The sequence below is a fragment of the Pseudoalteromonas sp. McH1-42 genome, assembly GCF_022347845.1.
In the GTDB taxonomy this organism is placed as follows: Bacteria; Pseudomonadota; Gammaproteobacteria; order Enterobacterales; family Alteromonadaceae; genus Pseudoalteromonas; species Pseudoalteromonas rubra_D.
The window spans coordinates 288,358-334,006 of sequence record NZ_JAKRFU010000002.1 but is presented as its reverse complement, the minus strand read 5'-3'; the positions used below and the strand labels follow the sequence as shown (position 1 = coordinate 334,006).

Annotated in this window: 39 protein-coding genes; 20 read left to right on the top strand and 19 right to left on the bottom strand. The window is 49.5% G+C overall.

Going from position 1 to position 45,649, the window contains the following annotated elements:
• The 7 genes from MHN31_RS03455 to purF form a co-directional block, all read left to right on the top strand.
• A partial coding sequence (locus MHN31_RS03455; RefSeq protein WP_275446727.1) for a FimV/HubP family polar landmark protein occupies positions 1-3,256 on the top strand: 3,256 nt, incomplete at its 5' end.
• A 94-nt stretch (positions 3,257-3,350) separates the two neighbouring features.
• Positions 3,351-4,148, top strand: coding sequence for a tRNA pseudouridine(38-40) synthase TruA (truA, locus tag MHN31_RS03450; protein WP_125563465.1), 798 nt, complete (start codon positions 3,351-3,353; stop codon positions 4,146-4,148).
• A 165-nt stretch (positions 4,149-4,313) separates the two neighbouring features.
• The gene (gene accD / locus MHN31_RS03445; RefSeq protein WP_125563464.1) at positions 4,314-5,189 is read left to right on the top strand and encodes an acetyl-CoA carboxylase, carboxyltransferase subunit beta; all 876 of its coding nucleotides are present in this window, start codon (positions 4,314-4,316) and stop codon (positions 5,187-5,189) included.
• A gap of 21 nt (positions 5,190-5,210) precedes the next feature.
• Positions 5,211-6,473 carry a bifunctional tetrahydrofolate synthase/dihydrofolate synthase gene (folC, locus tag MHN31_RS03440; protein ID WP_138539460.1) on the top strand — a complete coding sequence of 421 codons (1,263 nt, stop codon included), beginning with the start codon at positions 5,211-5,213 and terminating at the stop codon, positions 6,471-6,473.
• A 12-nt stretch (positions 6,474-6,485) separates the two neighbouring features.
• On the top strand, positions 6,486-7,184 hold the full coding sequence (locus MHN31_RS03435; protein WP_138539461.1) for an SPOR domain-containing protein: 699 nt from the start codon (positions 6,486-6,488) through the stop codon (positions 7,182-7,184).
• 61 nt (positions 7,185-7,245) lie between these two features.
• The gene (locus MHN31_RS03430) at positions 7,246-7,740 is read left to right on the top strand and encodes a CvpA family protein (protein ID WP_010382727.1); all 495 of its coding nucleotides are present in this window, start codon (positions 7,246-7,248) and stop codon (positions 7,738-7,740) included.
• Positions 7,741-7,758: 18 nt separating this feature from the next.
• The gene (gene purF / locus MHN31_RS03425) at positions 7,759-9,285 is read left to right on the top strand and encodes an amidophosphoribosyltransferase (protein ID WP_125563458.1); all 1,527 of its coding nucleotides are present in this window, start codon (positions 7,759-7,761) and stop codon (positions 9,283-9,285) included.
• 120 nt (positions 9,286-9,405) lie between these two features.
• Here purF and MHN31_RS03420 read toward each other — a convergent pair whose 3' ends face one another.
• The gene (locus tag MHN31_RS03420; protein WP_239443452.1) at positions 9,406-10,005 is read right to left on the bottom strand and encodes a Yip1 family protein; all 600 of its coding nucleotides are present in this window, start codon (positions 10,003-10,005) and stop codon (positions 9,406-9,408) included.
• 340 nt (positions 10,006-10,345) lie between these two features.
• Here MHN31_RS03420 and miaE point away from each other — a divergent pair, with 340 nt between their 5' ends.
• On the top strand, positions 10,346-11,137 hold the full coding sequence (gene miaE, locus MHN31_RS03415; protein ID WP_125563456.1) for a tRNA isopentenyl-2-thiomethyl-A-37 hydroxylase MiaE: 792 nt from the start codon (positions 10,346-10,348) through the stop codon (positions 11,135-11,137).
• Position 11,138: 1 nt separating this feature from the next.
• On the opposite strand, the gene MHN31_RS03410 is transcribed toward miaE, so the two are convergent.
• Positions 11,139-11,861, bottom strand: coding sequence for a UDP-2,3-diacylglucosamine diphosphatase (locus tag MHN31_RS03410; RefSeq protein WP_125563454.1), 723 nt, complete (start codon positions 11,859-11,861; stop codon positions 11,139-11,141).
• 82 nt (positions 11,862-11,943) lie between these two features.
• Positions 11,944-12,438, bottom strand: a complete 495-nt coding sequence (locus tag MHN31_RS03405; RefSeq protein ID WP_125563452.1) for a peptidylprolyl isomerase — start codon at positions 12,436-12,438, stop codon at positions 11,944-11,946.
• Positions 12,439-12,644: 206 nt separating this feature from the next.
• On the opposite strand from MHN31_RS03405, the gene cysS reads away from it, so the two are divergent.
• A complete protein-coding gene (gene cysS / locus MHN31_RS03400; protein WP_239443451.1) occupies positions 12,645-14,024 on the top strand; it encodes a cysteine--tRNA ligase in 1,380 nt (459 codons plus the stop codon).
• Positions 14,025-14,529: 505 nt separating this feature from the next.
• Here cysS and MHN31_RS03395 read toward each other — a convergent pair.
• The 3 genes from MHN31_RS03395 to speA form a co-directional block, all read right to left on the bottom strand.
• Positions 14,530-16,416, bottom strand: coding sequence for a hypothetical protein (locus MHN31_RS03395; protein ID WP_239443450.1), 1,887 nt, complete (start codon positions 16,414-16,416; stop codon positions 14,530-14,532).
• Positions 16,417-16,691: 275 nt separating this feature from the next.
• The gene (gene speB / locus MHN31_RS03390; RefSeq protein WP_239443449.1) at positions 16,692-17,612 is read right to left on the bottom strand and encodes an agmatinase; all 921 of its coding nucleotides are present in this window, start codon (positions 17,610-17,612) and stop codon (positions 16,692-16,694) included.
• Positions 17,613-19,526, bottom strand: coding sequence for a biosynthetic arginine decarboxylase (gene speA / locus MHN31_RS03385; RefSeq protein WP_239443448.1), 1,914 nt, complete (start codon positions 19,524-19,526; stop codon positions 17,613-17,615).
• Positions 19,527-19,812: 286 nt separating this feature from the next.
• Here speA and MHN31_RS03380 point away from each other — a divergent pair, with 286 nt between their 5' ends.
• Complete coding sequence (locus MHN31_RS03380; protein WP_239443447.1) at positions 19,813-20,679, top strand: hypothetical protein; 867 nt, start codon at positions 19,813-19,815, stop codon at positions 20,677-20,679.
• Positions 20,680-20,708: 29 nt separating this feature from the next.
• Here the strand turns inward: MHN31_RS03380 and phaC are convergent, their stop codons facing one another.
• The 3 genes from phaC to MHN31_RS03365 form a co-directional block, all read right to left on the bottom strand.
• Complete coding sequence (phaC, locus tag MHN31_RS03375; RefSeq protein WP_125559811.1) at positions 20,709-22,478, bottom strand: class I poly(R)-hydroxyalkanoic acid synthase; 1,770 nt, start codon at positions 22,476-22,478, stop codon at positions 20,709-20,711.
• Between the two features lie 125 nt (positions 22,479-22,603).
• Positions 22,604-22,951, bottom strand: coding sequence for a phasin family protein (locus tag MHN31_RS03370; protein ID WP_010382711.1), 348 nt, complete (start codon positions 22,949-22,951; stop codon positions 22,604-22,606).
• A gap of 90 nt (positions 22,952-23,041) precedes the next feature.
• Positions 23,042-23,791 (bottom strand): SDR family oxidoreductase, encoded by a 750-nt coding sequence (locus MHN31_RS03365; protein WP_125559813.1) that lies wholly within the window; start codon positions 23,789-23,791, stop codon positions 23,042-23,044.
• Positions 23,792-24,399: 608 nt separating this feature from the next.
• Between MHN31_RS03365 and MHN31_RS03360 the strand changes: the two genes are divergently transcribed.
• Complete coding sequence (locus MHN31_RS03360) at positions 24,400-24,789, top strand: rhodanese-like domain-containing protein (protein WP_239443446.1); 390 nt, start codon at positions 24,400-24,402, stop codon at positions 24,787-24,789.
• Positions 24,790-24,854: 65 nt separating this feature from the next.
• On the opposite strand, the gene MHN31_RS03355 is transcribed toward MHN31_RS03360, so the two are convergent.
• Positions 24,855-25,898 carry an alkene reductase gene (locus MHN31_RS03355; RefSeq protein WP_239443445.1) on the bottom strand — a complete coding sequence of 348 codons (1,044 nt, stop codon included), beginning with the start codon at positions 25,896-25,898 and terminating at the stop codon, positions 24,855-24,857.
• Positions 25,899-26,024: 126 nt separating this feature from the next.
• On the opposite strand from MHN31_RS03355, the gene MHN31_RS03350 reads away from it, so the two are divergent.
• The 3 genes from MHN31_RS03350 (at position 26,025) to MHN31_RS03340 (ending at position 28,475) form a co-directional block, all read left to right on the top strand.
• Positions 26,025-26,606 carry a TetR/AcrR family transcriptional regulator gene (locus MHN31_RS03350; protein ID WP_239443444.1) on the top strand — a complete coding sequence of 194 codons (582 nt, stop codon included), beginning with the start codon at positions 26,025-26,027 and terminating at the stop codon, positions 26,604-26,606.
• 141 nt (positions 26,607-26,747) lie between these two features.
• Positions 26,748-27,434 (top strand): DUF4336 domain-containing protein, encoded by a 687-nt coding sequence (locus MHN31_RS03345; protein ID WP_239443443.1) that lies wholly within the window; start codon positions 26,748-26,750, stop codon positions 27,432-27,434.
• Positions 27,435-27,596: 162 nt separating this feature from the next.
• Positions 27,597-28,475 (top strand): winged helix-turn-helix domain-containing protein, encoded by an 879-nt coding sequence (locus MHN31_RS03340; protein ID WP_125559822.1) that lies wholly within the window; start codon positions 27,597-27,599, stop codon positions 28,473-28,475.
• A 212-nt stretch (positions 28,476-28,687) separates the two neighbouring features.
• Here MHN31_RS03340 and MHN31_RS03335 read toward each other — a convergent pair whose 3' ends face one another.
• On the bottom strand, positions 28,688-29,509 hold the full coding sequence (locus MHN31_RS03335; RefSeq protein ID WP_239443442.1) for a methyltransferase domain-containing protein: 822 nt from the start codon (positions 29,507-29,509) through the stop codon (positions 28,688-28,690).
• 3 nt (positions 29,510-29,512) lie between these two features.
• A complete protein-coding gene (locus tag MHN31_RS03330) occupies positions 29,513-30,268 on the bottom strand; it encodes a Nif3-like dinuclear metal center hexameric protein (protein WP_125560227.1) in 756 nt (251 codons plus the stop codon).
• A 236-nt stretch (positions 30,269-30,504) separates the two neighbouring features.
• Here MHN31_RS03330 and MHN31_RS03325 point away from each other — a divergent pair, with 236 nt between their 5' ends.
• The 3 genes from MHN31_RS03325 to MHN31_RS03315 all read left to right on the top strand — a co-directional run bounded on the left by MHN31_RS03325 (position 30,505) and on the right by MHN31_RS03315 (position 32,575).
• Positions 30,505-30,972 carry a VOC family protein gene (locus MHN31_RS03325; RefSeq protein WP_125559826.1) on the top strand — a complete coding sequence of 156 codons (468 nt, stop codon included), beginning with the start codon at positions 30,505-30,507 and terminating at the stop codon, positions 30,970-30,972.
• 98 nt (positions 30,973-31,070) lie between these two features.
• Positions 31,071-31,232 carry a hypothetical protein gene (locus MHN31_RS03320; protein ID WP_164487840.1) on the top strand — a complete coding sequence of 54 codons (162 nt, stop codon included), beginning with the start codon at positions 31,071-31,073 and terminating at the stop codon, positions 31,230-31,232.
• 683 nt (positions 31,233-31,915) lie between these two features.
• Positions 31,916-32,575, top strand: coding sequence for a calcium-binding protein (locus tag MHN31_RS03315; protein ID WP_164517519.1), 660 nt, complete (start codon positions 31,916-31,918; stop codon positions 32,573-32,575).
• Positions 32,576-32,640: 65 nt separating this feature from the next.
• Here MHN31_RS03315 and MHN31_RS03310 read toward each other — a convergent pair whose 3' ends face one another.
• Positions 32,641-33,345 carry a S24 family peptidase gene (locus tag MHN31_RS03310; protein ID WP_125559830.1) on the bottom strand — a complete coding sequence of 235 codons (705 nt, stop codon included), beginning with the start codon at positions 33,343-33,345 and terminating at the stop codon, positions 32,641-32,643.
• 277 nt (positions 33,346-33,622) lie between these two features.
• Between MHN31_RS03310 and MHN31_RS03305 the strand changes: the two genes are divergently transcribed.
• Positions 33,623-33,973: a helix-turn-helix transcriptional regulator gene (locus MHN31_RS03305; protein WP_228553133.1), complete on the top strand. Its 351-nt coding sequence runs from the start codon at positions 33,623-33,625 to the stop codon at positions 33,971-33,973.
• Positions 33,974-34,062: 89 nt separating this feature from the next.
• Here the strand turns inward: MHN31_RS03305 and MHN31_RS03300 are convergent, their stop codons facing one another.
• Positions 34,063-35,202, bottom strand: coding sequence for a S8 family serine peptidase (locus MHN31_RS03300; protein WP_125559832.1), 1,140 nt, complete (start codon positions 35,200-35,202; stop codon positions 34,063-34,065).
• Positions 35,203-35,799: 597 nt separating this feature from the next.
• On the bottom strand, positions 35,800-36,975 hold the full coding sequence (locus MHN31_RS03295; RefSeq protein ID WP_194866924.1) for a type III PLP-dependent enzyme: 1,176 nt from the start codon (positions 36,973-36,975) through the stop codon (positions 35,800-35,802).
• A 67-nt stretch (positions 36,976-37,042) separates the two neighbouring features.
• On the opposite strand from MHN31_RS03295, the gene MHN31_RS03290 reads away from it, so the two are divergent.
• The gene (locus MHN31_RS03290) at positions 37,043-37,276 is read left to right on the top strand and encodes a hypothetical protein (protein WP_138537682.1); all 234 of its coding nucleotides are present in this window, start codon (positions 37,043-37,045) and stop codon (positions 37,274-37,276) included.
• A 406-nt stretch (positions 37,277-37,682) separates the two neighbouring features.
• Positions 37,683-38,465, top strand: coding sequence for a hypothetical protein (locus MHN31_RS03285; RefSeq protein ID WP_125559838.1), 783 nt, complete (start codon positions 37,683-37,685; stop codon positions 38,463-38,465).
• An 84-nt stretch (positions 38,466-38,549) separates the two neighbouring features.
• Here MHN31_RS03285 and MHN31_RS03280 read toward each other — a convergent pair whose 3' ends face one another.
• The 4 genes from MHN31_RS03280 to MHN31_RS03265 form a co-directional block, all read right to left on the bottom strand.
• The gene (locus MHN31_RS03280; protein ID WP_239443441.1) at positions 38,550-39,701 is read right to left on the bottom strand and encodes a tryptophan 7-halogenase; all 1,152 of its coding nucleotides are present in this window, start codon (positions 39,699-39,701) and stop codon (positions 38,550-38,552) included.
• Positions 39,702-39,712: 11 nt separating this feature from the next.
• Positions 39,713-42,832, bottom strand: a complete 3,120-nt coding sequence (locus tag MHN31_RS03275; protein WP_239443440.1) for a LodA/GoxA family CTQ-dependent oxidase — start codon at positions 42,830-42,832, stop codon at positions 39,713-39,715.
• A gap of 272 nt (positions 42,833-43,104) precedes the next feature.
• A complete protein-coding gene (locus MHN31_RS03270; protein ID WP_239443439.1) occupies positions 43,105-44,235 on the bottom strand; it encodes a cytochrome P450 in 1,131 nt (376 codons plus the stop codon).
• The gene (locus MHN31_RS03265; protein WP_239443438.1) at positions 44,232-45,434 is read right to left on the bottom strand and encodes a cytochrome P450; all 1,203 of its coding nucleotides are present in this window, start codon (positions 45,432-45,434) and stop codon (positions 44,232-44,234) included. Before MHN31_RS03265 ends, MHN31_RS03270 begins: the two co-directional genes overlap by 4 nt.
• Positions 45,435-45,649: the final 215 nt, after the last annotated feature.

Sequence of the window (45,649 nt, the reverse complement as noted above, 5' to 3'; positions counted from 1 at the left end):
GGAAGAGCCGGATGACCTCGATGGTTTGCTAGAAGAAGAGCCTGACGCAGCGCCGGAAGAAGCATTGCTGACGGAAGAGCCGGATGACCTCGATGGTTTATTGGAAGAAGAGCCTGACGCAGCGTCGGAAGAAGCATTGCTGACGGAAGAGCCGGATGACCTCGATGGTTTGTTAGAAGATGAGCTGCTGACGGAAGAGCCGGATGACCTCGATGGTTTGCTCGAAGAAGAGCCTGACGCAGCGCCGGAAGATGAGCTGCTAACAGAAGAGCCGGATGACCTCGATGGTTTATTGGAAGAACAGTCTGACGCAGCGCCGGAAGACGAGCTGCTAACAGAAGAGCCGGATGACCTCGATGGTTTGTTAGAAGAAGAGCCTGACACAGCGCCGGAAGAAGAATTGCTGACGGAAGAACCGGATGACCTCGATGGTTTGCTAGAAGAAGAGCCAGTTGATCTGAACAGCTTACTAGAGGAAGAACCTGAGGCTATTTCGTCGACTGGTGCGGGTCACCTGGATGGTATGCTTGAAGAGGAAGCCGATCTTCAGTCATTGCACGATAAGGCCGAAGGCCCTGTTGAATTAGATCTAGAGGTCGCTGATCCAGTTGCAGAACCGGATGAACCCGCGTTAGCTGAAACGGAAGATGAGTTACTTGATGAGTTTGCCGAGGAGTTGGTGCACCCATCAGAAGAAGCTGAAACTCAGGCGCCGCCTCAGTTGCAAAATGTTGATGACTTACTGGAAGCGCTCGAAGCTGAAACGGATAACTTTGACACCGCGCTGGACAACGACGTAGAGATTGACCTTGGTGATGATCCACTCGCCGACGAAGATATAGACTTGTCCGAAGATGAAGAGCTCACCGAACTTGATCCCGTCACACCCAGCGAAGAACTGAGCAGTTATCCTGAATTGCAGATGGACGAATCAGAAGAGGAAGTGATTTCTCTGGATGATGACCTTGAGTCGGCAGTCAGTGAGACTGAAAGAGCACTCGCGCAAAGTCTGGAGCAAGATGAAACAGCTGGTTTACTCGATGATGAACTGGATGAAGATGGTGATGATTTACTGGATTTCGGTGGTGACTTTGATGATCTGGATGGGCCCGATTTTGAGATAGAGCTGGAAGGGGATACTGAGCAGAGCGTTGAGCCAGTCGCAGAGCAGCTAGAGGAAGGCACCTCTCTGGATGACGATTTAATGGATGAGGCGCTGGCAGATGAAGACTTCCCGGCATTTGACGAAGGCGAAGCGCTCGAAGCAATGGAGGCTGAACCAGCAGCGGCGGAGCCGGAGGCAGAAGAGGCCCCTTCAGAAGCAGTCGAAGCAGAACAAGCGGAGCTAGCGGATGATGCGCTGGCGGATGAAGACCTCCCGGCATTCGAAGAGAGCGACGCCCTTGAAGCGATGGAAGCAGAGCCATCTGCGGCAGAAGACACACTAGCAGAAGTGATCGAAGCACAAGAAGAGCTGTTAGCGGATGAGGCGCTGGCAGATGAAGAATTCCCGGCATTCGAAGAAGACGACGCCCTTGAAGCGATGGAGTCCGAGCTGGCAGCGGCGCAGCCGGAGGCAGAAGCGGTGCCTTTAGTAGAAGCCGAAATACCAGAAGAGTTGCTAGCGGATGATGCGCTGAAAGACGAAGACTTCCCTGCGTTTGAAGAGGACGACGCCCTTGAAGCGATGGAGGCCGAGCCAGCAGCGGCGGAGCCCGAGGCAGAAGCGGTACCTTTAGAAAAAGTCGAAGCAGAAGAAGAATTGCTAGCGGATGACACGCTGGCAGACGAAGACTTCCCGGCATTCGAAGAAGACGATGCGCTAGAAGCGATGGAGGCTGAGCCAGCAACGGCAGAAGAAGCGCTTTCAGAAGCAGTCGAAGCAGAAGAAGAATTGCTAGCGGATGACACGTTGGCAGACGAAGATTTCCCGGCATTCGAAGAAGACGATGCGCTAGAAGCAATGGAGGCTGAGCCAGCAACGGCAGAAGAAGCGCTTTCAGAAGCAGTCGACGCAGAAGAAGAATTGCTAGCGGATGATACGCTGGCAGACGGAGATTTCCCGTCGTTTGAAGAAAACGATGCGCTAGAAGCAACGGAGGCTGAGCCAGCAACGGCAGAAGAAGCGCTTTCAGAAGCAGTCGAAGCAGAAGAAGCGGAGCTAGCGGATGACACGTTGGCAGACGAAGACCTCTCGGCATTCGAAGAAGACGATGCCCTTGAAGCGATGGAGGCCGAGCCAGCAGCGGCAGAAGAGGCTCCTTCAGAAGAAGTTGAAACACCAGAAGAGTTGCTAGCGGATGACATGCTGGCAGACGAAGACTTCCCGGCACTCGAAGAAGACGATGCGCTTGAAGCGATGGAGGCTGAGCCCGCAGCGGCAGAAGAGACCCTCTCAGAAGAAGTCGAAGCAGAAGAAGCGGAGCTTGCGAATGATGTGCTGGCAGAAGAAGACTTCCCTGAATTCAATGAAGAAGATGCGCTCAGTGCCATGGCGTCGGAGCCGGAAGGAGAACTGGAACTTGAAGATTTGGAGGATGATTTATCCGACCTGATGCTCACGGATGACGATTTAGCCGAACTGGCCCAAAGCAACCCAGAAGAAGCCGAAGCGTCTGAAGAACCGGCACTCGCACAAGAGCCAGAGGCATTTTTGGATGAGCTTGGAGAGCTGGCCGACGAAGATGATACAGAAGAAACGCCAGAGCCCGAAATTAATATTGACGAAGCGGCCATCGAAGATGAGTTTCTTGCAGAGCTCAATGACACTGATTTCAGTGCCTTACTCGATGAATCGGCAGAACCGGATACCTCCGAAGTGGCCTTGTCAGAAGAACCAGAGCTGGATTTTGACGCGTTACTGAGTGAAGAGTTGGCACAGGATCTGGAAATTGAGAATATCGATGAACCAGCCGACAGTGATTTCGTCGACACCGAAACGGCTGCGGCAGAAGGGGACTTCCTGGAGATAGACGATTTGCTTTCGCAAAGCGAAGATGAACCTGCGCAGGAAGAGCCTTATCAATCTCCGGATATGGATGTGGGATTGGGGGACTTTGAAGAGCTACTAGCCGGTGAAAATGCCACAGATGTTGATCTGGAAGAAGATGGTTATGCTGCCAAGCTCGACCTGGTTCGTGCCTACATTGAAATTGGTGATTTTGATTCAGCGCAAAACGCGGTCGAGGAAATTCTTTCTGATGGGCCTGAGTCGGTACAGGCTGAAGCGCTGGCACTCCAACAGCAGATCAAATAAGTCGTTTGCCACGAGTGGGACGATGAAGTTGGTATTATCGGCGGCGATCGCATAAAATGCGCGGCTAAGTTCGAAATGAGAGTTTGAGTAGTTTATGCGTGTAGCTTTGGGGATTGAATACAATGGCGGAAATTATAGTGGCTGGCAACGTCAGTGCAATGTAAATAGTGTTCAGGAGGAGCTGGAAACAGCCCTGTCTAACATTTGTAATCACAAGGTTGACGTGGTCTGTGCCGGGCGAACAGATGCGGGTGTGCATGCCACTGGTCAGGTCATCCATTTCGATACCCATGCTGAAAGGGATATGAAAGCATTCACACTCGGAGTGAACTCTCAACTACCTGACGACATTGCTGTGCGCTACGCCACACCGGTCCATGAAGAGTTCAGTGCCCGTTTTAGTGCAACGGCCAGACGCTATCGCTATGTGATTTACAACAGTGTCAATCGTCCGGGCATTTTACGCAGTGGCGTGACCCATTACTACCACCCGCTGGATGCAGAGCTTATGCAGGCAGCTTGCCCTGTGATGATTGGTGAGCATGATTTCTCCTCTTTTCGGGCAGTGCATTGCCAATCAAATTCGCCGTGTCGTAATATTCATCATTTACAGGTCGATCGGTTTGGCGACTATATTGTTATTGATGTTAAAGCCAATGCGTTTTTGCATCACATGGTGCGCAATATCACGGGATGTTTGATGGATATTGGGGTGGGCAAATACCCGCCAGAGTGGATGGCCGAGTTATTACGTATTAAAGACCGTACTCAGGCCAGTGCGACTGCGAAACCGAATGGCTTGTACCTGGTCGATGTAGATTACCCTGAACGTTGGCAGGTCCCGTCAACGCCTGCCGGGCCGCTGTTCTTACCAGATGTGACTATTCGTTAATTTAGTTAAATAATGACTAAAGCGAAACTGAGCGCGAGCGTCTTAATCATTTGATACAACTAAGACCAGTTTTTTATATCACTGATGTCTTAATCATGTTTTAATTGGGAAATATATCTGCTATCTGCAGAGAGCGACACAGACTGAGCACTAAGAGAGTTGCAAATGAGTTGGTTAGAAAAAATCTTACCTAAAACGGCTAAATCGACGGGCAAAAAAGAGATCCCTGAAGGCGTTTGGGCAAAATGTACAGACTGCGATTCAATCCTGTACAAAGCGGAGTTGGAAAAGTCATTACATGTTTGTCCTAAGTGTGATCATCACATGCGGATCAGTGCGCGTAAGCGTCTGGAGAGTTTCTTAGACGATGGTGGTCGCGTCGAGCTGGGTACGCAGCACGAACCAAAGGACGTACTCAAGTTTAAAGATTCGAAAAAGTACTCAGATCGTATTACTTCGGCACAAAAAGTCAGTGGCGAGAAAGATGCCCTGGTGGCCATGAAAGGTACCCTTAAAGGTATCCCGGTTGCTGCCGTCGCGTTTGAGTTTTCATTTATGGGTGGATCAATGGCCTCTGTTGTTGGTGCCCGCTTCGTCGATGCTGTGAACGAGTGTCTTGAGCATAATATGCCGCTGGTTTGTTTTTCAGCGTCAGGTGGTGCACGTATGCAGGAAGCTCTGATGTCGTTGATGCAGATGGCTAAAACCAGTGCAGCTTTGGCTAAGATGAGTGAGCGTGGCTTACCGTTTATTTCAGTCATGACTGACCCGACTATGGGTGGTGTATCCGCGTCACTGGCTATGCTGGGCGACATCAACGTGGCTGAACCTAAAGCATTGATTGGTTTTGCGGGCCCTCGCGTTATCGAGCAAACGGTACGTGAAACTCTACCTGAAGGTTTCCAGCGCAGCGAATTCCTGCTGGAGCACGGTGCTGTCGACATGATCATCGACCGTCGTGAAATGCGTGACTCACTGGCACGTATTCTGGCCAAGTTCATGAACTTGCCTTCTACAGAACAAGAGCATAGAGTAGCGTAAATTTTTTAATTTGAGCGCACTATGTCAAAGACCACACCAAGCCAATCATCGACTCTAAATGATTGGCTTTGTTATTTAGAGCAGTTACATCCCGCCAACATTGCAATGGGCCTGGAGCGCGTAGCGCAGGCTGCCAACAATATCGATCTGCTCAATAGCAGCAGTAAAATCATTCTCATTGGTGGCACCAATGGCAAGGGCACCACGGCGCGTTGCCTTGAAGCCATGTTGCTGGCACAAGGTTACAGTGTTGGTACGTATGCCTCCCCGCACTTAATCCACTATAACGAGCGCGTTCGGATCAATGGTAACACCTTACCTGATCAGTCACATGTTGATGCCTTCTATGCATTGGATCAGGGTCGTGGAGAGGTTGAGCTGACGTTCTTTGAGTACGGCACATTGGGAGCATTATGGCTGTTTAAGCAGCACGCAGTGGATTACGTGCTCCTTGAAGTGGGTCTGGGTGGGCGTTTTGATGCCACCAATATTGTTACACCTTATGCCAGTGTGATCACCACCATAGATCTCGATCATAAAGAGTACTTGGGTGATACACGTGAGCTCGTGGGCTATGACAAAGCGGGTATTTTCCGCACAGGCACGCCTGCAATTGTAGGTGACCTGAACATTCCGCATACGGTGACGGACTATGGTGAGGAAATTAACGCTGAACTTATTCTGTCAAAACGCGATTTCCACTTTACGCCCTTGCCCGATGGGTTACGTTGGCAATATGGTGAGCACGACCTGACATTGGCGCAGCCTGCCATTCCTGCACAAAACGTCGCAACAGCATTAACCGTCCTTGCCAGGCTTAATTTATTGCCCGATGCCGAGCTTGTAAAGCAAACTTTGGATGCGTTACAAGTCGAAGGGCGGTTTATGCAGCTTAGCCAGCAACCCTTGATTTACACCGATGTGGCACATAACCCGGAATCGGCCCGTTACCTGAGAACGCAATTAATGCGTTTGAAAAATCAGGGCTTTAAAATTCATGCCTTAGTCGCTATGCTTGCTGATAAGGATAAAGCGAGCGTGATTGATGCCCTGTCAGATGTGGTTGAAAAATGGAGCTGTGCGTCGTTGGAAGGCCCCCGTGGCGAGCAAGCTGAGCAATTACTGACCTTGTTGCCTGCAGCGCATAGTGAACACAGTCAGGTATTCCCGAGTGTCGACTCGGCCCTGCAAAGTCTGCTTCCTCAGCAACATCAGGACACGGCACTGATTGTATTTGGCTCATTTGTGACTGTGGCTGCGGCCATGCAGTACTTTGAACAGTAGAGAGCAATAGTTGTGAACTCAGGATTTATTAACCGACTGGTCGGCACCAGCATTGTTGTGATTGCAGCGGTGGTGTTTATACCCAATATTCTGGATGGCGAAAAAGTCCATTATAAGGAGGGATTTAAGCCTATCCCGGAACGTCCTGAGTTCTCGACCATAGAGTTAAAAACACGGGTCGATGAACGTGCATCACTAAGCACTGAGCCGATGGCAGAAACGGTTGAAGACATCAAAGCGGATGATGCCAAGTTAAGTACTGATTTATCTTTGCCTGAATCGAGCGAGGAAGTTTCCGAAAACACGCAAACAAATAACTCTGAGAGTGACCAAACGGCAGTTGCGAGAGAAGACACTGTGCAGCCTGAGCCGACTGCTCCAGCAGCTGAATCAAGTCCGCCGCCAACAGCCGCACCTGAGGTAAAAAGCGAGCCGTTAAAGCGTCCTGAGTCCTCTAACTTTACGCAAATGGCCTATGTGATCCAGTTAGGCAGCTTCTCTCATAAGTCCAATGTCGACGCATTGACGAAAAAGCTTACCCAAAATGGTTTCAAGACCTTTACCCGCCCGGTGAAAACGCCTAATGGGACCTTAACTAAAGTGTTTGTCGGACCAGATTTAAATAAAGCAAAACTCGAAGCTAAGCTCCCAGAATTAAAGAAATTAACTAAGTTGAACGGCCGCCTGACTCAATTTACCGTGGTAAAATGATCTGGTAATTGGTGGGCGTGTCTTATAGAATGCGCCCCAAATTAACGACTTATTGGTTTATATGATCTGGGTTGATTACGCCATCTTTGCAATTGTCGGTATTTCGACAGTGTTTGGCCTGATGAGAGGTTTTGTAAAAGAAACCATGTCACTCGTGGTTTGGATCGGTGCCTTTTTCATATCCAGCTTATTTTACCAATATCTTGCAACCTTCCTGACCTTCATTTCAGAACCCCTTTTAAGAAATGCCGCCGCAATCGCCATACTTTTCATTGCGACACTTGTGTTAGGTGGGTTTGTCAATTATATCTTAGGTGAACTCGTACAGCGTACGGGCTTGTCTGGTACCGATCGCCTGGTTGGCATTGTGTTCGGTGCGATGCGGGGCGTGCTGGTCGTTAGCGCCACGTTGTTTTTTCTGGATGCCTTCACCAAAGCCCCCGATACATCGTGGTGGCAGGCATCCCAAGTAATCCCTGAATTTGGCTTTGTAATAGAATGGTTTTTTTCCTATCTAGAGCATAACTCAAGCTTTTTGAATTCAGCAAACCGTTAATCGGCGAGGAAATTTTTAATGTGTGGTATCGTTGGGATAGTCGGAACATCTCCTGTTAATCAGGCGATTTATGACGGCTTAACTGTTTTGCAACACCGTGGCCAAGATGCAGCCGGCATCATTACCATTGACAACAATACGTTCAGCTTGCGCAAGGCCAATGGCCTGGTAAAAGACGTGTTTCATACCCGTCATATGAAGCGTTTGCAGGGTAACATCGGCATCGGGCATGTGCGTTATCCTACAGCGGGTTCTTCCAGTTCGGCAGAAGCACAGCCTTTTTATGTTAATTCACCGTTTGGTATCGCGATGGCGCATAACGGTAATTTAACCAATGCAGAAGAGCTAAAAGAGCGTTTGTTCACTAAAGCACGTCGTCACGTTAATACAACGTCTGACTCCGAAGTGCTGCTGAACATCCTGGCTTATGAGTTAGGTCGAAACGATAAAATGAAGCTGGATGCGGCGGATATGTTTAACGCCATCAGCGAAGTTAACCAACAGGCATCTGGTGGTTATGCGACCATCGCGATGATCATTGGTCATGGTATTCTGGCTTTTCGTGACCCGCACGGTATTCGCCCATTGGTATTTGGTAAGCGCGAAACGGAACGTGGTGTTGAGTATATGTTCGCATCCGAAAGTGTGGCCTTGTCTATCGACGGGTTTGAATTTGTTCGTGACGTTGCGCCGGGTGAAGCCATCTATGTGACTGAAGACGGTCAGTTCTACTCGCAGATCTGTGCTGACAAAACCATGCACGCGCCGTGTATTTTTGAGTTTGTTTACTTTGCACGTCCGGACTCGAACATCGACAACATGTCGGTTTACGCGACTCGCGTCAACATGGGTACTAAGCTGGGTGAAAAAATTAAGCGTGAGTGGGCTGATAAAGACATTGACGTAGTCATTCCTATCCCAGAAACATCTTGTGATATCGCGCTGGAAATCGCATCCGTACTGGACTTGCCTTATCGTCAGGGCTTTGTGAAAAACCGTTACATTGGCCGTACTTTCATTATGCCTGGTCAGGAGCAACGGAAAAAGTCGGTACGTCGTAAGCTTAATGCCATTGACAGAGAGTTTGCCGGTAAAAATGTACTGCTGGTGGATGACTCTATCGTACGCGGTACCACGTCTGCACAGATCGTTGAAATGGCACGTGATGCAGGCGCTAAAAATGTGTACTTTGCATCGGCTGCCCCTGAAGTACGTTTCCCGAATGTCTATGGCATCGACATGCCATCGGCAGCGGAACTCATCGCGCACGGCCGCGACGTGGAAGATATCAATGCCAGTATCGGCTCAGACGGCCTGATTTATCAGTCTATTTCGGATCTGAAAGATGCGGTTGCGCTTGAGAATCCGGGCATCACACGCTTTGAAACCTCGGTGTTTGACGGCCAGTACATCACCGGTGACGTCAATCAGGATTACCTGAACCGCATCGATGCACTGCGTAATGACTCGGCAAAATCGACACGTGAAAAAGCGATGTCGGCTAGTCTTGAGCTGCATAATCAGGAAACTGGTGAAGGTGAGTAATCTAGCCAAATTGGTTTAAAAAAAGGGCCGCAATTGCGGCCCTTTTTGTTAGATTTCTATAGGATAAAAGCAAAGGAAGCGAGCTGACCTATACACCTTAGCGGGGCATAAGCGCGCTCCCTAGGTAAATGTAGGACTGATTATGCCATTCGTCCACAATATCGCGGTTGCAGCCAGAATTATCACCAATAAAACCAGGCCACAGGTCACCACTGAGCTGGCGTAGATAAAACCACGCTCTTCCGGTATGTGCATCAGAATAGGTACCCCGGTATAGAGTAGATAGACTGAGTAGGCAAGCGCCGCCAGACCCACCGAGACCACAAACCATAACTCCGGATAAAAGGCGGCAAACGCCGACATAAATACGGGGGTCGCAGTATACGCCGACAGTTCCAGCGTTTGTGTGTAGGTTGGCTTAGCGCCAAAAGTGACGGCCATCCAGTGTGCCAGATAAGACAGTGCGAATACACCAATGATCAGAGCAAAATACATCGCAATGCCAATCAATACGGCACTGTTATGAGTAAGGAAAACGGCATCTTCGGTACCTATTTTCCAGCCAAGATAAACGGAAGAATAATAGCCCATTAAACTTGGGATCAGGGCAATCAAGGCAATGTGAGATAGACTGTAGGTAGCGCTTTCGTGGCGGTTGTCTATGGTTTGCCACTCTTCAATTGGGTGGGCATATAAGCCCCACAGATGATTTAAAATCATAACGAGCCCCTCAAAAAAGATTGTTGTCCGACGTGCCTAAGTTGCCCGGTGATCACGGGTGCAATCCTTGTCTTTTATAACAGCTTAGTAACATCATGAGCGGATGCGGCTAATCTGCGTAATCACCATAAAAACGGGGTCACTGGCGACGCCTGTGAGTATGAAATTTATACAACATCACTTTAGTTATGAAAGATTGGTTAATTTTTGTCAAGAAACAAATCTGAAATCCCAGCGTCTTTGATCTGGCACAAACTTGTGTTAACTCGCAGCCTCTCATAGTGCCCCCTGGCACGCTTGTGGTAGAATGGGGCAATTTTTGCGAATGATTACCTGAGACATGTTAGAGAAGTACGCCGACCTGCTGGCACCCATTTATCAGTTTCTGGGATGTGAAACGCCCAACAGCTGGATAGACGAAGCGAAAAAACCAGAACATCTTCAAGCCTTGCTGGTTGATCACATGCATTGTGAGCTGAAAGCCGCACAAAGCGCCGCCTTTTTAATCCGTAAATATGCGGTAGATAACGCCTCTGCACAAACTTTGCTGGGCTGGATCAAGCCCTATGAAGACTTTGTTTATCGTAAAATTGGCGATGGTCAGTTTAGTGCCAGTAAGAATGAGCTCATTGGTAGCTTAACCGCAAAGCCTGAGTATGCTTACAATCAGGATATTCTGGATAAGATGGTGCGACTAATCAAAGAAGAGCTACATCATTTTGAGCAGGTGCTGGATATCATTAACGAGAAAGGGTTGCGGGTCCAGAGCCTTAACGCATCCCGTTATGCGTCTGGGATGATCAAGCATGTGCGCACGTTCGAACCTGCTGCATTGATTGATAAACTGATCATCGGTGCCTTCATCGAAGCGCGCTCCTGTGAGCGGTTTGCCAAACTGGCCCCGTATCTTGAGCCGGACATTGGACGCTTTTATGTGTCGCTGCTGCGGTCAGAAGCACGTCATTATCAGGATTATCTGGAATTGGCACAGCAAGTTGCCGACGCCACGGATCCACAGCGATTCGATATTGTGGCCCGGGTTGGTGAATTCAAAGAGATCGAAAACGCGCTGATCTTAGCTCCGGACAGTGATTTTAAATTTCACAGTGGAGCGCCACAGCTGGTTGCGTGAACTAGTCTGAAAAAGAATGCTGAGTGAGGGTTTGACCCTGCTCAGTCGCCACCAGATAAGAGCTTTGACTATACCAGTCACCCAGTACTGTGCGGGTCTGGCCATTATGATGATGGACATCAGGCCTGTGTGTGTGGCCATGGATCATATTGCTGACTTTGTAACGGGCAAACATTGCCAGCACGGCTTCTTCGGTCACATCTAAAATTTCCGGTGCTTTTCCCATCTGGCTTTGCTTGCTCTTTTCCCTGGCATTACGTGCTACCCGACGACGATACCATAAGGGCATAGATAGCATGAGCTTTGGCCACCACCAGCCACGACTTTTTTTACGAAATTTCTGATACACCTCGTCCTGCGTACACATTTCATCACCGTGTAAAATGACGGTCGCGGTGCCGTACAGGTCAATCACAGTTTGCTCCGGCAGTAAGGTCATGCCGCACAGCTTTGCGTAGTGCTGACCCACCAGAAAATCCCGGTTACCGTGAATAAAGAACAATTTAATACCACGTTCGGAAATTGCGCGCAGCTTAGTTGCAATTTCCAGTGCCAGCGGATTGCCTTCGTCATCGCCAATCCAGACCTCAAAAAAGTCACCTAAAATATACAAGGCATCGACGTCATCCTGCATATGTTTACTGAGGAAACGATAAAAGGCGGCAGTGATGTCAGGGCGGTGTTCGGTTAAATGCAGATCAGAAATAAAGTAGCTTTTGCGCATGGAGACAACTTCAGGCTAGGGCTGGAAAGGAGAAGAGGGACGTATGTGTTGTACATCCCTCTCAAGCTGTAAAAGCAGTCGTTTACTCAGCAACGAATGCTTTTTCAATCACAACATCTTCCAGCGGTACGTCCTGGTGGAAACCCGCAGAGCCAGTCGCTACGTCTTTAATCTTGTTCACGATGTCCATGCCTTCAGCAACTTCACCGAACACACAGTAACCCCAGCCCTGTGCCGTTTCACTGCTGAAGTTCAAAAAGTCATTGTCGTTCACATTGATAAAGAACTGTGCCGTTGCAGAGTGCGGATCAGGCGTACGCGCCATTGCCAGCGTGCCTATTTTATTGGCTACGCCATTATTGGCTTCGTTTTTAACTGGCGCACCGACTTCTTTTTGGTTCATACCAGGCTCGAAACCGCCGCCCTGAACCATAAAGCCATCAATGACACGGTGGAAAATAGTGCCGTTGTAAAAACCAGATTCAACGTACTTTAAGAAGTTCTCAACCGTTGCCGGCGCTTTGTCAGCAAACAGGTTGATTTTGATATCGCCAAAGTTTGTTTGTAAAACAACCATAACAGGTCCTTGATTTACACGTTTCATATTAGGAGCCTATTTTATAGCACAAATCGATAACTACAAAGTCCCAGAGTGGACGAGCGGCGAAATTGTCAACTAACTGTTACTTTTTCATCCGATGAGAGTAAGATTTTTTATAGAGCCAGAGCGGTGCAAGTGATATGATTGCTGGGAATTTGGATAAATTTTAGGAAAAAAGCTACATGTTGCAGATCTACGATACACTAACACGTCAAAAGACTGAGTTTAAACCGATTGTGGAAGGCAAAGTAGGCATGTACGTGTGTGGTATCACTATCTATGACTTCTGCCATGTAGGCCATGCTCGTACTTATGTCTCTTTTGACGTCATGAATCGTTACCTACGTCATTTAGGCTACGAAGTAACTTATGTACGTAATATCACGGATGTGGACGATAAAATCATTAAACGTGCCGCAGAAAATAAAGAAGAGATCAATGCACTGACCGTGCGTATGACCAAGGCCATGCACGAAGATTTTGAAGCGCTTAATATTCTGCCCGCAGATATTGAGCCGACTGTCACGGGGCATATGGACGAGATCATCGAAATGATTGAGCGTCTGATTGAGAAAGGCCATGCCTATGTTGCCAGTAATGGCGATGTGCTGTTTGATGTTTCTACTTTTGAAGACTATGGCAAGCTGTCTCAGCAGGATCTGGATATGCTCCAGGCCGGCGCCCGGGTAGAAGTGGCAGAAGGCAAAGACGATCCGTTGGACTTTGTGTTATGGAAAAAAGCCAAAGCGGGTGAGCCAAGCTGGACATCACCCTGGGGTGAGGGTCGCCCAGGCTGGCATATTGAGTGTAGCGCAATGAGTTCTAAGCATCTGGGTGAGTTGTTTGATATTCATGGTGGTGGCTCGGACTTACAATTCCCGCACCATGAAAACGAAATCGCTCAGTCATGCTGTGCCAATAATGGGTGTTATGTGAATACCTGGATCCATACTGGTATGGTGCAGGTCAATAAAGAGAAGATGTCTAAATCATTGGGCAACTTCTTTACCGTACGTGAAGTGCTTAAAGCGTATGACCGCGAAACCGTGCGTTATTTCCTGATCAACGGTCACTACCGCAGTCAGTTGAACTACTCACAGGAAAACCTCGAGCAGGCACGTTCATCATTAGAGCGTATCTACACGGCACTGCGTGGCGTTGAACTGGTTGACACGGAACTGGCGGGCAACCCGTTCGTTGCACGTTTTGAAGCAGCAATGAACGACGACTTCAACACCCCGGAAGCGCTGCCGGTGATTTTTGAATTGGCCAAAGAAGTAAATCTGCTGAAAGACTCAGATGCCAAAGCGGCGGGTGAACATGCCTTTATTTTGGTGAAACTGGCAGAAGTATTGGGTATTGCTCAGCAAGACCCGGAAGCCTTTTTACACGGCGACCAGGACGAAGACGAAGTGGCAAAAATTGAAGCCTTGATAGAGCAACGTAAAAATGCCCGTGCTAACAAAGACTGGGCTGCCGCCGATGCCGCGCGTGATGCTTTGACCGCAATGGGCGTGGTGCTGGAAGACAGCGCCGGTAAAACCACCTGGCGAAAAGCTTAACATAAAGTAATATAATAACTTTTTTACAAAGGCATATGTGTTCGCATATGCCTTTTTCTTTTCTGCAAGCTCAGTTTCAAAGCGTGTATTTTTGTATAGAAAGCAGCGTTTTTGGCATTATTTTCGTTATATTGTCTGGAAAGAAGCCCGAAAGTGGGGTTTTACGGATTTAATTTAACATGAGAAGGTGATTGCTCGTTCAAAGCCAAAGACCAGGAACGAGCCGTATCAATTAGCACTATCTTGGGGTATAAGTTGATAAAGCTTTTAAAGTCATGGCGATGGAAGAGATAGTCACTGCCTGCCATGATTAGTGTATCGTCCGGCTGTACGACTTCTTTAGTAAAAAATTTGAAAAAATGTCAGATTGATGACAAACAAACCGATAAGGCGTTGTTTTGGTTCGTTGGTGAGGGCTTCAAGGCCTTGCTTAGGCCCGAAACCCATGACAAAAAGATACTCTAGCAAGTAAAGGTTGTCAGCTACTGCTGGCAACCACGCTGTACTAATGAGTCGGTTGGGCGCTGACTGGCACGCCACCAGCAGGTTGGCTATTCGGACTGTTCCCATCGTTTAGGTTTTGTGTACAGCCTGCCCACCAGCAGGGCGTCTGCTCTATAAAGCTCAGCACGGCATCGTATTTATGTGCCTGCTCACGGGGTTGAGTCTGATATTCTTTGAGCGGAAATGCGCCCCAGCTATCCCAGCGACCGATGCTTTCAAATACCACATATAGTCCAGCACCGGATGCCTGCCAATCGTTCAGGTGGTTGGTAAATGCCGTTGCCATGCGCGGATCGCGATTGGCGCTCAGGAATAAAGCCTCGCTAATGGTATCTCGCCCGTCGCGAATATCTCCGGCATAGGTGAGGTGCTGGCCGCCTTCATAAGCTGCGAGCATCAAACCATCTTGCTGTGCCAGTGCCAGGTTGCCCTGAATGTTGTCTCTGGCCTGCGCCAGTGCACCCTGTTCAGGAGCCTGCCACCAGGGTGGCTCATCGGGGTTGTAAGTCAGGCCATGCAGTATGCCCGAGTCCATTTCCTCGAACAGATTATTCAGGCCTTCAGCGCCGTCACTGGCCCAATCCCGTAAAATAGGCAGATACTTTTGATCGGCAAAGTATCCGGCAAAGTAACTGCCCACCGCCAGTACATCCATATTATCGGCGCAGCGTTGACCGACGCCAGCTGCGTGAATAGGGCAGTTTAGTGCTTGCTCGCTTATCCAGGGTACCCCAGTCTGACCGCCCATCACGCATTGTATACGGCCGGCATCCTCTGCAAACTCAGTCTTAATGATGTCGCACATTTGCGCGCTGCGCAGCCCGTAGTAATTCATGCGATATTCAATGTCGTGGTAGCTGGTGTCGGGCCAAAGGGTTTTACCTTGCTCCTCCAGATACAGGCCATCGAAAATATACGGCCAGGCGTTGTTCCACAGCTCGTTACCAAACTCTACATAAATTGATGAGTTGCCTTCGCTTTGCGTTTTTAGCAGCCGGGCAAACTGACGAATATACTCATCATCCACCCGGACTGGGAGCGTGTACCAGGGCTCCGCACCTAATTTGTTACTCATGGCAATGGCCACTTCATAGGGGCTGCCACCATTGAGGGCCCAGCTGGCGTAATCGTACTGGTTTCTCTGCGCCCAGTGCTGAACCGGGTTGTCTATGGTGCTGAGCAGCTGCATAAAACGCAAAGTACGGAACTGGCGCATATCATCCAAAAAGAGTGGATGGAATATCCGTTCCTGATAGCTTTGCTCGAACGCGACAAACTGCTCAGGGTTAACACAGTCTGCCGCATTGGCGGCGTAATCCGTAGCGGCGTTACTACAGCTTCCGCCCGGCGCAATAATACGGATATTGCGGATATGGTTGCCGGTATTGTTTGGGTCAGTGGCGTGGATCTGTAAATGGAAGAAACTATTTTCAGACATACGTACCACGTCGCGTCCGGGTTCTGAGCTGATGAGTTCAGGGCCCGAGTAATAGAGCTCCCCTTCACCTTCATATAAGATCACAAATTCACCGACTGGGTGGTGCGGGTTATCGTGATAAATAATGGTGGTGACATAGTGAAAAGGCGCATCGGGTGAGTCGCTAGGTAAAGATCGCGGCCAGCCTTGCTCGTCCAGGTCCAGCAACGCTTGATGGCCGGTGTTGTATTCCCAGGTATGAGCATTACTGGTTGCCCATAGCTGACCGCTGCCGTTAGAAGCGTGCTTCATGACATTCAGCGTGGTCCACTGACTGGACCAGTAATTAATGCCGGTAAGATTAATCCCCACGCCTGAGTTGGCGTTATCGCTGGTTGCTGCCAGCAGAGGAAGAGAAAAAGCGAGCGATAAAGCTCCGAGAGTGAGTGTTGTATAATTAGGTGTTTTCATAAGTTTGACCATTCCAATTGACCAAAAAGACGTCATCCATTTTGTTGCAGTGTGCTACACAACGCTGTGTGGCTGTGAGTTAAGTGCACATCACTTTGTGACAGAGCGCACTGCACCTCTGCAAAAGGCGACGTTCTGAGCAACCGCCTTTCACACAGCAATAAATTAGCAGTGATAGTAAACAAAGAGGATACGAAAAAGGCATGGTTTGGGACGTTTTTTGCGCGGAAGTTTTGTGCTGAAAGCAACAAAAAAGCGCCCGCAGGCGCCTCAAATTATTTGTGGCGAATAGCCCATAAATGGAGCAATTCGTAGGCGATGGTGGCCGCGGCGATGGACGTCAGCTCGCTCTGATCGTATGAGGGTGAGACTTCCACCACGTCCATACCAATGATATTAATCCCTTGCAGTGCGCGCAGTATCTTCAGCACTTTGTCGCTGCTCAGGCCACCACACACCGGCGTGCCGGTGCCGGGCGCAAAGGCCGGATCCAGGCAGTCGATATCAAAGGTCAGATAGACCGGTAGGTCGCCGACTCTGGCCTTTATCTGCTCGGCAATGGCCTGGGCATCCATATCATTGGCCTGCATTGCATCGACCACGGCAAAGCGATGATTACTTTGCTCGAACTCAGTGCGGATCCCCAGCTGAATGGAGTGCTCCGGACTGATCAACCCTTCTCTGGGGGCATGAAAAAACATAGTGCCATGATCATAACGCGAGCCCTGACTGTAGGTATCGGTATGGGCATCAAAATGCACTAAGGCCATTTTGCCATGTATCTTCTGGTGCGCCCGCAATAAGGGCAGAGTGACGAAATGGTCGCCGCCCAATCCAAGTAAGGCTTTACCCTGATGGAGGATCTGCTCTGCCGCCAACTCCAGCTGCGCGGTAAAGTACTCCGGATCCCCCACCGGATAAGTAAAGTCGCCAGCATCGTGCAGGCTAATTTTGTCCCAAAGCGCAAATTGCCATGGGTAACGTTTACCTTCCCAGGCTAAGTGGACCGAGGCGCGACGGATCGCATCCGGACCCAGACGGGCACCAGGGCGTCCCGAGGTTGCCAAATCAAATGGCAACCCCAGCACCACTACGTCGGACTCAATATGGGCGATGTCGCGCACCATGGGCTGACGTAAAAACGTCATGCCGTTTGAGTATAACGAGTGGTCGCAATGGTCGAACAACTGTGTCACTTAGCACTCCTCCAGATAGGTGTAGCCTTCCAGGCCCGACGCCAGCTCGGCCAGACACATGGCCTGATCGGCCTGGTCCAGTCGGGTATTGACCTGGGCAATAAAGTTCTCTTTAAATGCTGCTACGTCCAGATGTACGTAACGCATCATATCTGCCACGCTATCGCCTGCGTCGATGTCGTCCATTTGTAGCTGACCCTGTGCATCCACCCGGGCCACCACACTGTGGGTGTCGCCAAACAGGTTGTGCATGTCGCCCAGGATCTCCTGATAGGCACCGACCAGGAAGAAGCCCAGCAAGTAGGGCGAATCCGCCGTATACTCGGGCACAGGCAGGGTACTTTCAATGCCCTGACCATCAACATAATGATCCACCGCCCCATCTGAGTCGCAGGTGATGTCGAGCAGCACCGCACGCTTTTTCGGCGCCTGTGTCAGGCCGCTCAGCGGCAGCACAGGAAATACCTGATCTATGCCCCAGGCATCGGGCAGTGACTGGAACAAGGAGAAGTTCACAAAGAACTTGTCGGCCAGTTTGGTGCCCAGCTCATCGATGATCGGACGATGAAAACGGTTTTTGTTGTCCATTCTTTGCTGCAATTCGTAGCAAATACGCAAGTTTACCTGCTCAGCCCAGGCGCGTTGCTCCAGCGACAGCATGCCCATGGAAAATTGTCCATGTACTTCCGCCAGGTCGCCTTGCGTGTCGTGATAGAGCTCAATCAGCGCTCTGTCGTCGCTTTGCTTGCTCAGTGCCTGCCACGAACGCCACATATTACGCAGCAGCTGCGGGGCATCGCTGGCAACCGCGGTTAGCTGCTCTGGCTGATAGCTCTCGGTGCCTACTACATCAGTGATCAACACCGCATGATGTGCCGTCAGCGCCCGACCCGATTCCGAAATAATGGTCGGCATCGGCTGGTTATATTGCTGACAAGTATCACCTATGGTGTACACCACATTGTTGGCATACTCAGCCAGGCTGTAATTCATCGAGTTATGTGACTGGCTGCGTGTACCGTCATAGTCCACCGCTAGGCCACCGCCGACGTCCAGGTTGATCAGGTTAGCGCCCAGTCTGCGCAGCTCGCAGTAAAAGCGTGCCGCTTCGCTTACGCCTAAGCGTACGTCCCGAATGTTGGCCATTTGCGACCCTAGGTGAAAATGCACCAGTTGCAATGCGCTCAGCATGTCAGCTTGTTTTAGCTGCTCAATCACAGTTAACACCTGAGACGCGGACAAGCTAAACTTAGACTTTTCACCGCCGCTTGCCTGCCACTTCCCTTTACCCTGCGAAGCCAGACGAACACGCAGGCCCAGTCTTGGCGTCACATTCAGTGCTTTGGCTTCGGCCAGTACCAGATCCAGCTCGGAGCGCTTCTCGAGCACGATATACACCCGATGGCCGAGCTTTTCGCCGATCAGCGCCAGGCGGATGTACTCGCGGTCTTTGTAGCCGTTACACACGATCACGGCACTGGTTTTTTCGCTCAATGCCAGCACGGTCAATAGCTCAGCTTTGCTGCCTGCTTCAAGGCCCAACTGTTTTTTCTCTTTGCCGGCCTGACTGGCGATCAGCCCTTCAACCACTTCTCTTTGCTGATTTACTTTGATGGGGTAAACCAGCAGATAGTCTTTGGGATACTGGTAGTCTGCAATGGCTGTATTAAACGCCTGACAGATGTCATTGACACGTTGCTCAAGGATCTGTGGGAACCGCACTAAAGCTGGTAAGCCATAGCCCTGCGCTTTAATCTGCGCGGCAATGTGTGTCAAAGTAACGGCGTGCCCCGGGTTATCTACTGTCGGCATGGCGGTTACCTCTCCCTGATCATTGATACCAAAGAAGCCCTGGCTCCAGTGGCGCACGTTGTAGCATTCACGTGCCTGCTCAGAAGAGATCAAATCTGTCATTAACGTTCCTTAATAGGTAAAAAGTGATTTCAATAAGTCTTGGTGATGGAGCGCATTAAACGGACAATCGACTTGCGTGTCTAACAAGAAATTTTGCTCTTTACGAGTGAGTTTTTCACTGAAGGAGTGTGACTCAGAACCAGGCAGGAGAGGATGTAAGTGTTCTCAGTGATCTCAATCAGCGCTTTTGGCCATAAAACAAAATTACGTACGCCCACTTTGTCAAGGTGGGGAACAAGTAGCTGGTGTATGTTATGGTGAGAGAAATAGGCTAACAGGAGGCGTGATGCGCGGATTGATAGGGGTCGTATTACTGTGCTCGCAGGGCTGGGCCACGGAAGTGGTTTATCAGGATTTGCATGTGCTCGATGGCAAGCAGCAAACCATTGTTAAAAGTTGGCTGAACCAGGGGCTCAGAACGACTGAGCAGACTTTGGGCCCCCTGGCACAATCTCAGCTGCCTGTGAAGCTACAGAATGTTTATTTGAGTAGTGATCCGGTCCCCTGGGGGGCCGTAAACCGCTCCGAAGTGGATGGAATCGAGTTGCATATCAGCTATTTCGCAACGCAGCAGCAGCTGATCAGCGACTGGACCCTGTATCATGAGCTGGCCCACCTGTATCATCCTTTGCTCGATTATCCGGACTTCTGGTTAGCAGAAGGCCTTGCCACCTATTTACAAAACGTCATTATGCTGCACGGCGGTGTGATCACCACTGATGAGTACGTACAGCGGATCATGGCGGGTCTGGAGCGGGGCCGATTGGGCACCTGGGAGACACCGGGTCCACTTGCCCGGGTCAGTGAGGATATGTGGCGGCTCAGGGCTCACGCGCGTGTTTACTGGAGTGGTGCGGCATTTTTTATAGAAGCGGAGCTGGCATTGCGGCAAAAAGATCCTGCTCTGACTTTGGTGAGTTTGCTAAAGCGTTATCAGACCTGTTGCAGGGCGCAGGCACCAGCAGGGCAGCCAGATAGCGCAAAGGTGTTTCTGAGTCAGCTGGACAGGCTCTCTCGCAGCAGTATTTTCAGTAATCTTTATCACAGTTACAAGCTACGTCAGGATTTTCCAAGATTAAGCAAGCAGGCCGTCAGGCTGAGTGGTTTACATATGATGTCAGCTAGACACAGTGAGCAGCTCCGGCAAAAATAAAGGCTGCCAATTGGCAGCCTCTTAGTCGATTAGATTTTAACTTTAACGTATTCTCCGGGCGCAGCATAAATGCCTGGATTGGTTTTGCTGCTGGTGACGCGCTTGGGCACTTTCTCGTCCACATACTGGCTTAACCATTTACCCCAGTGTGGCCACCATGAGCCACTCTGATGCTTGGCCTTGTCCAACCAGGCATTGGCTTCACCGGTTGCTTCCGGGCCATACCAGAAACCATATTTTTCCGCGGCTGGTGGGTTGATCACACCAGCAATGTGGCCAGATTCACCCAGTACAAACGTGGTTTTTGCGCTGGTGTGCTGAATGCCCTGGAAAGTAGCCTGCCACAGGGCGATATGGTCATCCCGTGTTGATAACATGTACACAGGCTGTTTGACTTTACTGAGGTCTATCTTGGTGCCTCTGACTTCAATTTCGCGAGGTTGTACGAGGCGGTTTTCCAGATACAGGTCGCGCAGCATGAAGTTATGACATTTTGCGGTGAGGTTGGTGCTGTCGCCGTTCCAGTACAGCAGGTCCAGATCCATGGGGGCCTCACCTTTGAGGTAGTTATTAACGTAGTAATTCCAGTACAGACTGTTCTCGCGCAGCATGCTGAAAGAAACACCCAGCAAGTGACCATGCATGATGCCATTTTGCAGGTTGTATTTTTCCAGCGCAGAAATCGTTGGCTCATTGACAAACACGCCAATCTCACCTGGCTGTGAGAAATCCAACAGGGTCGTTAATAAGGTTGCACTCTTAATACGGTGCTTCATACGTTTCGAAACAAAGTACGCCATCGCTGTGGTGACCAAAGTACCTGCAATGCAGTAGCCTACGGCATTGACATAGGCTTCACCGGTTTGCTTTTCAATGGCATCCAGTGCCGCAATGACCCCATCTACAATGTAGTCTTCAAAACCCACATCAGCCATACTGGCATCCGGGTTTTTCCAAGAAATCATAAACACTGTATGGCCCTGATCAACAGACCATTTCACCAGTGAGTTCTGCTGTTTCAGATCCAAAATATAGTATTTATTGACATAAGGCGGCACGATCAGCAAAGGCGTTTTGAATACATCTTTGGTGGTGGCATCATACTGAATAAGTTCGAATAAATGATTCTGGAATACCACGCGTCCTGGGGTGGTCGCGATGTCTTTACCCAGCTCAAAAGCGTGTTCGTCAGTCATGCTGATCCGCAGCATGTCACCGCTTTTGGCCAGGTCTTTTTTAAACATGTCCAGCCCTTTGATCAGGTTTTCACCTTTTGAATCTAACGTCAGCTTAAGCAGCTCAGGGTTAGTGGAAATGAAGTTGCTCGGGGAGATAGAGTTCACCACCTGGCGGGCAAAAAACTCCAGACGCTCTTTGAGTTTGTCATCCAGTCCCGGTGTTTCACGGATAGACGACAGTAAAGACTGACCAAATAGCAAATAGCTTTGTTTAATGTAATTAAACCAAGGGTTATCACGCCATTCATCGGCCTTGAAACGGCGATCCCCACGCTCTGTTTCGATGATATCAGGTTGTTCGGTGTCGAACCCCTGTCCCCAGGTTTGTTGCATAATTTTGATTTGTTCCTGCCACCAGTCAAACTGATGCTGAACAAAGGTTTCTGGCTGCTTCGCTATTTCGTTCAACCAGACACCAAAATCCCGGGCACTTTGCTCGTTCAGGGCTTGTTGAACGGGGTTTTCTTTGAGCAGGTTATTACTGAATATAGTGTAGAGATCTTGATTGTACTGCCACCAGGCCGTCAGCGTTTTATTAAGATCTGTGTTATCGGTATCCATTACTCGTGTCCTAATAGGCAAATTGATTGCACGTGTCTTGTGTCGTGTTTGGTATAGCGGATCAGCCACTACAAAAAACAGGCTAAAAAAATGCCCCTGCAATAGGCAGGGGCAGACGACAGCGATTAAGCTTTTGCAGTGGTTTTAACACTGTCTTTAGAAATTGCGTCAAGGTGCTCTTTGAACTCGTTGCCAAGTTGAGTCAGCTTCTGACCATCGTCGATCATTTGCTGGCTCAGCTTGTTCATTGCTGTGAGCTGGCTTGCATTGAAGTCGATGAAAGATTTAACATCTTTTACTTCAGCGGCTGTTTTCAGCTGCTCAACAGAAGTTTTAGTAAAGCTCTCTGTTGCATCAAGCTGGATCTGAGCCAGTTGCTCAATGTTTTTAGCAACCAGTTGGTTGAACTTGATGGCCGGAGAGAAAAACTGCTCGCTTTGCTCAGTAAAAGTTTTCATTAGATCGTTGTACATGGTGTGCTTCCTGTTTATCAAAAAAGTCCGTATAGGTAGCGTTACTGCCCAGGTACTTCAGAGCGTAGGCTCAATCCTGATATACGCCGCTTAGTTCATATAAAGTCCGCCGTTAATCGCCAGCGTTTCACCTGTGATATAGCCAGCCTGATCAGACGCCAGGTAAGCGACCGACTGAGCCACTTCGAGTGGCGTGGCTAAGCGCTGCATCGGCACTTGTGCCTTGATGCTTTCGAGCACATCTTCACGCATTTTTTCAACCATAGGGGTGGCCGTATAGCCAGGGGCAACCACGTTTACGGTTACGCCTGCGCGGGCGCCTTCGTAAGCCAGCGCTTTGCTGAAGCCGATCATTCCAGCTTTGGCTGCTGAATAGTTAGCCTGGCCAAACTGGCCTTTTTGGCCGTTCACGCTGGAAATATTGATGATGCGGCCTGATTTGTTTGCACACATGTGTGCAAAGACCGGGTGAGTCATGTTGAACATAGAGTTAAAGTTGGTGTCGATAACTTCCTGCCACTGTGTCAGGGTCATCTTTTTAAATGAGGTATCCCGTGTGATGCCTGCATTGTTGACCAGAATATCGATATGACCAAACTGGTCAATGACGTCATCGAGCTGTTCCTGGCACGCCTGATGATCAGTTACATCCAGGAATATGCCATGTACCGCAGCTGGGTTGATCGACTGCTCATTGAGCCAGGCGTCAATATCCGCTGAGGTACGTCGCGGGCTGGCAACAGCCACAACAAAACAGTTTGCATTTACCAGCTCTTTAACGATAGCTGAACCGATGCCACCCAGTGCACCAGTGACGACTGCGATTTTTTTGCTTTCCATATTGCTCTTCCGAACTTAAGGCGGCTCAACTATCGCACTTCTAAGCCACGTTTCCGGTTGGGTTTAATACAACCGAAAAGGTTTACGAACTGATGTTATTGTCATTCGCCATTGTGACGAATTCATAACCGATATATTTAATTCCCAAGACAAATTTTCATCTGTTTATTCGTTATTTTTGTTCTGTCCCTTATTGAGGGGTAAGGTATAGCTATCTCAGGTTTGATAAAAAATATAGCAAAATAGAGTAAAAGCTCAAGTTTTGCTCTGATGTTTCTTTTTCACTGATCTGCCAAGTGCTCACTATCTTTAAAGTATTAGTAATAGAAGTAAAACAAGCTGCTTAGTATTAGACTATAGCCTTAGTTGTCTTACCAATGAGCCAGATCAAATAACTAAGTAATTGTAAAATAAATGGTAAGCCTTCCGTATGAAAAATTCCCATCTTGCGCGATGTGCCTGTTGCGGGTAAATCTAAACTAAGAAAGGTTTTTATTCCTGTTTTTTTACTTTTTCAATTAAATTATTCTTGAGGTGGGTAACGGACTTTTTTGCTACGCTATCAATTACTGACAAGTCTAAGAAGTAGAGAGGGTTATGTGGTAAGGATGAGTATTTTTGTGTTGCTCAGTGTGTTTTGTTTCGTTGCACAAGCAGCAACCGATATCATTAGTCAGCAGGCACTGCTGCGTAATCAGATGTCAGCCCGGGCGCATGTCATAGTAGATGTCAGAAGCCCAAATGAGTTCGAGGCTGGGCATCTCAAAGGAGCCATTAATATTCCGTTTGACCAGATCTCACAACACCAATCTTTACTGGATACGCTAAAACCTCAAACGCTGGTGGTCTATTGTCGTTCCGGGCGTCGTGCAGCGATTTTTGAACAAGCGTTGGCTGAGCAGGGCTTTAGCCTGTTGCACCTCAGTGGTGACTTTCGTGACTGGCAAGCTGCTGAGCTTCCCGTGATTATGTCCGGCACCACAAAGACCGAGCAGTAATCACCGAAATCGGAGAAACAGTGCGGAAGATGATCATCCGCACCTGTTTATATTCTGTCAGCTGGTTATATTAAGGTTGCCAACATTTCTTCAGAATAGGGCGTCAGTGTTTCGCCTTGTCTGACTTTTTCAACATAATCCGGATTGGCAATAAAAGGCCTGCCTATAGCCAGTAAGTCAAAACGTTCGTCACGCAGCGCTTGTTCACCTGATTGTGGTGTAAAGCCGCCCACACCGACGAGCGTTTTACTGTAGTTTGCTCTGACGTAATCAGAAACGCGCCCACCCAGGAAGTCAAATTCCATAGCATCATCAAAGATCCCTATGTGCACGAATGCCAGTGTACGCTGTTCCAGTTGTGCCAGCAGGTAATCAAAGACCGATTTATCACGCGGATCAGCTTGCATATTGAAGTAAGCGCCAGGCGTCAGACGCACAGCTGTGCGCTCTGCGCCAATACGGTCTGTGATGGCGTCGATAACTTGCAGGGCAAAGCGACTCATATTTTCAGGGGTTTCACCATACTCATCGGTGCGTGTATTACTTTCATAATGTAAAAACTGGTCAATCAGATAACCGTTGGCTGCATGAATTTCAATGCCATCAAAACCCGCGTCAATTGCATTACTGGCGGCCTGTGAATAATCTGCTACCAGCTGAGTGATGTCATCAAGTGTCGCCGGAGTTGGTGTGATGTAGCTCAAATCCCGCATGCGGGGCACTGTACCTTCCACTTTCTCTGCACTGGGTGCCAGTACTTTATCACCGTCAAAAAAGTGAGGGTGAGCCACCCGACCGGTATGCCATAGCTGGGCAAAAATCTTACCCCCCTTAGCATGCACTGCATCGGTTACTTTGCGCCATCCGTCAATTTGTTCGCTCGTAAACAGGCCTGGTGTGTTCGGGTAGCCCTGAGCGTCTGGACGAATGATGGTGGCTTCGGAGATAATAAGGCCTGCATCGGCACGGCGCGCATAATAGTCGGCCATTGCATCAGTTGGCACCAATTTATCATCTGCCATACAGCGGGTAAGCGGCGCCATCAAAATACGATTTTGAAGTGAAATTTGATCATTTAATGCATAAGTTTCAAACAGTTTGCTCGTCATAGTCGGACCCAGTTAGTTTTTGAATGCTTATTCAAGATATGATCATTTGAATGATCGTTCAAGTATATTTTGAACAAATGTTCAAAAATGAGTAAAATGCAGTACGTTTGATGAGGAGAGTAATGAATGCGCAGTGCTGAATTTGATAAAGAGCAGGTACTCAGAGCCGCGATGACGGCTTTTATGGAAAAGGGGTACGCAAAAACCAGTATGCAGGATCTCAAAGCAGCAACTGGATTGCACCCCGGTTCCATTTACTGTGCGTTTCAAAACAAGCGAGGACTGCTGCTGGCGGCACTGGAGCAATATAACCGAGATCGCAGCGATGAGTTACAGGCGCTGTTTTCACAACACCCCTCTGCCAGTGCCGGGCTGGAAGCATATTTGACGCATGTTGTGGAGGAATGTGTGAGTTATGATCCACACAAATTATGCCTGACACAAAAAGCGCTAAACGAATTGGCCGAGCAAGATGAAGAGGCACAAGCTATCCTCAGTGAGCAATGTGCGATGTGGCGTAATGCTCTTTGCGCAGTATTTGAGCGTATTGCTGAGCAGGGAGAACTGGCTGGCAAGCGCAGTGCTTTGGATAGGGCGCGTAGCCTCATTGTCAGTATTTATGGATTACGTACTTTTGCGCATACCCACCCGGAGCCACAGATCATGCGAGATCTGGGGGCACAAATACTCAAAGACGTCTGTCAGTAAAGTTAAATGTACGGGTTATTTGGCCTTGCTATGAAGTGTGTTGGGTAAAATATCATCAGGTGTGTTAGTCTCTAATCTCATTACTTTTTCTTATATTAGATAAGTTTGATAAGGGGAAATTAGGTCCCCAGGGAGATTAATATGAGACAGCTGGACGAAAATATCTGGATCTTCGACGGTGAAGCCGTGTCGTTTTTTACCATGCCTTTCACTACCCGGATGACCATAATACGTTTGCCATGCGGTGGACTTTGGGTGCATAGTCCAATCCGCCTGACGCCTGAATTGCGAGCGCAAGTGGATGCGCTTGGACCTGTACTTTACCTGTTGGCACCCAATCATCTGCACCATTTGTTCATGTCGCCCTGGCAGGAGACCTACCCGGAAGCACAAACATTTGGCACCCAAGAGGTAAAAGAGAAGTGCAAGACACTTAGCTTTGATGGGATCCTCGATAATGGACAGCATTATCCCTGGGATAATACCCTAAAAACACTGCTTTTTACCGGCTCACCAGCAATGGAAGAGGCGGTGTTTTTCCACCCGCAAAGTTGCACTTTGCTGGTCACAGACCTGATAGAGAACTTTGATCCTAACAGCCTGAATACATTCCAGCGTTTTGTGGCGAAAGGCGCTGGCGTAGTGGCACCCGAAGGTCAGACTCCACTGGACTGGCGACTAAGTTTTATCTTTCATCATGACACGGCAAGGACGCACCTGAACACCATCCTGGATTGGGCACCCGAGCGCCTGATCATGGCGCATGGTTTGATCGTTGAAAAAGACGCTGTTGCCTTTTTAAAGCGTGCTTTTGAGTGGCTTGAATAAAATACTTAGTTGTTTGATTTTAATAATTATAAATTGATTTTTTCAGTATAAATCACAGTACCAGTAAGACCAAAGTTGATAACTATTCAAGTGCATGTAACTAGCATGTGAATAAAAAATCCGCTAGGCTGGTGCGATAATAACAAGAATATTGTCAGGGTTATGGAATTTCAATTCGCCAACGCGCGTTTGAATATTGCGACGCAGTGCGTCATTATCGATGAGCGGTCGACACAATTAGACGACCGCGCCTTTATGCTTCTCCACTGCCTTTTGCAGCGCCGGCCGCAGGTTTGTTCTCATGCCGATCTGGTTAAATTGCTGTGGCCAAATACCGTCGTATCCGACTGGTCGCTACCAAAGCTGGTCTCCGATCTGCGCAGCCAGTTAAACCGTGCAGGCTTACAGCAAAACTGTATCGTTACCGTGCGTGGACAGGGTTACCGGTTTGCACCCGCAATTGAGGTCAGTGAGCATCCGTTAACTAGCGCCTTAATGAGCGCACAGACGCCGCAGGTGAACGAGCAGTCTACGCAGGTGGTATCTCCCCAAAGCGATAACACTTTACCAGCACGATATTGGTTACCTGTATTGGTGATTGCCTGTCTGTGCTTTGTTGGGTTGATGACACACAGCACAGAACAGACGCCGAGATTACATTACGGCGAGCCGAGTGATGCGATTGGGCGAATACTGTGGGTGGATGACAATCCGACGAATAACCTGCAGGAAAAACGCTACTTTGAGCGCCACCATATTGGTGTGTATACCGTGAAATCCAGTGAAGAAGCATTATTGCTATTGCAGATGTACGAATACAATTTAATTATTTCAGATATGGGTCGGGCACAGGAGCCTCTGGCGGGATTGAAGTTGTTGCAACACCTTAGATCTGAGGGCGATCATACGCCTTATTATTTTTATACCCTGATTGACAATCAGGAGATGCTTGAAGTGATTAAAACCAGTGGTGGGCAGGGGGTTGCCACTGAACGGCCCCAGTTGTATGGCCAGATATTATCGCACTTTGCAAAGAAATAAATCATTGTAAGTGTATGAAAATAATGCTTTTCCAAATGATTCAAAGGATAATTGATGACTTTTTTACAGTGCTGTGCCACGGTTAAATTGTTGCTCTCCCGACCTTTGGCATTGACATGCACTTGCTGAGCAATGTGAGTGTATGACGACAGGATTAAAGACCTGGACACATGTCTCGGCCCTGGCACTTGTAATCGGTGCCAGGGTCTTTTTTATGCATCTGAGGGGGTGCTGAGGTGCTTTAGCACCAGGTGCGTATATCTACCGAGTGAGGCATAAGGCTCCTGCTGGTTGTACTTCAGCTCCAACTCCAGTAATGCATCAAATTCATCACTGGCTTTACTTGTATCGCGCAAGTAATCATGAAAACACCGTACCCCTGATTGCACTTGTTTTTGCAGCGGTAGCTGGCTCAGCCAATGCTCGACGTCAGACGGTTCAAGTGGACGATTCGGGCTCAATCCGACCTTTTGCTTTACCTTGAGGCCATTGCGCACGTAATCAAAATTACCATAGACCATATTGGCCATGCGCTGAGCGGCACGATTGTAGTACATCAGTGATAAAAACCCACGTGGCGTCAGTCGCTGTGTCAACAGTGATAAAGCTTGCTGTTGCTCACTCAACCACTCCAACACGGCATGACACATCACGAGATCAAACTGGCCGAGTGCCAGATCCGGGAGTGCCTGAAGCGGAGCATGGATCAGGGTTATCCGCTCGCTCACGCCCGCTGCGTCGGCCTGACGTTGTGCCTGTGCCAGCATCTCTTCAGAGATATCGACGAGTGTTACAGCGTGCCCGAGCTGGGCCAGATACAGTGCTAGCTGACCTTGGCCACCACCTACATCAAGTACAGTTTTATCCAGGTCAACTCCGAGCCAGGGCACGTGCTGAGTGAGATCGCGCTGCAACACAGCCTCTCTCAGCTTACCCTTTGTGGTGCCGTAAATGTTGTTTTTAAATTTGCCAGTGAGCTCGCCGAAATTGCGGTCCTCATTTCGGTTGAGGGTCCGTTGTTTGTGCTTAGCCATAGATCACACTGGGTTATCGATATCAACAAACTCAACGTCCAGGTTAAACTGGGCGGCCAGATACTCGCCCAGTGCTTTGGCACCGTAACGCTCCGTTGCATGGTGTCCGGCTGCGAAGAAGTGGATCTGCTGCTCATTGGATGAGTGAATGGTTTGTTCTGACGCCTCGCCGGTCAGGTAGGCATCGACCCCCTGACTGGCAGCCAGGTCGATAAAGCTCTGTCCACCACCTGTGCACCAGGCAATGGTTTTTATCAGGTGATCGCCTGCCTGATTTACAAGCGGCTTGCGTCCCAGTTTTTGCTCAATTAAAGCAGCAAAGTCGGTTGCAGACATGGGTTCACTGAGTTTGCCTTTTACCGCAACACTGTTGCTGTTCCAGGGCTCCAGTGGACGTTCTAATGTCAGCTCAAGCAACTTACCCAGCTGCGCGTTATTGCCCACTTCTGGGTGCACATCCAGCGGCAGATGATAGGCCAGCAGGTTAATATCATGTGCGAGCAGGGCCTGGAGTCGGCGTTTTTTCATACCAGTTACGGTTTGGTCTTCGCCTTTCCAGAAGTAGCCGTGATGAACCAGTATGGCATCTGCTTGTTTTTCAATGGCTGCATCGATGAGGGCCTGGCTGGCTGTAACGCCGGTGATGACCTTTCGGATCTCAGGCTTGCCTTCGACCTGCAAGCCATTCGGGCAGTAGTCTTTGATCTGGAACGGCTTAAGATATTCATTGAGGTGGTTTACCAGCTTTTTACGTTGCATCATGCTCTCACTGTAAGGCGTCAAAAGCGCTTAGTTTAGCGCTTTTTATCGTGCTGAAAAAGCGCTGAACCCACTGTAAAGCGAATTCTCTCAGCGCTGTCACAATTCGACATTTCACTGAACTAGGCTAGCTTTAAATGTACCGTTTGCCTGACGAGCAGCATCGCGATTACCGGCGATAGGTAACGACAAACAGACAAAGTGTGATACTGCCCGTAACCTGTGAGGAAATCACCATGACAGTTTCAGCGATACCGGATGGTTACCATGCCCTGACGCCCTATTTGATAACCGAGAATGCGGCTCAGGCGATAGACTTTTACCGTAAAGCCTTCGCCGCTGAGCTGATAATGCAATTGCCTATGCCGGGCGGTGGTGTGGCGCATGCTGAGCTTAAAATCGGTGACTCCCATCTGATGCTGTCTGATATGTGCCCGGATGCCCATTTCAAGAGCCCGAAGCAGCTCGGTGGTACGCCCGTGAGCTTGATGTTTTATGTGCCTGACGTTGACAGTACCTTTGCCCAGGCGATTGCCGCTGGTGCCACAGAGCTTCGCCCTGTGGTCGATCAGTTTTATGGTGACCGAGCGGGTACATTACAGGACCCATTCGGCCACGTTTGGACCATAGGGACGCATCAGGAAGATTTGAGTGAAGAGGAGGTTATCGCCAGAATGGCTGAGTGGATGACGGATGATTCATGAAAAAGTAATAAAGTTGTTGATTCTTTGTCCGATGAGTGTCAGTTTATTTTTGATCATCGCATTAATGATCATAAAAAATTCAACTCAAGGAAATGAATATGAAACTACAAATTAAGAAGTCTGCATTGAAACGTCTGACAGAAACACAACAGCTTGCACAGCAACAAACGCCAAACATCGCGGGTGGTGCTCCATATACTTACCGTTGTCGCCCGGCTGAGTCTGAAACGGGCAATCAATTCTGGCAGTGTATGTGTTAATACACGCTGCATTGTGTAATGTCACCTGAGCCCTTGAAATCAGGGCTCATTTTTGCTGTTAGCCGTACTCACATACAAGGATATGAATCATGTGGATGGCGTTCTGATAACGCTTTGAACTCATTGTTGATGGTTATAGGTTAAGTTTCTGCGAATGGTTATGCGCAGAGGTTCTTCCCATTGCAGCAAATGAAAACCCTGTTTATTCAGTGGGGCCAGTTTGCCAGTTTGCCAGATTGCGAATCAAAGTCCCTCATTTTGATTTTTACCTTAGAAATAAGTCCATAAATTTTTCTCGTGTTATTGATTTTATAAGCTCCGCTGTACCGTCATGCATCTGTAATCGTAAGGTTGTGCATTAAAATATTTTGTGATGAGGAAAGGCGCAGTTAACGCTTCTCAGGGCGCTGTCATAGCCACAAGTATCTGGGCACTTTGTGTGAACAGCATCTCATCCACTAGATGCTATGCTAGAAGTGTTTACTTATCAGTATGGTGCCATTGCTGAGGCTGGAAGTATTAATCGTATAGCTATGACTTACAGCGGGTCTACAACCTGAACCCTGTGTGATATCTGCACATTGTGTCCACACTCTATGGTTAAAATAACAGCAGTTTTGGCTGATGTCGCTGCTGCGCTGTCAACCAGCCCGAGTGAGTGGGACTATGAGAGGGATAGGGATATGAATAAGTATGGTTTGTTTGCACTGTTACTGAGCGCGTTGAGTTTTGCTGATACGCGCATTGCTATTGCATCAGATGGTGTGTGTACCGGCCTCAGTGGGGGCGCTGTTGTTGAGGTCAAACGTATGGCTTTGAGAACGGCGAAATCAGCAAAATACCTGGTTGTACTGAATATTGTTGGCACTGCTGAGGCCGAAACATACCGCCTGACACGAGACGGTCGGCGTATTAAAGTGATGCGGGCGACGTCAGACAGTGCCAGTTGTGTGTTTATTTATGCCAGCCAGGTTGAGCAAGTTCAGGTTTATCTGGGCGACGGTGATGACAATTACGATGGTCGTACTATTACGATAGCGCAGCATATCTGGGCAGGTAACGGTGATGATGAGGTCATGGGAGGCCGCAGCGGAGATAGGCTATTTGGTGGTGCTGGCAATGATGAATTAAGTGGCTTTGCCGGGCGTGATAAGCTGGTGGGTGGGCCTGGCGATGATACCCTCAACGGCGGCGGTGACAAAGATGTACTGGAAGGCAAAGAGGGCAATGATATCCTGGCCGGTGGTGCGGGTTACGACACCCTGAACGGAGGCGCAGGGCGCAATCAACTGTATCAGGGTGACATAGTCACAAGCGAAAAAGAACGGGGCCGTTGGTACTGACCTGATATTTCAGTATTTTTTTGAGGTAAGGAAATTCGGTGCGTTAGTGACCTTTGGTAGCTTCGTTATGCCAAATCTTTACCAATCCACACCACTTTACCGATGATTTCCAGTTGCTCAAGTTCGTCTGCACGCACCACCTGTTCGACATACTCTTTATTATCACTGATCAATCTGACAGAGCCATCCAGATATTGTTGTAATCGTTTGGCATATAACTCTTCGCCCAGCCGGACCACATAGATCAGGCCTTCGCTGAGCTTTTTATCGCTCAGATCGACCAAAATGGTGTTGTTGTTGTGGATGGTCGGTTCCATTGAGTCACCTTTGGCAAACACAACAGCCAGTTCGCTTTTATCGAGGTTTTTATACTCAATCCACTTTTTTCTAAATGCCAGATGGCGCGCAACCTGGGCATTATCATTAAAGGCACCATACCCGGTACTGACCGAAACATGATATCCAGGCACTAAGACAAAGGCTTCGTTAAATTCATCGAGCTTGACCAGAGGTTGGGTGATGATGGGGGATTGGGGGCAATCTGCTGCGGTTTCCCCCTGGATCAGCCACATCAGGTCAACATTGGCGACCTGAGCAATGCGCTCAACAATACTCAGTTTCGGATCTTCACCTTTGAGTATGCGTCTTAAGGTGCCTTCAGAAATATCAATTTTTGACGCAAAGGCACGAATGCTATGCGGTTTTATTGCATATTCAACGCGTTCAGCGAATGCCGAGCTGTCAGCTTCCGTATTTTGTTGTTTTTCCATTGTTTGATACCACGCCTCTGGTGTCCCATTTTTAAGCAGTAAGGCATTATAGGAACTTAACCGGGAAAACGCAATTCAAATTTTTACGCAAAAATTTGAAATTTACGCATTGATCTGCGTAAAAAACTAAATTATCATCTTTCATAAATTACGCATTGGCGGTATTTTAAGGATTCAGTCCGCGTTAACAGCCATTGCTGATAGTAGATAATGACCCAATTACACCAATATGTATGGGTAACAAGACAAGGTTGCGTAAAAAAGTAAGGAAGTGGATATGACCAGCACAGCAAACTGCAAGATCCCAACAGACACTATGATTAACCCGTTCGCTCTGGGAGGAGGTGTGCCATCATTGCAGCAAGACAATGCAAAGGCATTTGATTTGTTGCGTGCTCCCCGGGGGGCACAGTTATTAAAGTATGCGCGTAAATTAAGAGGATTTACTCAGGCCGAATCTGCCGCGAGTTATGGTATTGAGGAGCGTACCCTGAGACGCTGGGAAAATAACGAATTTAACCCCCGATGGAATGATGTGATTTCCCTGCTTGAGGATGTGTATTTTATGGATATTATGCAGGCGATTGCTGGTGTCAGGTCGATGCAAGCGCAGGGGATATCGGTCTGAACCTGTGAGGCCAGTCAGGACTGTTTTGTTAATTAAACATGTCTGACTTGGCAGCAGTTCAGCGCGAAGGCTGAACTGCTGATAGTCACTTATAAATGAATAATGCTGTCGGCATTTCCATCTGGATCACCGGATGCACGTCCATCAGTTCTGGGGTTACCATTGTTCATCATTATCACGGCACAGGCCGCAGGTGATGCCATGGATGTGCCCGACATGGTTGTCGTGCCACCGCCGCTGCGTGTTGACAAAATACTGACACCCGGAGCCGCGTAGTCAACAGGTGGGTTACCATAATTCGAGAAGCTGGCGAAGCGGTCATTGGCATCCGTCGCTGAGATGGTATATACGCGCGGATGCGAAGCGCTGGCAGGTGAGACGTTGCTGGCATGCTGGCTTTCATTACCTGCTGCAATCACAAAGAAAGCACCAGACTGCTGCGCTGCACTTTCAACGGCATCATTCAGCTCCTGGTTAAAGCCACCACCGAGGCTCATATTGACACAATCTCCCGGTGATGCATTGGCTGCGACATGGTCAATACCAGCCAATACGCCAGACCAGCTGCCAGAGCCGCGTGAATCGAGTACTTTCACCGGAATAACAGTGGCCCCGGCCGCGACACCAACCACATCCTGGCTATTATCCAGCGCGGCAATGGTGCCGGCAACATGGGTGCCATGACCATTGGCATCATCAACGCCGGCATTCTTGCCTTTACTAAATGCGCTGAAACCCCGGCTGCTGTCAACATTCAGGTCCGCATGATCAACATCGATACCGGTATCTATAACCCAGGCTGTATAGCCGTTGCCATCCACCGGGCCACCTACGCGGCTGACACTCCATGGAATGGTTTGGTTTTGCGTGCCGCCACCGGGTTTACCAAGTTTTTTTGCCGGGCTGGCATAGACAGCACCGTCTGGCGTAAAGCGCATTATGGCCGATTCTGCGGCAAACATGGTACGTGCCTGATCGCAGCTCATATTAACTGCCATGCCTTTCATTGCATGCTTATAGATGTGTTTTGCTTGTGCGTTTGCACGTGCCAGCAACCCTCTGGCCTTGCCCTCAACATCCAGTTTTTCCGTCTTGTCGTCGAATCTGACGATACAGGTATTGTTAATCGTCAGCTCAGCGGCTGCACCCTGGTAGTCGGGTTCTGACGCCGCCGCAGCGGCGCTGGATAGAGCACTTACAATCGATAAGCAAATTAAAGAATGTTTCATTCGTTTTTCCTGTTGTCATAAAGGTAATTGTTTTTTTTGGTTAACTCGGTGTGTCGAGTTGTTTCAAAAGTTAGATTTAAATGAACAAAAGTCAAACAGTTTAGATAAAAAAACTTATCTGGTCTGATATGTGGTCTATATAATGCTTGGTGTTAGTGTTTATGGAAGTGATTATTCTTTCTTTTTCGGTGTGAAATTAAGGTACATGTACCTATGTTACGCTACTTTTTATGAAATACAGTTGCGTAAATTATTGCACTCGCCTGAAATGCCCAGCCCACTCTCCCGATAAAACACGGTTTTGATTGCGCAGCAGCTGTGTGTGCGTAAATTAATACTAATTTGCTTAATTAAGTGGTCTATTTTGAGGCGAGAAAATAGGGTCGATAACACCGCTCTCGCGTCCTGCTATCGCTGAGGCACCTACGTCCATGTAGGCGAGGCAAAAATTTTGCTATTTAGTTGTTCTAAATGAGAAATTTTTAACACTGTTAGCGTCCTATTTGCTCCTTCAAATAGACAAGGTATTAAGTGAAATTGGTATAATGAAGCGAAGAGGCCCGAAGAGGCCCGAAGGGGCCTCAGAAGGGTGGGCGTTTAGCTGCCGAATTCGGCCTGGTGAAGTTGGATCACTTCATTGAGTACCACAGTGGTGGCACGTTTGAAGAAATTGAAGTCGGTTGCTGTTGCACTGGTGTATGCACCCATCATGCGGGTGATCACCAGATCGCCGTCTTCCAGTTTGGGCAGTTCAACGGCATCACATATCACATCTATGCTGTCACAGGTCGGCCCCGCCAGCACACTGGGGTAGACCACATCTGCGGCTTTTAAGGTGCGTAACGGGTAACAGGCCATATCAAACATTAGCCCACTGAAAGAGCCATAAATTCCATCATCGAGATAATACCAGGTGCGGCCTTCACGCTGTGCCTGACCCATGACCGAGGCAACACAGGTCATGGCGCCGGCAACAATAAAGCGCCCTGGCTCGGCAATCCGCTGTACTGTCTCTGGCAGCTCGGCCAGTGCCGCATTGATCGGTGCGCAAAAGGCACGAATATCCACCTGGTTGCTCGCATAAGAGACCGGAAATCCCCCCCCGATGTCCAGGCAGCTTAGCGCCGGTAATCCGGCAGCCACCACGTCGTCCATCAGCTGTTTGCACGCTTCAATAGCCGCGACATATTTGTCTGCATTGGCCGTTTGTGAGCCGACATGAAACGACAGACCTTTCACCCGAATACCCCATTGTTGTGCCTGGCGTATGAGCGTCATTGCATCGGCCGGGCTACAACCGAACTTTTTCGATAGATCAGCATAGGCTTCGCTGTTGCGAAAGCTCAGTCGGATCAGTACTTCAGCCTGCTCAGTGAACTCGCGAAACTTGGCCAGTTCGTTCAGGTTGTCAACTACGAACACCTGACAACCGTAGTCCAGTGCATCGACAATGTCACTGCGACGTTTGATCGGGTGGGTATGGATTGTGCATTCAGGCGGCACACCCTGCTCACGGACCAAATTGACTTCGCCACTGGTTGCCAGATCAAAGCAGGCGCCAAGCTGAAGCAAAGTGCGCACCACCGACGGGTGTGGCAAAGGCTTTAATGCATAGTGTAAACGTACACCGGGCAATGCATCAGCAAGGGCCAGATAGTGTTCACGCACTTGCGCACAATCAAGCATTAATAAGGGTGAGCCATACTGAGCAACTAAGTCGGTGACCAGAGTTGCGTCGATATCAAAATTTTGTACTTGCGGCTGAATAGGCATAGCGACTCCAAATAGTATCAGCGAATAACGACCGGCAGGCTGTCAGTGTGATCTGTGCTTGTTTGTGGTGCACACGATCAACGCCTCAGGTCTTGAGCAAAGTGACTCAGGTATTGATGACGCATCAGCGTATTACCTTGACCTGAACCAGTTACAGATCCTGGATAGTTGCTCTATTGCCTTGCCACGGGGTGACCACATCATGACGGGCTCATTGACTCGACATGCTAAACACACCACCGCGATGTACTCGGATTGGCTATCTTCAGAAAACACGCAAATAGTAGGGCGCATGGGGTAGGCGTGCAAGCTTTACTTCGACGAGAAATTTTGCTGCTGAGTGACAAATTTTTTTGTCGTAGATCAAGCTTTATCAGCTTATAGAAATGGGAATAAAGTGACTCAGATGAAGTTTCATTATTTTTTGAACAGAATAAAACAGGGTCTCTTAGGAGTGGGTTTTGAAACCCTGAGCAATGCTTAGGAGTGTAGGTGGTTCGATTTTTATGGTTTTGATTATATTTGATATTTTTTGATTTTCGATAAGTAACCCTACTTGTTTATGAAATTTGTCCGGGGCGAATTTCTCTTGCTATGGTGACCTCAGTTAGCCAGCAAGGGTCAGGCATGATTGTTAATCGTTGATCTGCGCTGCGCTGTTTAATCATTAATATTTTTTACTCGTTACTTTCTAAAAGGACATAACCATGAAAACCTTATCTTTGTCATTTGCTGCAGTCGCTTTGTTCAGTGCATTTGGTAGCCAGGCTACGGCTTATCAAAATGTGTTTGATACTGACGGATACGAGCGTTTGACTAACTATACCTCAGGCCCGGTAAGCTCAGCATTACTAACCGGTGAGTTTGCGCATAACTTTGAAGCGCAATTGATCCTGCGTGGTGAAGGTGCTTACTGTGAATCTGCAAACCTGTATTCTGCAAATGACGGTCGTCATATTGTTAACCTGGGTGTGAAGACGATTGCGGATCGCAATACAGTTGAAATGGGCGTTGCTATTCCTGAAGCGACGCTAACCGAAAAGAAAGTACTGCATGTCAGCTGTTATGATGCGGCGGGTGACTGGTACAAGGTACTGGTTAACGTGCCGGGAGCGCCTGTTGTCGATTGGCAAATCGAGCTGACACCCGCTGGTGACTTCGTGAATCAACCATACTCATATGGCTATCACACGGCTTATCACATCAGCAGCCGTCTGGTCATTGATAACCAAAACAACGACGCGCGTTGTAGCATAGTTGCAGACCGCGGTGTGTCTTTGGGCTTATTCCATGGTGAAGATCGCAAGGGTCCATTCCATTCTGACGTTTTCACTCTGGACACTGTGGTAGATAACAAGGCTAAGAATCCAGTGCTATATCAAATCCTTGAGTGTGAAAACGCAGTAGGTAAGACCATGGCGGTGAAAGTCTTTAACCTGACAGATCCAAACAGCATCTACACCTATGAAGATCAGCTGATTGTAAAATAATACCACTTTGCTCCCCCCAAATGAGCAAATATAAAAATGGACAGGTATCTAAAAAGGACTTGAATTGCGAACCTCACGCCGGGCTCAACTGAACTCGGCGTTTTTTTGCGTATGGCGACGTTGCCAGTAGGGGGCATCGGGCCAGCGTTGCTCCTGGCCATAATAATGCGCCCGATGAGACAGATAGTGCTGCCAGATTGCGCCGATTTGCGTCTGATGCAAGCGGGCAATTTCAATCGTGGCACTGGGGTCGGTCAGGCCATGGCCTGCCAGGCTATTGGTTAGCTGCATGGCGGTTGCCATGGCATTGAACATCCCCTGCGAAGACAAAGGATCGAAGCTACATGCCGCATCGCCCAAAGCGGCCCAGCGATGTCCTGCGGTTTGGGTCAGGCAGGTGCTGTTGGCTGATACCACACCATGTAGCTGCATGCTCCCTGATTGTTCAATACCCTTTGGTAGCAGTGCTTTTAACCCTGCCTGTGAGCGTGCCAGGCGGCAAAACTGACTTAGGTCATGTTGCAGTCCTTTTTTGAGTAAATCGCTGTCTGTTTGTAGTGCCAGTATGCGACGCTGCGCGGGTAATTTGGCGCTATACCACCACCCTTGTGGGCTTGTATTGATGCATGCCAGTTGATTTTCCATAGCGCAATCCAGGCTGGCCCACAGTGCAATTTGCTTATCCAGTACTTTACGTTTGAGCCCGAGTTTGGTGGCAAACGCACTGTGACGTCCGGTTGCATCAATCACAAAGTGACAGGGCACCGCGATACTTTGCGCACTGGCCTGAACTTGTGTTTGCTTAGCCAGATGCAGTAGCCAACCATCGCTGCCAGGCTGAGCATCCAGCAACTTAGCAGGCCAGAGCGTTTCTATGCCCCGCGCAGTCACCTGCTCGCGTAACCAGTTTTCAAATCCGGCCCGGTTAAGCTGCCAGCCCGCTCCATCCGGGTTACTGAGGGTATCGTTGATAAGGCCATGTTCACTGCCCCAATGGCTTCGAATGCCATAGTTTGGCATATGCAGATCCTGGCGCTGTTCAAAAGCATGCAACAGATCCAGGCTGCGAAGGATCCGCGCCGCAGCAGGCGGCAGGCATTCTCCAACCTTGTCGGGGCAGGCAGCTTGCTTATCAATCAAGAGTACCTGAAAGTGGCGACTCAGTGCCAGGGCGGCGATACAGCCTGCCACCCCGGCACCCATGATCGCAATTTGACAGTGTTTTACCTGTGTCATTGCGCTCGACCTTACTTAAAGTCTTTGGGGAAGTTCACCGCAAAGCGGCTGACCTTTTCTATGACCCCGAGATCGATCCGAGAACGCGAGGTTGCCATCACCGGTTGAGCTGCATCGCGGCCATCGGGGCTGGGCACCAGATTAGCAGCTAGTTCAGCAATGGTTTGTAGTTTGCCCAGTTCGGTGGTTTCGGCTTCGCTGGCCAGCCCCTCGCGATGATCTTCAGCCGTGATACCGACTTGCATATTGGCGGGCAGGTCGACGTCGTCGGTTGCGCCCGGGCGACCCTGTACCACAGCGAGCTTGTCGAAGTTTTTGATCATGCTGTTGATCTGTGCGGTGTAGGTTGCAGGCTGACCATAGAGCGGCAGAGCATCCAGCCAGTCACTGCGATAATTGAATGCCTCGACGCGGGTTTGGGCATCCAGAGCTGGGTTGATTGCTTCTTCGTAGCGCGCGACGTCCAGAATATTATTGGGTACCCGCGCTGGCCAGAAGGTAGGCAGGTAAGGGTCGTATTCTGGTGTGTAGCCGTCTCGGCAACTGGCTGTGTCTGTTTGCCAGGGAATGGCCATCCAGCGCGTAATACCCCCGGCAACTTGGCCGCCCAGAATGGGACCCTGTGCCAGTGTAATGGTATCGCCATTGATTTGCGCGCCATAATAGGTGGTGTCTTTACAGATCGCTTTGTCAGCATGCTTGATACGGAACGGGGCTGAATACATGCCGGCCGTACGCATAGGCCAGGTCATTTCACACCCCGGGTGGAAGGCATCAGCAAGACAAAAATCCAATGCGCCACGGGTCAGCATATCGGGTTGCTCGGCAACCGGCACTTTGTCTATGTCATCGGGCTCAGCCGCATGCGGACAAATTGCTGGATCGATATAATCGGCCGTAAAGTCGCCCTCAACCCACTGATCTAAGAAAGACAATTGCAGTGCTGATAACGTGGAGTGCTGTCGCTCAGAACCCGCCGGCGGGATCGATAACGCATCGCCATAAAGCCAGGGCCACAGTTGCGCTGCCTGAGCACCAGGTTGTCCGTAGCGACGGAAATTGTTCGACAGCGTGCGACGCAGCTCTTTATAAGCCGGGGAAGGGTTGCCGAGTTTGGCTTTCCATTCTTCGCTGGTGTAGTTAAAGGGGGCTTTAAATCCAAACCCCGCGGCAAACCCCGCATTGACCCATTGTAAGTCGGTCATACGCTCGAAAATGGGCAAAATATCCTGTCTGAAAGAAGGACGAGCCGGACGGGTAAGCATACCGGCATTGACGGCCACTGAGCGCATTAAGTCCCACATGGTACGCACGGATTTTTGCATTGGCGCATAGTCAGGTGGGGCACACACCACCCAGGCCGGGTCAACTTGCAGCTTCACGCCCTCATATTCTACCTCGGCAGTGACAGGACCGTCGGAAATGTCGTCGTGCCAGCCTTCATTGTTGGCAAAGGTGATCGCGATATCGCCATTGATATTACGTGATACACCATTGCCGCCCAGCACAACCAGACGGCCCTGTTTGTCGGATTTAAGCTCACCCAGGTAAACTTCTTCTCCCATAAACTCGCCATGGAATTGCGGGCCTTTTTTCACTTTGGGCTTATCGAGCGTGTGGCTGCCGCCATCGATCAGCAAGCGGTTGCGATCGGCAACGTTGGCGTTACGCAGCAGGCTAGGTGGCGCATCGGCCGCTTCCGGTACATCCAGGGCTAGCTGAAATTCATACCAGGACGACTTTTGATTGGCCAAATGCACCTGCCAGCTGATTTTGGCATTATCCATGGTCAGCTCTTTGACAGCCTTACCTGCGGCATTGAAACCATAGATACGGAATTCGGCCGCCTGACGTTTAAGCAGCCCTTTGCCATCACGATAGGCATCTTTTTCCAGCCGGGGTTTGGGGTTAGGCACTTGCGGGCCGATAAAGTATTCGTTACTGCCACCAACCCGCATCACACCTATGGGTGGGTAAATGCCGGCACGCACAATACAGGTGCTGTCTTCGTCCGTATTACCAGTGAACTTTGGGTCAATGGCATCGGGCTCATTCATTTGCTGACCATTGGCCTGGTGGCGGGTATCGGCACTGGCCTGATACACCACTTTTCGTGCCTGCGCGATGGAACCCAGAGGTTCATTGTCGGCCAGTGTCCGCCAGATATTGAAGGCGAGGTTGCGACCAAACTCGGCCTGGCCAATGGCGCAAATATCTTGCTGTGGCAGCGTTAGCGTGGCAACGGGTTCAAAAGGTGCCTGATCTTCCGGCCACACCACCATGGCGTTGTCGATGGGGAAGTCTTCTTCTGAGGCATTGGCTGGACGACGTTGGATCTCAAACACAAATTTGGCTTCACCCTGACGCAGGCGGATCTGTAGATCATCAGCCAGGTAATTATTGCCTTGTGCCGGCGCACCGCGATAGGTATCCACAGGGCGAATACGGTATTTCACGGCATTTTGCTCGCCAAGTTTAAAGGGCAGTATTGCCCAATAATGCGCACTCAGGCAGCTGGCTTCGACCTTGGTCATGGCATCAAGCACAGCGGCCGTTTTTGGGTGTTTTTTAAGATAAGCCGGATAATCGCGGTTGATGACACCTGCGGTGGTAAAGGCACACATTTGAGAAGCATCGCGGGCAAAAAAGCGATCGATGTTTTGCATGATAAAATCAACATTGTCGCTGTCGCCCAGCAACTTCTGGCCTTTCACGCCAAACAGTTTGATGCCGACCCCTAAGGTGGTGTGCAGATCCGGGCTATCTGGTGTTGTATCACTGGAAAAGCGTACTACACAGTCGTAACTGGCAGGTTTGGCAAACACTCCTTTCTGAAGGGCTTTATCGAGTTTTCCATGTACTTCGAAGGTACCATAGGCGATGCCATGTTGCTTTCGAAATACGGCCCGCTCCGCGGGTTTCTGACCACGCTCAATACGGGTTTTTTGTCCCATTTCAACAAACATTTCTTTGAGGCGTTGAGTGGCCAGCTCAATAGGCTGGTAGTCATCGCCACCGGTCCAGCACTGCACCTTGTTGGCGGTTGGGGCATGTTTGATGTTTTTATCCAGATACTTGGGGTTAACCAGTTCACCTTGTTGTTGCTTACTACGTTTTTTCTTATCGCTCATAACGGTTTCCGCTTATCTATGTTTCCTTGTCAGGTAACTGCAATGGCGCACATGGTCACCCGCCAGTTGACGCGTGAGCCACAGCTACGCCGTTTACCTGTCCCGACCGGGCATGACGATTCACGCCAACCCACTGAGAGTATAGCTGCGCTGTGCCGATCGGTATCTGATGAAACTCTAGATGCAAAGTCGTGTAATAACTATTACAACAGGTTACGTGAGGAAGCTGGGTACCTGAACAGGCCCGCAGAGCGGGCTTTTTCAGGACAGGGTCAGGCCGGGTTGTGTGCCGTGACTGTAAAGGCGGGCGGCGCGATGGCAGGCTCCGGATGCAGCTCGTCTGACAGCTGCTCAAATGTCAGCTGTTGGCCTTGTATCGCGCCAATCAGATCTGCGGTAAAGGTCAGTGCAAAGGCAGAAGCAATGCACTTATGGGTGCCCCAGCCAAACGGCATATAGGGGGCGTCAGCAGAGGCATCTTCCCAGCGTGGCGGATAAAAGCGCTCGGGTTGCGGCCAGTTGTCCGGGTGGCGATGCAGCACGTATGGGCAGACTGTAACGGTATCCGTCTGCTTGATGTCCAGCTCCCCCAGGGTATGGGCTTTACTGGGTGTGCGGGGCAGGTTCCAGGCGACGGGCCAGAGCCTCAAAGCTTCTTTGACAATCCAGGGGGCCGGGTGCAAAACGCCGCCCTCTTTGGCACAAAAATACAAAGACCAGGCCAGGGTAAACGCCATGGAGCTGTTAATGGCAAAAAAGAAGGATAAAAAAATCTGTGCCAGCGCTTTGGGTGACTCGTTTTCCGGGCTCGATGCCAGCAAGATGTCAATCACATCTCGGTTATTGCCCTGATACGGACTTTGCTGGCGGCGTGCTTTAAATACTGCGCGCAGTGCCCGGTGCACACGCATGCGGATAAAGGCGCGTCGCCATCCAGCCCCATGGGTTTTTTGACCACTGTAGAGAGAATAAACGAGCACCTGATCGAGCAGTTTACGTAACTGGGGACTGCGCTGGTTATCGACCAGAAAGTCATAAAACGCATTGTACATCAGGTCATTGGCACTATCCGGCCAGCGCTGGCCAAGGCTTATCTGATGTTTGAATTGCTCAATTATCTTGCTCCGACGCTGCTCATAGTAACGTTTGAGGCTGAGGATGGCGTCTTTGCCGATGGCAATTTGTACATCCCGGGTCGAAAACATCGCGCCGTTAACGCTAAAAAAATCGGATTGTTCAACATAATTGCCGTCGGGGTTTCCCATCGCCTGTTTCGCGGAGTCAAAGTCTGTCACATAGTAATTGTCCTGCTCAAACTCAATGTGTGCAGGACACGTGGACAGTGCCTGGTCCAGCGCCTGAAAAGGCTTGTTAAATTTTTCTTCGGTGTCTTCTAATCTCATGCCTGTTGCTCGCTAATGGTGCCCTCAAAACCGGCTACAGAGGGGATGTTCATATTTTCAAACGCGAGCGCCGACGGACTCGTGAGGGTGATGTTGAGATCACACAATAACAGCTGACACAAGATAGCCAGCTGGTTGGTGCCCAGCTGCGCACCAACACAGGCGCGTGGGTTCCAGCCAAATGGCACATAGGTGTTGGGTTGCACGTTTGCCTGCTGCCAGCGCAGTGGATCGAACACATGAGGCTCGGGCCAGTACTGCTCATTACGGTGCACAAAGTAGCTGCTGTTAAAAAAGGTATCGCCAGCCTGCACGGTCAGTTTACCCACGCTAAACGGACAGCGTGCCTCACGAAATACAATTGGAACACTCCACATGCGCAGCGATTCTTTGATAAACCAGTGTAACTGCGGTGTGTGTTTAAAGGGCAGAGCGGGCACCTGAGTGGGGGCTGCGTTAAGTTCTGTGCGAAGCTTGTCTTGCCATTGGGGAGATTGCAGCAGCTGCGCTGCCATACAACTGGCGACCGCGCCGGGCGGGCCGGAAATCGCGGTGACCAGGGTCATCATGGCGTCCAGTGCTCTGTCGATACCCAGCGCAGCGTAGTTATCGACAACACTTTGTAGCAGGTCGAGTCTGGGCTCCTTGCTTTTGCGGCGTTTATGGATTGCCTTGCGGATCACCTGAGCCGCACGCAGGTTATACCAGAGCAAGGGATATTGTCTCAGTCGAGTGTGCGTTTCGGGTTTCAGTAACACCTGAATCTGGGCGCGCATGTGGCGGGTTATCAGTGCCCGCTGCTGTATGGTGAGATCGCAGATCATTACGTCAAGGACAGAAAATGCAATACATTCCTGGATCAGCAGGTCCAGGTTAGCAGGCTTGCCTGCGGCACTCAGTAAATGCGTCTTCATTGTCTGTTTGACCTGACTGAGCGCGGCCTGAGTGTCTAACTCTTTGAGGGTTTTAAGCCAGCCGCTGCGAATATGCTGCCAGCTCATTGTCTGCTGACCGTCGTCTTGGGTATCAAACAGGGACTCCGGCAGGGTCATGTCGGAAAAGTTCAGCTGATTCGCCAGCCGGGCACTTTGTGGGTTAAAAAAGGCATAGCTCTGGTCGTCAACCTGATAATCTTCTTTTCCCTTACTGCAATCTTCTCTCATTGCCGTAATGTCAGGGCGCTCTTTGGGTATCATCATTGTTATTATTCGCTCTGTGGGTTGCCATTCTGGGGAGAGGTGGTGAAACAGCCCATGGGTTAGGTCATGGGCTGAAGAGCGGAATTAAATGTTGTTATACAACTTCCACAGATAGCGCTTTGACTGAGTGGCGGTGCGAAGGCCCAATGCGCGCATTACTTTTGTTTTAAGTGCTTTCATAGTTAAATTCCTTCTAGATTGCGGTTATTCAGGTC

Coding starts and splice junctions, on each gene's coding strand:
- MHN31_RS03320 (WP_164487840.1), top strand. CDS start 31,071: ATGAAACTACAAATTAAGAAGTCTGCATTGAAACGTCTGACAGAAACA.
- accD (WP_125563464.1), top strand. CDS start 4,314: ATGAGTTGGTTAGAAAAAATCTTACCTAAAACGGCTAAATCGACGGGC.
- MHN31_RS03380 (WP_239443447.1), top strand. CDS start 19,813: ATGCGCGGATTGATAGGGGTCGTATTACTGTGCTCGCAGGGCTGGGCC.
- MHN31_RS03270 (WP_239443439.1), bottom strand. CDS start 44,235: ATGAGATTAGAAGACACCGAAGAAAAATTTAACAAGCCTTTTCAGGCG.
- MHN31_RS03275 (WP_239443440.1), bottom strand. CDS start 42,832: ATGAGCGATAAGAAAAAACGTAGTAAGCAACAACAAGGTGAACTGGTT.
- MHN31_RS03265 (WP_239443438.1), bottom strand. CDS start 45,434: ATGATGATACCCAAAGAGCGCCCTGACATTACGGCAATGAGAGAAGAT.
- miaE (WP_125563456.1), top strand. CDS start 10,346: ATGTTAGAGAAGTACGCCGACCTGCTGGCACCCATTTATCAGTTTCTG.
- MHN31_RS03365 (WP_125559813.1), bottom strand. CDS start 23,791: ATGGAAAGCAAAAAAATCGCAGTCGTCACTGGTGCACTGGGTGGCATC.
- truA (WP_125563465.1), top strand. CDS start 3,351: ATGCGTGTAGCTTTGGGGATTGAATACAATGGCGGAAATTATAGTGGC.
- MHN31_RS03405 (WP_125563452.1), bottom strand. CDS start 12,438: ATGGTTGTTTTACAAACAAACTTTGGCGATATCAAAATCAACCTGTTT.
- folC (WP_138539460.1), top strand. CDS start 5,211: ATGTCAAAGACCACACCAAGCCAATCATCGACTCTAAATGATTGGCTT.
- MHN31_RS03345 (WP_239443443.1), top strand. CDS start 26,748: ATGAGACAGCTGGACGAAAATATCTGGATCTTCGACGGTGAAGCCGTG.
- MHN31_RS03355 (WP_239443445.1), bottom strand. CDS start 25,898: ATGACGAGCAAACTGTTTGAAACTTATGCATTAAATGATCAAATTTCA.
- MHN31_RS03285 (WP_125559838.1), top strand. CDS start 37,683: ATGAAAACCTTATCTTTGTCATTTGCTGCAGTCGCTTTGTTCAGTGCA.
- MHN31_RS03360 (WP_239443446.1), top strand. CDS start 24,400: ATGAGTATTTTTGTGTTGCTCAGTGTGTTTTGTTTCGTTGCACAAGCA.
- MHN31_RS03280 (WP_239443441.1), bottom strand. CDS start 39,701: ATGACACAGGTAAAACACTGTCAAATTGCGATCATGGGTGCCGGGGTG.
- MHN31_RS03350 (WP_239443444.1), top strand. CDS start 26,025: ATGCGCAGTGCTGAATTTGATAAAGAGCAGGTACTCAGAGCCGCGATG.
- MHN31_RS03430 (WP_010382727.1), top strand. CDS start 7,246: ATGATCTGGGTTGATTACGCCATCTTTGCAATTGTCGGTATTTCGACA.
- MHN31_RS03305 (WP_228553133.1), top strand. CDS start 33,623: ATGACCAGCACAGCAAACTGCAAGATCCCAACAGACACTATGATTAAC.
- MHN31_RS03395 (WP_239443450.1), bottom strand. CDS start 16,416: ATGAAAACACCTAATTATACAACACTCACTCTCGGAGCTTTATCGCTC.
- cysS (WP_239443451.1), top strand. CDS start 12,645: ATGTTGCAGATCTACGATACACTAACACGTCAAAAGACTGAGTTTAAA.
- MHN31_RS03325 (WP_125559826.1), top strand. CDS start 30,505: ATGACAGTTTCAGCGATACCGGATGGTTACCATGCCCTGACGCCCTAT.
- MHN31_RS03335 (WP_239443442.1), bottom strand. CDS start 29,509: ATGGCTAAGCACAAACAACGGACCCTCAACCGAAATGAGGACCGCAAT.
- purF (WP_125563458.1), top strand. CDS start 7,759: ATGTGTGGTATCGTTGGGATAGTCGGAACATCTCCTGTTAATCAGGCG.
- MHN31_RS03295 (WP_194866924.1), bottom strand. CDS start 36,975: ATGCCTATTCAGCCGCAAGTACAAAATTTTGATATCGACGCAACTCTG.
- MHN31_RS03300 (WP_125559832.1), bottom strand. CDS start 35,202: ATGAAACATTCTTTAATTTGCTTATCGATTGTAAGTGCTCTATCCAGC.
- MHN31_RS03410 (WP_125563454.1), bottom strand. CDS start 11,861: ATGCGCAAAAGCTACTTTATTTCTGATCTGCATTTAACCGAACACCGC.
- speA (WP_239443448.1), bottom strand. CDS start 19,526: ATGACAGATTTGATCTCTTCTGAGCAGGCACGTGAATGCTACAACGTG.
- MHN31_RS03330 (WP_125560227.1), bottom strand. CDS start 30,268: ATGCAACGTAAAAAGCTGGTAAACCACCTCAATGAATATCTTAAGCCG.
- MHN31_RS03370 (WP_010382711.1), bottom strand. CDS start 22,951: ATGTACAACGATCTAATGAAAACTTTTACTGAGCAAAGCGAGCAGTTT.
- MHN31_RS03420 (WP_239443452.1), bottom strand. CDS start 10,005: ATGATTTTAAATCATCTGTGGGGCTTATATGCCCACCCAATTGAAGAG.
- phaC (WP_125559811.1), bottom strand. CDS start 22,478: ATGGATACCGATAACACAGATCTTAATAAAACGCTGACGGCCTGGTGG.
- MHN31_RS03315 (WP_164517519.1), top strand. CDS start 31,916: ATGAATAAGTATGGTTTGTTTGCACTGTTACTGAGCGCGTTGAGTTTT.
- MHN31_RS03310 (WP_125559830.1), bottom strand. CDS start 33,345: ATGGAAAAACAACAAAATACGGAAGCTGACAGCTCGGCATTCGCTGAA.
- MHN31_RS03340 (WP_125559822.1), top strand. CDS start 27,597: ATGGAATTTCAATTCGCCAACGCGCGTTTGAATATTGCGACGCAGTGC.